This window comes from Corallococcus sp. BB11-1 (assembly GCF_026626625.1).
Taxonomy (GTDB): domain Bacteria; phylum Myxococcota; class Myxococcia; order Myxococcales; family Myxococcaceae; genus Corallococcus; species Corallococcus soli.
This window is the reverse complement of sequence record NZ_JAPNJY010000044.1, coordinates 288,149-344,467: the sequence shown is the minus strand read 5'-3', so window position 1 is coordinate 344,467 and position 56,319 is coordinate 288,149. Positions and strand designations below refer to the sequence as shown.

The window sequence follows — 56,319 nt, the reverse complement described above, 5'->3', positions numbered from 1 at the left end:
CGTGTAGTCCGCGTGGGCGCGGCCCCGGCCCGTGGCGGTGACCGCGTCGCGTGGGTCCTCGCCCGCGAGCACGCCCAGCAGCACCGCGGCGTCCGCCACGGTGCGCGTCATGGGGCCCGCGGTGTCCTGCGTCGCGGAGATGGGGATGATGCCGGCGCGGCTGACGAGCCCCACCGTGGGCTTCAGCCCCACCAGCGAGCAGGCGGACGCGGGCGAGACGATGGAGCCGTCCGTCTCCGTGCCCACGGACACGGCGCAGAGGTTGGCCGCCGTGGCCGCGCCCGAGCCGGAGCTCGAACCGGAAGGCGTCCGGTCCAGCGCGTAGGGGTTGCGACACAGGCCGCCGCGAGCGCTCCAGCCGCTGGTGGAGTGCGTGGAGCGGAAGTTGGCCCACTCGCTGAGGTTCGTCTTGCCCAGGAGCACGGCGCCAGCGGCGCGCAGCCGCTCCACGATGAAGGCGTCGCGAGGGGGCAGGGCGCCCACCAGCGCGAGCGAGCCCGCGGTGGTCTGCATCCGGTCCGCCGTGGCGATGTTGTCCTTGATGAGCACGGGGAGGCCGTGCAGCGGCCCGCGCGCACCCTTCGCCTTGCGCTCGGCGTCCAGCGCGTCGGCCATCGCGAGCGCGTCAGGGTTGGTTTCGATGACGGAGCACAGCGGCAGCTCCCCGGTGCGGTCGAGCGCGCGGATGCGGGCGAGGTAGGCCTCCGTCAGCCCCCGCGCGGTGTGCTTGCCAGACTCCAGGCCCGCGCGCAGCTCCGCGACCGTCGCCTCCTCCAGCGCGAAGGCCCCGGCGACGGCGGCGCCAGGGGAGGCGGCGGGCGGCGCTTCCGCGTGCGCATCCCGGGCGGCCAGCGCCCCCGTCACGGCCGCCGCGGCACCAAGGAGGGTGCGGCGGGAGAGGCCAGGCGGATTCACGTCGGAAGCAGCCGACTTCTTCGTCATGGAGCAGGCACCCGGAGGGAGGAAGGGCTCCCAGTGGAGCAGATGTCTCCACCCGGAGGAAGGACTCCAGCCAGGCGCAGGCCGTGGATGCGAAGGCATTCCTCGGGACGTCAGGGCGTGGCTTCTTCTGCTGTCGCCGGAGAAGTACACCCAGCAGGCAGTGAGCACTCCAGCGGGGACACGGCGTGCGCATTGCGCCCGGGCAGCCTCCATGTGATAGCCGCGCCCCCACCCTGGAGGCGTGATGTCGAAACGGATTGCCTGGCTGTCCCCATGTCTTGCCTTGCTGCTATCTGGATGCATGTCGTTGGAAGTGGAGGATGCGCAGGAGCCGGCGGCTCAACAACAGGCCCTGACCGGCACGCAGGTCATCGACTTCACCTCCGCGAGCACGCTGGCGAACACGGATGCCTCCGGCAAGAGCGGCGGCATGACCGTGCTCAAGACGAACAGCACCGCGTGCACGGTCGGCGTGTATGCCGACTGCTACGCGCAATACATCGAGTTCAGCCCGACCTACACGGGCTACCTGTCCTTCAACCTCTCCAGCGTCACCCAGGCGGCGCCCACGCCTGCTCAAGTCACGCAGCTCCAGTTGCTGACGAAGTACCAGGGGCCCGGGGTCGCCACGTCCTACTACCAGTGGCAGCTCTACCGTTTCACGACCTCCACCTGGATCAACATCGCCAGCTCCCAGGGACGCGGCGACTGGGTGTGGACCCCGGCGCTGACGCTCAGCCTCCCGGGCACCGAGACGGCTTCGAGCTTCGTCTCCAGCACCGGCGAGATTCGCGCGCGCCTCGTCAAGGGCGCTGGGGCGGATGCGGCGCAGCTCGACAGCCTCCGCCTCCAGGTGTCCTGGGACGTCCCCACGACGTGCACCGCTGAATCCAATGCGGCCTTCTGTTCGCGGCTGGGCGCGGCCTGCGGGCAGGTGAGCGGCACCGACAACTGCGGCCAGGCTCGCACGGTCTCCAACTGCGGCGGCTGCCAGAGCCCGGCGACGTGTGGCGGCGGTGGCACCCCGAACGTCTGCGGCCAGGGCGGGGCCTGCACCCGGGCCACCTTCCCCAAGGGCACCACCTGGATGTGGGACCTGGAGAACAGCTCCCTCCCCACGAACCTCAACGCCCAGGTCTACGTCGTCGACCTCTTCAACACCTCGGCCACGAAGATCCAGGAGTACAAGAACGCCGGCAAGAAGGTGGTCTGCTACTTCAGCGCGGGCTCCTTCGAGGACTGGCGGGAGGACGCGAACCAGTTCCCGCAGGACACCTACTGCAGCCCCGGGGAGGACTGTGACCAGTCCATCCACATCATGGGGGAGTGGTGCGAGAGCGGCGGCGGCTGTGAGTGGTGGCTGGACCACCGCAAGCCGGCGGTGCGGACGGTGATGGCGTCCCGCATGCAACTGGCGAAGAACAAGGGCTGCGATGCGGTGGAGCCGGACAACATCGACGGCTACTCGCACGATGACGACATCAACTGCACCGACCAGGCCTGTTGGGGCCTCACGGCGACGAACCAGCTCGACTACAACCGCTGGCTCGCTGACACCGCCCACTCCCTGTGTCTGAGCATCGCGCTCAAGAACGACGTCGACCAGATCCCCGCGCTGGCCGCCTCGTTCGACTTCGCCATCAACGAGCAGTGCCAGAAGTACAACGAGTGTGGCGCCTACAAGACCTGGTTCGCGAACAACAACAAGGCGGTCTTCAACGCCGAGTACCGCGTGGACTCGGGCGACGTGACCACGAACTGGACGTCGTGCACCGGGACGGGGACGACCTGCGCCTGCGGCGAGAGCGGCTTCGCCCAGGGGGACATGCGCACCCTGGTCTTCAGCACCGCGTCGGTCCGGTACAACAACGTCAACTTCGCCTGCTGGTAGCACGACAGGCCGGGGCGGTCCTCCCGCTCCGGCCTGCCTCTTCCAACTCATGAGCCTGCTCGGACTTGCGTCAGGGCACGGCGCTCACGTCCACGTCGATGACGCGCGGCTCCTCGGTGCTCGTCGTGCCGGTGATGGAGGGCATCACGGCGGACACCTGGAGCGTCAGCGCCCACTCACCCGTGCTGAGCTGGGTGGGCACGTACTTCCAGGAGAGGTGCACGGCCCCCGCCGTCTCCCCCTCGGCCGCCAGCGCCTCACGGGCCCGCTGTTCAATCTGCGCCGTGGTCAGCCGCGTCCGGAGCAGGTTGCCCGAGCGGGCCAGGGGCGGCCAGCTGATGAGCGCGCGCTGGAAGCTGCCATCCACGCCGTGGGACACCACCGCGCGGTGCCCCTCCACGCGGATGCCGTTGATGGCGCGCATGACGAAGGTCTTGTGGCGGTGGACCTCGGGCGCTCCCAGGGTCCCGTTCTCCTCGCTCTGGGTGAAGGACTTCACCTGTCGCACCGCCCCCAGCTCCGACGTGGGGATGCCCCAGCGCTGCAGGCGTGCCAGGGCGGTGCGCTGCAACAGCGCGGGCTCCTGCGGCGTCGCTTCGCCACTGCCGACCTTGTTCAGCACCAGCACCTGGCCCTCGGACGGGTCGCGCTCCAGCTTCCACGTCAGGGACTCCAGGTCCCGGCGGGCGCCCAGCTCCTCCGTCACGGTGAAGGGCTCGGTCGTTCCCACCAGGGCGCGCTGCAGCATGGCGTCATCGAACGCGGTGCGGGGCAGCAGGTCCGTGGGGATTCCGCCGGTGGGAGGCGTGGCAATCGCCGTGGAGTCGAAGACGAAGCCGATGGTCGCACGCGCGACCTGGGTGGTGGGGTTGGGAGTCTGGACGGGTTCATCGCTGTCGCAGCCAGGAGCAGCGGCGAGCGGAAGGAGGGTCAGCAAGCGGATGAGCAGGTGGGTCTTCATGGCGTTTCGTTCTTTCTGTGCGAGGGCGATGGAAGCGACGGTCACTCGGGCAGCTTCTGCCCGTTGTCCGGGTCGCAGCCCGCCACGTAGAAGTAGGTGGAGGCGACCTTGGGGCCGGTGTTCTTGCGGTCCCGCCAGCCGCCGGCCTCGAACATCGCCACGCGCTTCGCCTTGGTTTCACCGAAGACGATGGACACCGGGCAGTCGTCGTTGTTCTTGCCGATGTCCCAGTCGTAGGCCTCGTCAATCCAGTTCTCGCCCACGCCATCACCGCGGGAGTTCGCCACGTAGCGCTTCACGTAGCGCTTCACGAAGTTGCCGCACGACGAGTCGCCGTGAAACGCATTCCACATGCTGAAGCCGCTGCTGTTCGTCACCAGCGTCCTGTACCCGCCCTGCTTCCAGACCTGGTAGTCGCCAGACTGGCAGGCCTTCACGACGGCGATGTTCAGCTTCCCGTTCCCCAGGTTCATGTGGATGTCCGTGACGGCCGAGCACGAATCCGCGTTGCTCCCCATCACGAGCCAGCTCTGGAGGGACGTCTCGTTGTGCCCGCCATGGGTGTGCACGAAGAGGACGTTCGCGTCGTCCACGCCGGCATTGGCCTGGGTGTCCTTCGCGTTGGTCGCGGACCCCTTCGAGGCGTCGGTCCAGAGGTCCGCGCGCGCGCTGGAGTTGTTGATCGTGCGGACGTCCGACCAGAGCCCGGAGCTCGCGAGCGAGTTGAAGTAGCCCGCGAACTCCGCCGCCGTCTTGGTGTGAACGGAGTGCGAGCTGGCATTGCACTGGCCCGCCCCCCCGAAGTTGGCGATGCCGTAGACATGCGTCTCGTTCGCCAGCGCCGCCGCGGGCAGGAGCAGGGCCCCCGCGAGTGCCGCGCGCTTCCACTGCTGCGTTTGCTTCCGGAGTCTCATGGTCCGTGTCTCCCCCCGTGCGGGGTGTGCGTGGATGGCCTGGTGCAACCCCGGGAAGCGCGCGGTGTTCGCCGTGCGTTCTCCGGTCCTGGCCCATCAACGAAACCCGGGGAGAATTCCCCTCACCACCCTCGTGCGAATCTTGAGGGGGGAGGGCGCCATGAGGCGCCGTGACCGTCGGCGGCGGAGCGCGGTCCGCCCCGCGCTCGCGCCTTTTGGACTATCTGGCGGCGGACACGAGGCCGTAGAGGGTGGTGACCTCCCGGGAGCGCGCGGCGTGCAGGGGATCCGCCGCGTCCTTCGCCTTGGAGTGCCGCGCGGGGGTGGACTTCCGCCACGCCACCGTCAGGCCGCAGCGCGCGAACTGCTCCTCGATCCACTCGGGCGGACGCAGGCCCAGCAGCACCGCGAGGTCCGACAGGATGAGCAGCCCCTCTCCGCCGGGCGTGAGGGCGGCGGGGAGCCCTTCGAGGAAGCGGCGCAGGAACTGGCTGTCCTCGTCGAACACGGCGCGGTCCACCCGGTTCTTGGGCGGCTCCGGAATCCACGGCGGGTTGCAGACGACGAGGTCCGCCTGGCCTGCCGGAAACAGGTCCGCCTCCGCCACCTGGAAGCGCTGCGAGAGGCCGAGCCGCTCCGCGTTCTCCCGTGCGCACGCCACCGCGCGGGAATCACAGTCCGTGGCCAGCGCGGACACGGCGCCGCGCTGAAGGAGCAGGAAGGAGAGCACGCCGGTGCCGGTGCCCACGTCGAACACGCGCTTGCCCGTCACGTCCGGCACGGCCGCCAGCAGCTCCACGTAGTCGGTGCGCGTGGGCAGGTAGACGCCGTAGTGCGGATGGAGCAGGCCCTTCAGGCCCGGGACGGCCAGACCCTTGCGCCGCCACTCCGTGGCCCCGAGCATGCCGAGCAGCTGCTTGAGCGGCACGACGGTGAAGTCCGCCGTGGGCTCGCCCCACACCAGCCTGCACGCTTCGGAGACGTCCGGTGCGCGCGCGAGCTCCAGGCGGTAGTTCCGGTCGAGCGCCACGACGATGCGTGACAGCGTCGAATGCTCCAGCTGCCGCGCGCGGCGCTCGGCCCGGAACGCCTCCAGCGGCGAGCGGGCCTGGGGGGACCGCTCAAGCCGCCGGCCCAGCGCACCGAGGAGCTGCTTCGCGTTGTGGAAGTCGCCGGTGTAGCGCAGGAACTCGCCCCGGCGGACGCGCTTGAGGGCGGTGTCGGCGCTGAGCGCGTCGTCCACGGGAGACAGCCGGGTGGGCGCGGGCTCGTCGCTCTCCGAGTGCCAGGTGAACGCGGCATCGGGTGGAAACTCGAAGGGCGCCGCGGCGGGCACCGGCTTCTTGGAGGCGGCGGGCGACGGCTTCCTGGAGGGGGTGGCGGGCACCGGCTTCTTGGAGGCGGCGGCGGGTGAGGGCCTCTTGGAGGCGGCGGGTCGGCGGGGGTGGTGCATGTGCCTGGGCTAGCACGTCCGCGCCCCACCGTCGCGCATGCGGTGGAGCGGGGTGGCACTGCCTCTATTTCAGGCCTTCACGCTGGAGCGCCCCATGGGACGAGCGTCATGGCCCGACGCGTCCTTCCCGGCGTGCTTGCGGCGTCGTCCGCCGCTGCCCGCCAGCTGGTCCACCCACCTGTTGCTGATGCCGAAGTTGCGATCCGGCGTCGCGTAGTGGTGCGCCATGTGGTGCGCGCGCAGTTGCTTGCCCCACGCCGTGCGCGGCGTCCGGTGGTGTGTGGACCAATGGATGAAGTCATAGGCCATGTAGCCCCAGACGATGCCGATGAAGTACGGAAGCGTCTGCGCCGGGTGGCCCACCAGCCACAGCAGCCCGCCGATGAGGATGGCCATGGGGACGCTCGCGCCCAGCGGCATCACCAGACGCCGTTCATCATCCGGATATTTGTGGTGGTAGCCGTGCACGATCTCATGGAGCCGCCGGGTAAACGGGCCGTTGCCCTCCCAGTGGAAGAAGTACCGGTGGATGCAGTACTCCATTGCAATCCATGTCAACAGGCCGAGCGGCACGAACAGCGCGCTCGTCCCCACCGTTGTCTTTCCCGCGTACAGCCCCCACCCCAAGAGGCCCAGCGTGAGCGGGCCGTAGAAGAGGAACGGCACCGCGGGGTGGACCTTCGAGCAGGCTTCGAGAAAGGCATTCTCGAACATGCGACCGGATTGATGTGGGAAGTAGGAGCGACCCATGAGCGTATGAATGTTGGGCCGGGGACTGCCGACTGCCCCTGGCCGTTCGTCTCGCTGAAATGTCGACCTTCACGAACTGACACGCATCGAGCGGCGCCCCACCCGCCGGGGGGCAGCGGAAACGTTCGGGCGCTTCCCTCGACGCCCCCCATGATCGCATCGGGATTGGCTTCGCGGCAGGGACCGGCCCTCGTGTCAGCGCTCCATTGCCCGGGTACTGAGGCTTCATTGGAGGGGCGCCCTCGGTATGACTTGCCCCAGGGGATGCGGTGCACGAAGTTTTCTGGGACGCACCTACAAGGAGCGGTGAATGACTTTGACAGAGACCGTGCAGGCGAGGGAGGCCCCAAGGACGGGTTGGGGGAGCGGTACCGGCCCAGAGCCGGGGACGATCATCGAGGACCACGCCCTCCTGGGAGACCTGTACACGGCCGCGCTCGTAGCCCGGGATGGATCCATCGACTTTCTCTGCCTCCCGGACTTCGATTCGGATGCGTGCTTCGCGTCACTGCTGGGAACGCCCGACAACGGACGGTGGAAGATTGCTCCGAAGGCGACCGTGCGTGAGGTGCGACATCGCTATCGCGGCAAGACCCTCATCGTGGAGACGGAGTTCGTGACGGACGAGGGCGCGGTGCGGCTCGTGGACTTCATGCCCATCCGGAAGCAGGGCCCCCACCTGGTGCGGTGGGTGGAGGGGCTCCGGGGCACGGTGACGATGCGCTCCGACCTGCGCCCCCGGTTCGCCAACGGCTACACCCATCCCCTGGTGAGCCGGCGCGACGGAGCCACCGCCGCCGTCGCCGGCCCGGATGCGCTCTATCTGCGAGGCGGAGTCGGTGAGGCGGTGCCTCCGTTCGAGTTGGAGTTCACGGTCCAGGCCGGCCAGCGGATTCCCTTCGTGCTCTCCTGGGCCCGGCCCTACGACGACATCCCCACGCCGGTCGATCCGGAGGTCGCCCTGCGTGAGACACAGTCCTTCTGGGAGGGCTGGGCTTCGCGGCTCCGGTTGCCCTCCGGGTACGAGGACGTGGTTGTCCGCTCGCTGCTCACGCTCAAGGCGTGCAGCTTCCGCCCGACGGGGGCGCTCGTCGCCGCCCCCACCTTCGGGCTCCCGGAGACACCGGGCGGCGAGCGCAACTGGGACTACCGCTTCTGCTGGGTTCGTGACGCGGCCTTGACGTTGAACGCGTTCATGCGCGCCGGTCTCACGGACGAGGCGGATGCGTTCGGCGACTGGCTGGAGAACGCCATTGGAGGCGCGCCGAACGAGTTGCAGATCATGTATGGCATCCGGGGCGAGCGCCGCCTCACGGAGGTCACGCTGGACTGGCTGCAAGGGTATGAAGGCGCTCGACCGGTGCGGATCGGGAACGGTGCCTATTCGCAATTCCAGCTCGACATCCTCGGCGAGTTCGCCGCGGTCCTCCACAACCACATGCGCCTGAAGGGCAAGCTGACGGAGCGCGGCAAGACGGCGCTCAAGACCCTCGCGATCCAGGTCTCCAAGGTCTGGATGCAGCCAGACCATGGCATCTGGGAGATGCGAGGCCCGAAGCATGCGTTCACCGCCTCCAAGGTGTCGGCGTGGATCGCCATTGATCGTTGGGTGCGCACGATCGAGGAGCACGGCCTGGAGGAGGACAAGGCGCCGTGGGTGGAGCTGCGGCAGACCCTCTTCGACGAGGTGTGCAGCAAGGGCTTCGACGCCCGCCGCAACACGTTCACGCAGTACTACGGCTCGAAGCACGTGGATGCGAGCCTGCTCGTCATTCCGCTCTCCGGCTTCCTGCCACCGGACGATCCCCGCGTCGTCGGGACGGTGAAGGCCATCGAGGAGGAGCTGATGCCGGAGGGGCTGGTGCTGCGCTACCTGACGGAGGGCGTCGACGGTCTCTCCGGCGATGAGGGGGCCTTCCTGGCCTGCTCCTTCTGGCTCGCGAGCACCTACCAGCTCCAGGGGCGGCATGAGGACGCGCGGCGGCTCTTCGAGAAGCTGTTGGGGCTCTGCAACGACGTGGGCCTGCTCGCCGAAGAGTACATACCGGGTGCGGGCAGGCTGCTCGGTAACTTCCCCCAGGCCTTCAGCCATCTGGCGCTCGTGAGCTGCGCCTACCTCATCACCGAAGGGGGCAAACATCCCCTGCACTCGTAGGCCGGAGGGTGTTGCCCCGCCGCGAAAGCCTTCCGCCGGGAGCGCGGGGCCAGATCGCGCGTGAACAGTGAGGCGGGACTGGAGTGCCGAGCGCCCGGCCTTCGCTTGAACGTGGGACATTCCCCCCTAGCTTGTCGGTGGAGCGGGGGGGCGGACGTCATGGCAAGGTCGCGAGGGGGGCTGGCTGCCGTGATGCGGTGGCTGGGATGGGGGGCGTGGGTCCCGCTGCCCGCGCACGCATCGCTGTTGAGCGGCGGCGCGTTGGACACCGTGGCGGAGGTGTTGAGCTGGGTCGTCATCGTCGTCGCCCCGGTGGTGATGATCTCCGCGTTCTGGTTGCTCCACATCATGCCGGAGAAGGTGGCGGAGAGACGCAATCACCCGCAGCTGGAGGCCATCAAGACGCTGTGCTTCCTGTCGCTGTTCTTCGGCGGGCTCCTGTGGCCCCTGGCGTGGCTCTGGGCGTACTCCAAGCCGACCCTCTACAAGATGGCGTACGGAGAGGACCAGGTCCGTCCCACGCACGGCCCGGAACTCGCTGAGGCAGGCGAAGCCATGCCCCCGGTCCACCGCGAGCCATACGGCGAGGGACCAGACACCGACGGGCGGGGAGGGCCTCACTGATGGAACTCATCCTGCTCGGCATCTACTCGTTCATCGTCTGGCTGCTCTTCTTCAAGTTCAAGCTGTTGCCGTGGACCTTCGTCTCCCAGGTCATCGTCGTCACCCTCCCCATCATTGGCATCGTGGCGTTGCTGCTCCTGGCCAACGTGTACGCGCCGTCCTCGGCGGACGTGCGGGTGATGAACTACGTCGTGCAGGTCGTCCCGCGTGTCTCCGGGCGCGTCATCGAGGTGCCCGTCCAGCCCAACAGCCCGGTGAAGAAGGGCGACGTGCTCTTCCGCGTCGATCCCGCGTCCGTGGAGCTGGAGGTGGGCGGGTTGAAGGCCAAGGTGAAGGAGTTGGAGGCGAAGGTCGCGGGCGCGCGGGCCATCGAGCGGCAGCTGGGCCTGGAGCGCAAGACGGCCCAGGGGCGGCGGGCGTCTGTTTCGGCCCAGCTCGACCTGGCCCGGCGGCGCGTCCGGCAACACAGGGTGCTCGCCACCAGCGGGGCGGGCAATCAGTTCGATCTGCAGGAAATGGAGGCGGAGGCCAGGAACCTCCAGGGGGAGCTGGTCGCGGCGAATGCCACCGTGGGGCAGGTCACACAGAAGCTCGAGGCGCGGACGGAGGATGGGACGCTCGTCGATCTCGCCCAGGCCGAGGCGGGGCTGGATCAGGCGCTCGCCTCCCTGGCGGAGGCGGAGTGGCGCCTCCAGGAGACCGTGACCTATGCGCCCTCGGACGGGACCGTGGTGAACCTCCAACTGCGCGCGGGCTCCTATGCGGCGGCGCTCCCCATCTCTCCCGTGATGAGCTTCGTGGAGGACGAGCAGTACGTGATCGCGTTCTTCAACCAGAACGAGCTGCACCAGGTCCGGCCGGGTGACGAGGCGGAGGTCACGCTCCTGGCGTTCCCGAACCGGATCATCAAGTGCAGCGTCGTGGCCGTGGTCTGGGCGACGGGACAGGGACAGCTCCCGACCTCGGGCGTGCTGCCCGAGACGGGAGCGGTGACCCCACCCCCCGGGCGCTACGCCGTCAAGCTCAAGGTCGAGGAGCCGGAGGGGGCCGCGCTCCTGCCAGCGGGAGGACGCGGTCACGCGGCCATCTACACCCAGTCGTTCCACCCGGTGCACATCCTGCGCAAGGTGATCCTCCGCGTGGGCACGAAGCTGGACTGGCTGATTCTCAAGCTGCATTGAGGAAGGGCGGAACATGTTCGAGCACCGGCGGCGGGTGTGGCTCCGAACGGGAGTGGTGCTCCTGATGGGAGCGGGCGCCTCGGGGTGCCCCACGCATGCCCCACCGCGGGGCCGGGAGGTCGTCAAGAAGGCCCTCGTGCACACGTCGCTCGCCACCGCGTGGACGTCTCCGGGCGCGCAGGAGGGCGGCGTCCGGGACGGGTGGCTGGCGACGTTCCAGGACGCGCAGCTCCAGGCCCTGGTCGTCGAAGCACTCGGCCACAACCCGGACCTCCGCTCCGCCGCCGCGCGGGTGGAGCAGGCGTTGGCGCTGCTGGGCGTCGCCCGCTCGGGGCTGCTTCCTTCCGTCGACGTGGAGGGGAAGGGGTCGTTCGGGATTGGTCAGGGCCTGGGAAGCACGCTGCGTGGCATTGCCTTGTTCGCCGGGTGGGAGGTCGATTTGTGGGGGAAGCTCCGGTATCGCCGGAACGCGGCCCAGGAGTCCGCGGCCGCCGCCGAGTTCGAGTTCGAGTTCGCCCGGCAGTCCCTCGCGGCGACCCTGGCCAAGGGCTGGCTCATGGCCACGGAGGCCCACCTCCTCCGAGGCCTCGCCGTCGAGAGGGTCAAGATGGGCGAGGAACTCCTTCAGCTCACCGCCACCCGGTTGCAGGTCGGCGCGGCCAGTCAGCAGGAGCTGGCGCTGGCGCAGGCGACCCTGGACTCGTACCGGGACACCTTGAAGCAGACGGAGCTGGCCAGGGTGCAGGCGGTGCGCGCGGTGGAGCTCCTCGCAGGGCGCTATCCCGCGGGCGCCCTTGAGCCGAGGGCGGCCCTGGTCGAACTCCCGGGGCCGGTGCCCGCGGGGATTCCGGCCTCGGTGCTCGAACGGAGGCCGGACATGATCGCCGCCGAGCGCCGCGTGGCCGCCGCGTTCAACCGGATGCAGGAGGCCAGGGCCGCGCGGCTGCCCTCGCTGAGCCTCACGGGCTCCGTGGGCTTCGTCGACAGCGACGTGGTGGTGTTGAAGGAGACGCTCAGCAACCCCGCCGGTGGCCTCGCGGCGGGACTGTTGGCGCCCATCTTCCACGGTGGGGCGCTCGCGGCGCAGGTCCGCGTGCGGACGGCGGAACAGGAGGAGTCCCTTGGCGCATACGCGGCCGCGGCCCTGCGCGCCACGAACGAGGTGGAGGACGCGCTGACGAACGCGAAGGTGCTCGAGGAGCGTCAGGCGCTCCTGGAGCGGGTGGTCGCCGAGAACGCGCGTGCGCTGGAGCTCCTGACCATCGACCACCGCGTCGGAAAGGTGGATCTGCGCACGCTGCTCCAGCAGACCCTGCTCGCGGAGTCCGCGCGCATCGCGCTCCTGCGCGTGCGGAGCGAGCAGCTCATCCAGCGGATCAACCTCCACCTCGCGCTGGGGGGCAGCTTCTCCGTCCCGGCTCCGGCTCCGGAGAAGCCCGACGCCCGGTAGCCCGCGCCCTGCTGCCTGGGGACGCTGGAGCTGCCCGAGAGCGCCGAGCCGCGCGAGGCCGCTTCAAATGAGGGTCTTGCCGAGCGCCACGAGCACGTCCATGAGGCGCCGGTCGATGAAGAGCACGGGCACCAGCGGCGCCATGGCGCCGCAGAGGATGGCCAGCACCGCGCGGGGGTTCACCGGGAACCACCGCATGGCGCGCGCGGTCGCGAACGACGTGCCCAGGTCCGCGAGGGACGAGAAGTCGGGCGCGCCCAGCGGCTGCTGTCCAGGGACCTCCTTGCGGTGGAACCACCGGTGCTCGAAGCGCCGCGAGTGCCAGGCCGCCAGGGCCGAGAAGGCATGGTCCCCGTGTCGCTTCGCCACCAGGAGCTGGCGGCAGAAGGGGAGCAGCGGGGCGAACAGGACCATGAGGCAGAGGATCGCGAAGATGAGCAGGTGGAGGGCCAGGCCGGTGAGGTCGCCGGTGGGGACATGCCGCAGCCGCTGTGCGGTGAGCGTGGCGGCGATCGCGAAGACGATGGGGGAGAAGCTGGCCTGGCAGGTGCCGAGGAAGCCCAGGCCGCCCGCCGCATCGGGGTGGGTTGGAACGAGGGCGAGCTTCAGCCGGGAGACCTTGAAGAGGAAGACAGCCCAGAGCAGGCCCCGCCACAGCCACCGCAGCAGCAGGAACCGGACGAGCGGAAGGCTCACCGCGAGGTACCACGCTCCCGCCAGGGTGAGCGGGCCGCGCGGCTCCGCGTGGAGCCACCCCGAGGTCGAGGGGGCGGGCAGGGACACGAGGGACAGCGCGAAGGAAGCCAGCAACAACCCGGCTTCGATGGAGGGTCTGCTCCGGACCCGACCCACTCCGAGCGCGATGTCCTCGTAGGCGGCCAGGTGCCTGGCGTCAATCACCTCCGAGACGACGAACTGGCGCACGGCCGCCGCGAGGCTCAAGTCGACGTAGCGCTCGGCCACGACGAGCATCGGCAGGGACACCCACAGCTGGACGTGGACCGTCGCATCGGCCAGGAAGGCCCGCGGCACCGAAGGCACGCCCTCCAGGAGCGACAGGGCGAGGAGCGGAAGCCAGCTCACCAGCGTGAGGGCGAGGAGGCGTCGGAACAGGGAGGCGTGGCGTGGACGGGCGCCGTGGCGCTGCCGTCCGAAGCGGATGGAGGGGCCTCCCTGGACGAGTGAGAAGTCGAGCAGCGAGGCAGGGACGTCCATGCTGTCTCAACGCTGGGCCTCGCGCGCTGGCTCCGCCAGCCGTCCACGAGTGCGAGCACGGTCAGCCAGTGCCGCCACGAGTCGTCGCGGTCCACCCGGTGGACTGCTCGCTCGAAGTCGTGGGCCCCGCTCGCGGGTTCGTGACGCGGCACATGCGGGCTCACACGCGGTCCCAGCGGGACGGGGGGCGGTGGGTTGAAGCGCCCTGGGCGCATGGCCACGCTTGGCGAAGGCACCCAGCCGTGGAGGGAGAGGCAGATGGCGGGCATCGGGGCACTCCCCGGCGAGCAGGCGCGCTCAGGCGGCGCCCCGAAGCGGGCGAGGCGTGGGCACGAGACCCACCGGCTCCGCGACTGGTTCGTGAGGAGCACCTGGCTGCTGCCCATGCTCGCGGCGGTGCTGGGCGTCGTGCTGGGCGTGATGCTGGCGGATCCCGCCCCTGACTCGGTGTGGGCGCTCGGTGGCCTGGCGTGGCGGGGCACTCCCAGGGAGACACGGGGCGTCCTGTCGTCGGTGCTGGGGACCGCGATCACCTCGCTGAGCATCATCCTGTCGCTGTCCATGCTGGTGGCGCAGAACCTGGGCGCGCAGTACTCGCCCCGCCTGCTGCGCGTCTACCAGCGCGACGCGGGCATCCGCGTCGTCCTCCCGGTGTTCATCGCCACCTGCGTCTACTGCGTGGTGGCGATGCAGCGACTGGGGCTGGTCGCCGGCACCCAGGAGCAGCCGCGCCCGGCGGCCGGCATGGCCGTCCTCCTGCTCGTCGCATGCGGGGCGGCGCTGGTGTTCCAGGTGCTGCACACCCTCCAGCTCATGCGCGTGGAGAACCTGGTGCGGATGGTGGCGGGCATCACGCTGCGCGTGGCGCGCGGGCTTGACGGGCGCCGCCAACTGGACGCGCCCCCGGTCACACCCCAGCCGCCCTCCACGCAGGCCCTGCCGTTGAGGGCCCCCTCGGACGGCTTCGTCGTGGACGTGGACGGGGTGGCGCTGCTGGCGCGGGCGGAGGCGCGGGGGCTCGTGGTGCACGTGGACGTCGCCATTGGCGAGCCGGTGCGGCAAGGCGCCCCCATCGGGCGGGTGGAGCCGGAGGGCCCGGACCGCCCACGGGTGCCAGCGGAGTGCGGGGACTTCGTGAGCGCCATCTCGCTGGATCGCTGGAGGGATCAGGACGCGGACGTGTCCCTGGGGCTGCGGCAGCTCGTGGACATCGCGATCAAGGCGCTGTCCCCAGCCGTCAATGATCCGTACACGGCCGTGGAGTCCCTGGATCAGCTCACCTTCGTCCTGTGTGGACTGGCGCGCCTGCGGCAGGGCCCACGCGTGCTGGCGAATGGAGAGGGGAGGGCGCGTGTCTTCCTGCGCGCGCCCGAGCTGCGCGACCATCTGGAGCTGGCCACGGATCAGATCACCCGCTACGGCGCCGGGGAGCCCCTGGTGCTGCTGCGGCTGCTGCGGCTGGTGGGCGAAGTGGGGCAGTGCGCACGGCAGCCGGCGGATCGCCAGGCCGCGCGGGCCACCCTGCATCGCATCCTCGCGGAGGCGGAGCGGGCGGGTGCGGCACCCTCCCAGTTGGAGCTACAGCGGCGCTACGCCCGGGACGTGGAGCGTGCGCTGGACGGGGTTGCGCTCCCACCCCTGCAAGCCATCGAGTTCTGATGCGTTGGCGCCTGGGTGGGTGTCTGTGTTTCCGACCTGGCCCCTTGGATGGCGCGGCGGCTGAACACTTCGTCTGTCCAGACATCCACGGCCCAGGGCGGAGGCTAGGACGCGGGGTGCACACGGGAGTCCTGTCCTGGAAGCGCGTTCGTTCCCTGGGGGGCATTGGGACGACCCCGGGGCGCACCTACCCTCCTGTGGAACATCGAACCGACAAAAAAGGCCGCCTTGATGTCAACCCCCAGCTGCCAATGCCACTCTCGTTTCGTCAGGCCCACGGTCCTGGTGCTCGCCCTGCTGTGTCTCGCGTGCGACACCGTGGGCAGGATTGAAGAAGCCCCCGGTGCCCAGCTTCTCTCAGAGAAGCCGTCCTACCCGCCGCAGAAGGGGCCGCCTCCCACGGCTCCGCCTCCGGTGATTCCGTTGCCGCCAGCCCCTGCGGGGCTCCGCTCCGTCGAGGCCTGGGAGCGGTTGTTCCAGGATGAGTGGGGACGTGCGCACGCACGGGACTTCCTGCCGTGGAGCAGGTCGCGCGACAGCTGGGACTTCTACAACCTCGCCTATGGCATCGACGCCAACACCGCGATGTACCGGGCCACCGGGAAGAAGCAGTACCTGGACCGGGCCCTGCTCTACGTGAACAACCTGGTGTCCACCGCCACGCGCTCCTCGGCGCTCCAGCAGAGCCAGTTCAAGGACGGGTACCTGGGCTGGGCCTCGGCGCTCTCGCGGCCGCAGGGGCAGGAGGTGCCGCTGTATGAGAGCTATTGCTGGCGCTACGTGACACGGCTGCTGCGCGTCATCCGCGAGACGCCGGACCTCTACACCGCGGACGTCTACCGCACGCAGTACGAGCGGCTGCTGACGTTCTCGGAGAAGAACGTCTTCGAGAAGTGGTTCCAGCGCAGCGCGAACGACTTCCTCTACCGCAACCGCACGCACATGGCCGCGCACTGGGCCTTCATCGCCATGGACCTGTCGAGGATGACCGCGGACCCCGTGCGCAAGGCCCGCTACCTGGAGGTCTTCGACAACATCAACCAGGGCCTGCCGAACTTCGCGTCGTCCCTGCGCGCGCAGCTGTCGCACAACCCCGACCACCCGACGGCCTACTTCTGGAGCGACAAGTGGGACCAGCACGACCAGCCCGGTCAGGACGTGGCGCACGCGAACGGCGTGCTGGCCTTCGTCGTGGAGGCCCACGAGGCGGGCATGACGTGGACGGACAGCGACATCCGCCGGTTCATCGCGACGCTCGACACCGTCATCTGGCCCGCGGCCCAGACGTATGCGGAGTTCGTGGATGGCTCGGGGGAGGGGGATGGCTGGTTCAACGACGGGCTGATGAAGCTGGGCCGCTACGACATCCACCTCCAGCGCCGGCTGGAGTCACATTCCGTCGGGCGCAACAGCCAGTTCTTCGCCAACGGCGCGCTCAACGTGCGGCTGCTGTCCGAGCAGGCCGCACGGTAGGCCGCGCGGCCGTGACTCACGGAGGGGCTTGCGCCGGGCCAGGACGCAGCGCGTTCTGGCCCAGGCGCGAGAAGTTGATGGAGTTGCTCAGGATGCGCACCGCCTCCTGGTCCGCGTGGAAGCCCATGGAGTTCTCCGCCTCCACGAAGTCCAGGTAGAACTGGGCGCGCCGTTGCAGGTCTCGCGCCTTGGCGAGCGCGTCCTCGGGCAGCCCGGTCTTCTGGGCCGCCTCGATGTCGCGGATGAGGTCCACCAGGGCATCCATGGCGATGTTGCGCGTCTGGAAGGTGCGCGTCTGGAGGGTCTGCGCGCGATCCATCAGCTCCGCCTCGCTCCACTTGTGGCACGTCTGGCAGGCGCGGTTGATGTTGAGCAGGGGGCTGCGAACGTGGTGGTCGCTCACCTTCATGGCCCCCTCGCGCTTGTAGGGCATGTGGCAGTCCGCGCACGCCACGCCGCTGCGCGCGTGGATGCCCTGGTTGTACAGCTCGAACTCGGGGTGCTGGGCCTTGAGGACCCGGGCGCCGGTGAGCTGGTGCGTCCAGTCGGTGTGCCCGTCCTCGTCGTAGTAGGCCATGATCTGATCGATGTTGATGCCCTTGGCCCAGGGGTACGTGAGGCGCTTGTCCTTGCCCTTGAAGTAGTACTCGACGTGGCACTGCCCGCACACGTACGTGCGCATCTCCTGCCGCGTGGCGTCCTGGTTCACGCGGAAGCCCGGCACCCCCTGGCTCGCCTTGAGCGCCGCGATGCCTTCGATGAAGCCGGGCCGCGTCACGCGCAGCTGGAGGTTGGTGGGGTCGTGGCAGTCGATGCAGGAGACGGGGTGCTCCACGAGCTTGCGCGCCTCGGCGAAGGGCATGGCGTTCATCTTCTCGAAGCCCTTGATGAGGTCGCCGTCGCCCAGCTTCTTGTAGGGCACGTACACGCTGCCGTGGCAGTGGATGCAGGTGCCCGGCTGCGCCGCCACGTGCTGGCGCTCGGTGAAGGTCTGGTCATCCAGCATGTGCGCGTGGCCACGCTCCTCGCGGAAGTCGGTGGCGAAGGCGTAGCCGGCCCACATGATCTTGAGGCGCGGGTCCTCCTCCAGCCGCGACTGCGCCACCACCGAGCGCGGATCCGCCTGGGTGGGCGTGCGCGCCACCGCCTCGCTGCCGCCGTAGCGGGTGCGCTGCTGGTCCACCGTGCGCTTGTAGTCGTCGTATTGCAGCGGGAAGTTCTTGCCCCACATGGCGGGGTCCGTGACGGTGTCGTCCAGCTCCACCACCCGGTAGAAGGGGTTCCTCGCCTCCTGCTTGCGCTCCATGATGTTGACCAGGAGCGCGGTGATGCTGGCGGTCGCCACCGCGCAGAACACGGCGATGAGGACGACCGTCTTCGTTCCCACGAGGCGCCGCGGCCTGCCGGGTTCGGTCATGGTGACTGCTCCTTCTGCGTGAAGTGGGGCGGAACGAGCGTGGGGTTGCCGGAGCCTTCCGGGTGTCCCACGGAGTTGTGACAGGTGAGGCACTGCGTCCGCGCGTCGGGCGCGGCAGGCGTACCGTCCACCGCCGCGGGCGCCTCGATGGCCTCGACGATGGTGTCGTGGCACTTGCGACACGCACGCTCGGTCACGTCGCGGTTGTGCGGGCGCAGGCGGATGGGGTCCGGGAAGGTCCCCATCGTGAAGTAGAACGAGTGCCAGAAGCCATTGCTCGCCTTGGTGGCGTACTTCGCCAGCGTGCCGGGGGGCGTGTGGCAGTCGTTGCAGGTGGCCACGGCGTGGTGGCTCGACTTGCGCCAGCCGTCGTACTGCTCCGTCATGATGTGGCAGTTGGCGCAGGCGGCCGGGTCGTCTTGCAGGTAGCTGGACCCCTTCGCGTAGACGAAGGTGTAGCCGCCCAGGCCCACGGCCACCCCCAGCGAGGTGCCGAACACGATGGCCAGCGCTGTACCTTGAAGGGAGAGCACGGCCCCAGGTTAACGCTCTCTTCCGTGAAGGGAAGCCATTCGGAGGCCGACGTGCTCGCTCGCTCCTGGGGGACTGACGCATGATGCGCGGCCCGCCCCCGCTTTCCGTCCCCGCGCCCGCTGGGAAGCGGGGACCCTGGTGACCATGAGCGACCTCCTCCTCCGTGACCTCTCCCGGCTTTCGGACCTGCTCGAGCAGGCCCGCGCGAGTGCCCTCGAGTTCCTCACCGCGTTGCCGGAGCGCCCCGCGAGCGTTCGCCCCGCGCCGCCCACGCCGCTCGGGCTGCCCGACGCGGGCCTTGGCGCCGAGGACGCGCTCGCGCTCTTCCGCCGCCGCTACGAGGCAGGGCTCTCCGGCTCCGTGGGGCCGCGCTACCTGGGCTTCGTCACGGGCGGCACCACGCCCGCGGCCCTCATGGGCGACTGGCTCGTCTCCGCGTACGACCAGAACGTGAGCCACGGTGGCGACTCGCTCGCCACCAGCGTGGAGCGCGAGGCGCTGGGGCTGCTGCGCTCCCTCTTCGGGTTGCCTGAAGACTTCGAGGGGGCCTTCGTGAGCGGCGCGACGGTGGCGAACCTCGTCGCGCTGGCCACCGCGCGGCAGTGGGGGATGGAGCGGCTGGGCCACGACGTGAGCGAGGAGGGGCTGTGGGGGCTGCCGCGGCTCGCGGTGCTGGGCAGCGCGCCTCACGCGAGCGTGCTCAAGGCGCTCTCCATCCTTGGCATGGGACGGCGTGCGGTGCAGGACGTCCCATGCCTCCCGGGCCGGCCCGTCATGGACCCGAAGGCGCTCGAGGCGCGGCTCGTGGCGCTCGGCGGTGCTCCGGCCATCGTGCTCGCGAGCGCGGGGGAGGTGAACACCGGGGAGTTTGACGACATCGAGGCGGTGGGGCAGCTGTGTCGCCGCCACGGCGCCTGGCTGCACGTGGATGGGGCCTTCGGCATCTTCGCCGCGTGCAGTCCGGCGCATGCGCACCTGCTGCGGGGGCTCGCCCACGCCGACTCGGTCGCGGCCGACGGGCACAAGTGGCTCAACGTCCCCTATGACTCCGGCATCGTCTTCACGCGCCACATCGAGCAGCAGGAGCGCTCCTTCCGCGCGGTGGCCGCCTACCTGGGGCTGGGGCCTGATCTGCTGCACCGCACGCCGGAGAACTCGCGGCGCTTCCGGGCGCTGCCCGCGTGGATGACGCTCATGGCCTACGGCCGCGACGGGCACCGCGCCCTGGTGGAGCGCGGCTGCGCGCTCGCCCGTGCCCTGGGAGAGGCGCTCGCGGCCTCCCCGCACTATGCGCTGCTCGCCCCGGTGACGCTGAACATCGTCTGCTTCGCGCTGCGCACGGGGGACGCCGCGCGACGCGACCAGCTCCTCGCGGCGCTGCAGGCCGACGGGCGCGTGCACCTCACCCCCACGCACTACGCCGGCCGCCCCGGCCTGCGCGCGGCCTTCTCCAACTGGCGCACGGGGGAGGCGGACCTCCCCATCATCCTCGCGGCGCTGGAGGCCGCGGCCTCCAGCATCTAGCTGGGGTGGCGCATGGCCACACGGTCAGCTCCAACGTGGCGGAGGCCAACGAGGCGCGGGCCGTCGGGCCGGAGCAGGAACGACGGCCTGGACCACCGCCCCCGCCTCCACTGCCAGGCTTCAAAAAGACGCGGGCCTGCACTAGAAGACGTTCCCTGGCGCAGCGAGCCCAAGCCCTGGAGTCCCCGAGCGTGCCGCCCACCGCCCCCCGACGTCGTCGCGAGCCCGTGGAGCCGCCTCGCTCCTGGTGGTTTCAGGTCCTGGACTTCCTGGAGCTGACCAGCCCCGAGGGGAGGCGGGCCTACGCACTCGTGTTCGGCCTGCTCGTCGTCGGCTTCTGGCCGTTGGTGTTGTTGGCGGCCCTGGACGTGAGCGGGACGCCACGCAAGGCGCTGGTCGCCCTGGGGCCCGTGTCCATCTGCATGGGGTTCGCCGCGCTCATCCTGGTGTGCGGCCACCGGTATGGCGAGTCGCTCCGGTGGTCGCGCCGCCAGACCTGGGGGATGACCGCGCTGTTCCTGGGCCTGGGCCTGCTGGGCGGCCTGGGGCTGTGGTTCAGCGAGGGCTGAAGCGCGCCCGGCGGGGGCGCGCTCCAGGGAGGGGCCTCAGGCCTGCTCCGCGCCCTCGAAGGTGACCTTCGCCTTGTTCATGACGTGCTCCACGGCGAGCAGGTACCAGCCCAGCTCGGTCAGGCGCCGCGTCGTCTCCGGCGTCTCGCGCAGGGCGGCGTGGACGTCCTCCGCGCCGAACCCGAAGGGCTCCATGTGTTCGCGGATCAGCTCCTCCAGGTTCTCCGGGGTGAGCTGGAGCTTCTCCGCCTCGGTGACGGCCTTCAGCACGATCCCGATGTGCAGCCGGCGCTCGGCGTCCGCGCGCGTGGTGGGATCCGCGAGCCAGCCCCGGAGCGCCTCCTGCTGCTCCTCGACGTCGAACTGGTACTCGACCATGGCCTGTCCCTCGGCCTGGACCCAGCGGCGGCGGAGCTCCTCGTCCACCAGCGCCCGCGGCAGCTCCACCGGAGCGCGCTGGGCCAGCTCGTCCAGCACCATGTCCTGGGCCTGCACCCAGAGCTGGCCGGAGAGCTCGTCCTCCAGCTCCTCGCGGAGGTTGTCCATGACCTCCTCCAGGGTGCTGCCCATCCCGAGCTTCTGCAGGAACTCCGGGGAGCTCTCCGGCAGCAGCGTCACCGCGCGGGCGGCCACGACGTCCACCAGGAAGCGCGCCGGCTTTCCCTGGAGGTGCTCCACCGGGTAGGTCTCCGGCAGCTCGAGGGCGATCTGCATGGACTCGCCCACCTTGCCACCCTCCGCCACGGCTTCGCAGAACCCGGGCAGCGCCTGGATGGGCGCCAGCTCCGTCGTCATGCCGAAGCGCGCGGAGAAGGGGATGAGCTTCCCATCGCAGTAGCCCACGATGTTGAGCTGGACGTCGTCGCCCAGCTCCAGCGACTCACCCGGCTGACGCTCGCGCGTGATGGCCAGCTCACGGCGCTTCTCGTGGAAGCTCCGCAGCAGGTCCTCCTCGGTCAGGTCCTCCGGCGTGGGCACCCGCACGGAGAGCTTCTCCAGGGAGGGCGCCGCCACGCTGGGGAGCTTGAGGGTGTCCGCGGTGGCGGTGCTCACCACCGGGCTCATCTTGAGAAGGCGCTCGACGCCCCGACCTGATCCTTGATTGCTGCTCACGAATGCTCCCGGGAGATAGGCGTGCCAGCGTCCGCGCCAATGGGGAACAAAGCGACGGCTCGGCATGGACCTAGGCTTAGTCCAGCCGAGCCGCTCTGACAAACCGCTGCTGCTTCTTCTTTAGAAGAAGGCGCCCACGATGCTGGACACCGTGGAGACCGCGGCGCCCACCTGGCTGACGATGGGGATGTTGGTGGCCGCGGCGATGGAGCCCACCGCGGTGATGACCGACGTCACCTTCTTGCCCGTGCTCGCGTTCTTGTCCATCAGCGTCGCGCCGGCGTTGGCCACGTCGACGGCCGCGATGGCCACGTTGACGCCCGGAGCGAACCGGCCCAGCGCCTTGGCGGCGGTGCCCGCGGCGGCCTTCGCGCCCTGCTTGAGGGCGACCTCACCGGCCTCCCTGCCCACCGTGGCCAGCGCGGCCTTGGCGGCGGAGCGCGTGCCGCTGCCCAGGATGCCCTTGGCCAGGGTGCCGCCCGCCTTCGCGGCGTCGCCCGCGGCGGAGGTGATGGCGCGGCTGACGGCCTTCGTCGTGCCACCCTCCATGATGCCCTTGGTGGCGGCGTTCGTGACGGCCTTGAGCACGTCGTCGCTGGCGTTCGGGAGGGCCTTCTTGAAGGCGTCCACGGCCGCCTTCCCGGCGTCCAGCTTGCCCTTCATGATGGTGCCGCCCAGCACGCCGCCCATCACCTTGCTGCCGACGATGCCGCCCGTCGCGGCGGTGATGCCGGCCTTGGCCGCGTCCAGGCTGGAGCGCGTGGCCGTGATGATGTCGTCCTTGCTGCCCGAGCGGATGGCCTGACGGATGTCCTTGAAGGCCGTGGCGCCAGCCATCGCCGCGCCGGGGATGCCCGCGTAGCGGAGGGCGGCGTTCATGTTCGCGCCCAGCTTGGTGAGGCCCTTGAACGCGCCCTGCCCGAAGGTGGGGTTGCGCACGAAGTCCAGGTTCGTCTTCCCGAGCAGACCCTCGGCGCCCTTCGCGACGTTCTTGATCTGCTGGAAGGCGTCCTTGCCGAAGTTGAGGGCCTTCGCGCTCTGGCTGGCGACGGCGATCCCGCCCTTGATGAGCTCCTTGTTCTCCTGGAAGGTCTTCTGGACGTTGGTGCGGACGGAGTTGAAGGTCTTCTTGATGTCGGGGAAACCCATGGGGGGCCTCACAAAATTGGATTGGATGGAACCTGCAGGGATTATCGCACCCGGCGTGCGGGAGTTGCGTCGGCACGCTCCAATTCTTGAGCGGCGCGGGCGGCCCCTGGCCCGCGCGCCAGGTCGTTGGAATCATTGGCCCGCACCCGGTTCAAGGTCTTCCCATGCCCCGGTGTGCGTGCAGGTCATGCCCTGTCAGTAGATTGCCTCCGTCTGCGTACCGCAGGCCTTGCACTTGCGCGCCATGAAGTACGAGGTGGTCCGGGTGGTGGTCGATCCGGTCAGCCACCCCACGGTCGCGGAGTAGACCATGGAGCCCATGCCCATCCACCACCCACCCACCGCGCTCACCACGCCCACCGCCATGGCCGCGTAGAGCGCCATTCCAGAGGCGCAGTGCGCGCAGTAGACGCTCTTGCACGAGGAGCAGCGGTGCCACAGCCGGACCAGGCTCACCCGGCTGCCGTGCACGGTCCTGCAGCCGCCGCACGTCAGCCCGGCGTGGTTGCTGGACGTGTACCAGCCGAGGATCCGCGCCACGGGGCCGACGTACGACATCGCGGTGAGCGCGCTGGCGTTGAGCGTCAGCCCGAAGCTCGCGAAGTCGGCCTTCTGCCAGACGGACTCCGCCTTCAATGCCTGGTCAAAGGTGGCCAGGATGGCCTGCCGGCCCATCGGAGACGCGCTGTTCGCGCTGACCACGCGCGTGTAGGTGTTCGCCGTGAACTGACCCCACATCTCCGTGGCTTCGGCGTACGTGGTCGGCAGGAGGCCGTTGTCGATGCCCAGACACGAGCCGAACATCTTCCAGCCGTATTGGACCGCATCCAACTTCAAGGCCTCCAGGCTCTTCTCGTAGCCAGCGATCCGCTTTCCCCAGGTGGTGATCTGCTCCTGCACCCCGGCGGTCCCCTTCTTCGCGATCTCGGTGGCGAGCTCGTTCGCCCAGTCCTCGTTCAGTCCCTCGTCGATCAGCCCATCCAAGAGTGCTTCCTTGGAGGTGATGCTGTCCCGCAGGGCCCGCTGGAAGTAGCTCAGGACGCCCTGCTCCCACGTGCTGCGCCGTTCGACGCTGAGGGCCGGCGTATAGGAGAACGTGAGCAGGGTGAAGAGCGCGGAGCCCTGGTTGTAGAAGGGGCGAGCCGTGTCCTCGTCCTTGTTCAGCTTGAAGCGCTCGACGTGCATGATTCCCAGCAACAGCGACGTCGCGAGGAAGCGCTTCTTGTCGAGGATGCGATCCAGGATGTACGCCGTTTCGAAGACGCGCGACTTCACGAGCCCCGGCTGGGTGACCACCTTCGTGTCCCTCAGCAGCGCGATGATGTCCTTGTGGCGGTACGTCTCCTTGAAGGAGTCGCGGAGCGCGGCGAGGTTCTGGCGGAAGGACGCCGCCGTGGCATCGATGGCGGTGTTGAGCTGGGTGACGAACGCGTTCGCGCTCATCGCACCGGTGATGGCGCGGGCATTGACGGCGTCGCCGGTGAACAGCTCCGCCGCGATGCGGTCGTCGTTCAACGCGACATTGCTGTCCCCGAGCAGGTTGTTGAACAGCTCCAGCATGGAGAAGTAGGTGACGCCACCTTCAATGATGGTGTGCTTCGCCTTCTCCCGCTGGTAGTCGCGGAAGATCTTCATGATCTTCTTGAAGACGTCGTCGTTGGCTTTCGCCAGGGCAAAGAGGCTGTCGCCGCCCATTGCCTCATCGAGCGCTTCGTCCCGCCTGACGAACTTGTACATGAAAGCCACGGTTCTTGAACCTCCGCACCGCGAGAGCAAAGGCGGCGAAGCGCGCACCCTATCCCGGAAGCCGCGCCGGGCGCCCGCTTCCCCATGCCGTTCAAGGGATGCAGACAGGTGATGCCGGTCCGGGTGAAGCTCACCTCGCTGCGGCAGGTGGCCACCGCTTCGTTCCAGCTCAGGACCTGCCGCACCCCCTCCGTAGAGAGCGCCCATGGGATACAGGCTGATCATCTTCGACTTCGACGGTACGCTCGCGGACAGCGTGGACTGGCTGCGCGGCGTCTTCAACGACGTGGCCCGGCGCTACGGCTTTCGCAGCGTCAGCGCGGAGGAGCTGGAGGCGCTGCGCGGGCAGGACACCCGATCCATCATCGCGCAGCTCGGCGTGCCCGTCTGGAAGCTGCCCTTCATCGCCGCGCACATGCGCAAGCTCGTCGCGCGCGACGCGCACCGCATCCCGCTCTTCCCGGGCATCGAGGCGCTGCTCGAACAGTTGCATGCGCAGGGCATCGTCCTCGCCGTGGTGAGCTCCAACTCGGAGGAGAACGTGCGGCGCGTGCTCGGGCCGGTGGCGTCCGCGCGAATCCGCCACTACGGCTGCGGTGCGGGCCTCTTCGGCAAGCGCGCGAAGTTCAGGAAGGTGCTGAAGGCGGCGGGCATGCGTGCCTCGGAGGCCCTCTCCGTTGGGGACGAGGTGCGCGACATCGAGGCCGCCGCGGCGGAGGGCATCGCCACCGCCGCGGTGACGTGGGGCTACGCGACGGAGGCGCTGCTGCGCTCGCGCGCGCCCACGCTCGTCCTCACCCGCCTGGACGAGCTGCTGCGGGCCGTCGCGGCGTAGGCGCGCTCACGGGCAGGGGAGCGCGAGTCGCCGAGCGACGGTCCATCCCTGAACTCCCCCTGGACGAGCCCGGGGCTGCCACGAAGGCAGCGCTCCAGGGCCGCGGGGCGCGCCGGGTGGGGGAGACCGGCCGTCACCGTCACCTGCGCAGGGTCGCGGCGTCGATCACGAACCGGTACCGCACGTCGGAGGCGAGCACGCGCTCGTAGGCTTCGTTGATCCGGTCGGCCGGGATGACCTCGATGTCGGCGCCCAGGCGGTGCTCGGCGCAGAAGTCCAGCATCTCCTGGGTCTGAGGGATGCCGCCGATGAGCGAGCCCGCGAACGAGCGGCGGGTCATGATGAGGGAGAACACCTTGAGGGAGAGCGGCTCCGCGGGCGCGCCCACGTTGACCAGGGCGCCGTCCAGGGCGAGCAGGGACAGGTAGGCGTCCAGGTCGATCTTCGCGCTCACCGTGTTGACGATGAGGTCGAACGTTCCCGCGAGCTTCTGGAACGTCTCCGGGTCCTTCGTCGCGTGGTAGTGGTCCGCGCCGAGGCGCAGGCCGTCCTCCTTCTTGCTCAGCGACTGGGACAGGACGGTGACCTCCGCCCCCATCGCGTGCGCCAGCTTCACGGCCATGTGACCAAGCCCGCCAAGCCCTACGACGGCCACCTTCTTGCCGGGGCCGGCGCCCCAGTGGCGCAGCGGCGCGTACGTCGTGATGCCGGCGCACAGCAGCGGCGCCGCGGCGTCGAGCGAGATGCCCTCGGGAATCTTGAGGACGAAGTCCTCGGCCACGACGATGTGGGTGGAGTAGCCGCCCTGGGTGGGCCTGCCGTCCTTGCCGACGCCTCCGTAGGTGCCGGTGAAGCCCTTGAGGCAGTGCTGCTCCTCTCCCTTGCGGCAGTTCGCGCACTCGCGACAGGAGTCGACCATGCAGCCGACACCGACCCGGTCGCCGACGGCGTGTCGGGTGACCTGGGCGCCGACCCCGGCGACGACGCCAGCGATCTCATGGCCGGGGACGAGGGGGTAGGTCGCGCCACCCCACTCATCGCGAACGGTGTGGATGTCGGAGTGGCAGATGCCGCAGAACTTGATCTCGACGAGGACGTCGCGCGGGCCGAGTTCACGGCGCTCGATGGTGGTCGGACCGAGGGGCGCGGTCGCGGACGTGGCCGCGTAGGCATTGACGGTGAGCATGTTCTTCGAATCTCCGGAGGGGAGGGACCCTGGAGCCCCTGTTCACGAAGAGAGGTAGGCCCTGGCGCCCGGGATGACTACGCGCGGGGGAGGCAATAGGCTCTTAAGCAGCGGTTAACAATTCCCGAGCCAGTGAAGGCGGTACTCTCGGATGAATACGGCGCCCTTCACCCAGCTCCAGGTATTCCTCGCCGTGGCCCGCCTGAGCAGCTTCAGCAACGCGGCGCGCGAGCTTGGCGTCTCCACCCCCGCGGTGAGCCAGGCGGTGCGACAGCTGGAGGCGCAGCTGCGGGTGGTGCTGCTCACCCGCACGACGCGCAGCGTGGCGCTGACGGATGCAGGCAGGCGGCTGGTGGAGGGTGCGGGGCCGGCGCTCGGGCAGGCGATCGCCGCCCTTGCCCAGGCCTCCGCGCAACCAGGGGAGGTGGTGGGCCGGGTCCGGCTGTCGGTGCCTCGGGCGGCGGTGCCCTACGTCATCACCCCGGTGCTCCCCACCTTCCGCGCGCGCCACCCCCGGGTGGAGGTGGAGGTCGTCGTCGAGGAGCGCTTCGTGGACATCGTGGCGGAGGGCTACGACGCGGGCGTGCGGCTGAGCGAAGCCATCGAGCGGGACATGGTGCAGGTGCGGCTCACCGACGCCTTCCGCTTCGTGGTGGTGGGCTCGCCCGACTACCTCGCGCGCCACGGGACGCCCCTGCGCCCCGAGGACCTGCTGCGCCATGAGTGCGTCACCTTCCGCACGGGGACCACCGGGGCGATCTACGCGTGGGAGCTGGAGCGGGGCCGCAAGAACTGGCGCGTCCCGGTGCGTGGAGGGGTGGTGACCAACACCAGCCAGCTGTCGGTGTCCCTGGCGGAGCAGGGCATGGGGCTGGCGTATGCCTTCGAGCCCATGGTGGAGGAGCCGCTGCGCGCCGGGCGGTTGAAGCGGGTGCTCGAGCCCTACTCGCCCACGGTCCCGGGCTTCTTCCTCTACTTCCCCAGCCGGGCCCAGCGCTCCCCGGCGCTGCGCCTCTTCGTGGACACGGCCCGGGAGCTGGCCGCGAGGTCGGCGTGACGGCGCGGTGGGGAGGACGAACGTCCAGGCACGCACCGCGCGGCCCTGTCGTCTGCGTCCCCGCTCAGCGGCCGGTCAGCTTCTCCAGGTGCTCCGGGTAGCGAGCCCCCTGCACCTTGAGGGTGGAGGCGCCGCTGTCGATTTCACGGAGTTCGTCCGGTGTCAGTTCCACGGTGGCGGCGCCCAGGTTCTCCTCCAGGCGGTGCGGCTTCGTGGTCCCGGGAATGGGAACGATCCACGGCTTCTGTGCCAGGAGCCACGCCAGGGCAATCTGGGCAGGTGTCGCCTTCTTGCGCTCCGCGACGCTGCCCAGCAACTGGACGAAGGCTTGATTGGCCTTCAGGGCGTCTGGCGCGAAGCGTGGCAGGAGGTTGCGGAAGTCGCTTTTGTCGAATTGGACGGACTCGCTCATCTTTCCCGTCAGGAACCCCTTGCCCAGGGGGCTGAACGGAACGAAGCCGATGCCGAGCTCTTCGAGCGTCGGCAGCACCTCCGCTTCGGGCTCCCGCGTCCAGAGCGAGTACTCGCTCTGCAACGCCGTGACGGGCTGGACCGCGTGCGCGCGACGAATCGTCCTGGCGCCCGCCTCGGAGAGGCCGAAGTGCTTCACCTTGCCTTGCTGGATCAGGTCCTTCACCGCGCCGGCGACGTCCTCGATGGGCACGTCCGGGTCCACCCGGTGCTGGTAGAACAAATCAATGACGTCCGTCTTGAGTCGCTGGAGGGAGGCATCAGCGACCTGCTTGATGTGTTCGGGCCGGCTGTCCAGGCCTGCCTGCTTTCCGGCGGAATCAATCTTGAATCCGAACTTGGTGGCGATCACCACCTGCCCGCGCACCGGGGCCAGGGCTTCGCCCACGAGCGCTTCGTTCGTGAACGGGCCGTAGACCTCCGCGGTGTCGAAGAAGGTGACGCCCCGTTCGACGGCCGCCCGAATCAGGGAGATCATCTCCTGCTTGTCCGCGGGCGGGCCGTAGCCGTGGCTCATTCCCATGCAGCCGAGCCCGATGGCTGAAACCTCCAGGTTGCTCTTCCCAAGTCTCCGCTTCCGCATGAGTGCTTCCTCCTGTGCTCCGTCCTGGGGGTGATGCCGTGGAGCGACCCAGGAGAGATACCCCTCCGACCCACGAACGATTAGGCCCGGCGAAGCCAACAGGCTCTTAAGAAGGGGTTAACAGTGGGGGCGTCGCCCCTCCAGTCATCGACCTGTCGCACCGCCATCAATGCCAGACGGCAGGTGAAGTCGGCGTGACTCTACGTGTGTCGCATGTAACGTCGCATGTTACAGGCTGCGTGAGCCTGTGACGGACCGCGCTACTCAGCGCTCGCTTCCCTCGTGGCGCTCGACGGGTTTCCAGGGGCCATGCCGTGATGCGGTGGTCATGGCTCGGAGGGTGCATGGGTCTGTGCCGGGTCTTCCCCGGACCCGGGAGCATGTGGTGCTGCTCCATCCCCCCAACGAGAGGTCCATTCCATGAACATCCGACTGACCAGCCGACTGATGGCGACCGCGCTCCTGAGCCTGACGGTCGCGGGTTGCCAGGGCGAGGAGCCGCAGACGCCCGCGCTTTCGACGCAGGAAGCGAAGGCCGAGCAGCAGTGCATTGAAGGCTTCGAGGGCATCAAGAACTGCGCGACCGGCCGCGCGGCGCTCACGCGCACCAAGGAGGGCATCGCGGTCTCCGGGTTGGAGGACGTGAAGACCGACGGCATCTCCAGCGAGATCCCCCGGGCCACGAGCTGGGAGATGAGGCCCGACATCGGCGGGCTGGGTGAGAAGGGCCAGGGCCTGGAATTGGCGGCGCGCGATGGTGACCAGGTGGTCAGCTCGCTCAGCATTGGCCTGACGGGCAACGGGGATCAGGTGGTCCTGCGGCCCATGTTCACGGGCACTCCGGGCGGGTCGGCGTACCGGGTGAACCTGTACCAGAACAACCGCTTCCTGGGCTTCCAGCACTACGAGCCGGACTACGGCGTGAACTCCGACTGGTACAACATCCACATCCGCTTCACCCCCATCCACATCGGCTTCCGGAATCAGACCTCTTCGAGCTTCTTCGACTCCATCAGCACGGGCGCCTGCGTCTGGAGCTTCCGCGGCGCGCCGGGTGATTTCGCGCTGGATGTGAATGGAAAGCGCCTGAGCGGTGACCACCTGGAGATCGTCGAGCAGGTGAAGGAGGGGCACTACCCGTACACGGGCTTCTCCGCCATCGACGTGAAGGCCGCCGCGAGGGACTTCACCATCCTGGGTGAGTCCTTCGTCGCCGGGAAGTAGTCGGCGCCAGCAAGCCTCTTGATCAGGTTCCACGCCGGGCGGGAGTGTCTCCCCGTCCGGCGTGTCGTCTTCCAGGAGGCGGGTCGCGCGAAGTGGCCCGCCATGAAACGGCCTGGGGGCCGCAGCGCTTGGGAGAAGGGGGCGAGCGCGTGGAGGTCGCCTTCCGCGAAGTCGCTCTCCCCAAACGCGTGGCCAGCCCGTCCTGCTCCTACCGGGCCCCCGGAGAGGTCTCCAACCAGGCGACCAGAACATCCGCGTGACATGGGCCCGGCTTGCACCAGCACCCCAGGCGCTTGCCGCGCAGGGCCCGCACGTCGCGCAGGAAGTCCGCGTCGTGGCGGGTGCGCAGCTCCAGGTACCAGCGGAAGGACTCGAAGGCGTCCGGCTCCGGGCCCATGCGGCGCAGCGCCTCTTCGCGGATCCGCGCGGCCTCGTCGGCGGGGAGGGCGGACAGCCAGGGCTCGAAGTACGTGCGCAGCATCGCCTTCTGCGTCTTCACGCCCCCGGGCTTGAACGGATTGCCGAAGCGGCCCGGGACGGGGTTGAGGGGACCGGGCTTCGCCCAGGCGCGGAAGGCGCGGCCCACGTACACGTCGCAGGCGTCGTGGACGTGCACCGCGGTGGTGCGGGATTCAGACATGGCCTCCGCACCGTTACCAGACGGGCACCGCCCGGGCGATCGGGTTGGCAATGCCCCGCGGAAGGGGGCAACGTAGGCCGCCCGCCTCCTCTCAGCCCCAGCAGCCATGATCGCCAATCTCCACAACGCCGACATCCCCAATCCCGTGCTCGAAGTCATCGCCCGCCTGCGGGAGCTGGGCCACGCCACCTATCTGGTGGGCGGCTGCGTGCGGGACATGGTCCGCCAGGTCCACCCCAAGGACTTCGACGTGGCGACGAGCGCGCTGCCCGAGGAGGTCCAGAAGGCCTTCCGCAAGGTCATCCCCACCGGCATCCAGCACGGCACCGTCACGGTCGTCACCGGCGGCAACCACGTGGAGGTGACGACGTTCCGTTCGGAGGGGGACTACCTGGACGGCCGCCGCCCCAGCTCGGTGTCCTTCGAGCGCGACATCGTCAAGGACCTGTCCCGGCGCGACTTCACCATCAACGCCATGGCGTACAACCCGCTGGACAAGGAGCTGGTGGATCCGTTCGGCGGACAGGTGGACCTGCCGGCGCGGTTGATCAAATGCGTGGGCTCCGCGCTGGAGCGCTTCTCCGAGGACGGCCTGCGCCCGCTGCGCGCCGTGCGCTTCTCCGCCGTGCTGGGCTTCTCGTTGGACCCCGACACCCGCGACGCCATCCCCGCGACCCTCGCCGTCTTCCGCAAGGTGGCCCTGGAGCGCGTGCGCGAGGAGCTTGGCAAGCTCCTCCTGTCGCCGCGCGCCGAAGCCGGGCTCCAGCTCCTCGCGGACACGGGGCTGCTGGAGGTCTTCCTGCCGGAGCTGGCCCGCGCGGACGCCGAAGCCGCCCGGCTCGCCCGCGTCGCCACGCAGGCCGCGCCCCTGGAGCTGGATGTCCGCATGGCCACGCTGCTCGCGGACCTCGTCACGGGGCCCCAGGCCCGCGAGCTGTGCATGCGGTTGAAGTTCCCCAACAAGTCCGCCGACCTGGTGGGGCTGCTCATCGAACACGCGAAGCTGGAGACGCGCTTCGCGGATCCGGACCCGGCCCTGCGCCGGCTGCTCGCCCGGGTGGGCCCGGCGCAGCTCCCCGCACTGCTCGCCGTGGCGAGGGCCCGCGTCCAGGCCCGCGCGCCGGAGCAGCTCCCCGCGCTGGCGACGCTCTCCGGGCGCCTGGAGTCGCTCGTCGCCGCGAAGCCGCCCCTGTCCGCGAAGGAGCTGGCGCTCACCGGGGGCGGCATCATGTCCGCGCTGGGCATCGGGCCGTCCCCGAAGGTGGGCGAGGCGACCCGGTATCTGGTGGAGGCCGTGCTGGACGACCCCTCGCGCAACACGGCGGACCAGCTGCGCGCGCTCCTGACGGACTGGGACCGGGCGCGGAGCACCTGAGCGCACCTCTTCCCCGGCCGGAGGGCAGGGAAGGGGGCCCGGGTGCCTTCCGGCCGTGCGTCCCGGCGCGGGGGCGTGTAGGAAGGAGCCCCATGCGAGTCGTCGTTGCCATGAGCGGCGGGGTGGATTCCTCGGCCGCCGCCGCCCTGCTCAAGGAGCAGGGCCATGAGGTCATCGGCATCACCCTGCGCGTCTGGTCCTACGAGGGCAGCGCGAAGTGTGGAAGCTGCTGCAGTCCGGACGACATCGACGATGCCCGCGCGGTGGCCCAGACGCTGGGCATCCCGTTCTACGTGGCCAACGCCGAGGAGATCTTCCAGGACCGGGTGGTCAACCCGTTCGTCCAGTCGTACCTGGGCGGCAGGACGCCCATCCCCTGCGTCGCCTGCAACCGCGACGTGAAGTTCAACTTCCTCCTCAAGCGCGCCCGCGCCCTGGGGGCCCGGCTCGCCACGGGCCACTACGCCCAGGTGGAGGAGGTGGACGGCCGCTTCCACCTGCGCCGCGCGGCGGACGCCGCCAAGGACCAGAGCTACTTCCTCTTCACCCTGGGCCAGGAGGAGCTGCGCGACGTGCTCTTCCCGGTGGGCCACCTGACCAAGGCGGAGGTGCGCGCCGTCGCGGAGCGCCACGCCCTGCCCACCACCCACAAGCCGGAGAGCATGGAGATCTGCTTCGTGCCCGACGGTGACTACGCCGGGTTCGTGGAGAAGGTCGCCGGGCCGCAGCCGTCAGGCGAGGTCGTGGATCCGGAGGGCCGCGTGCTGGGCACCCACAACGGCATCCACCGCTTCACCGTGGGCCAGCGCAAGGGGCTCAACCTGGGCGGCGGGGAGGTGCGCTACGTGCAGCGCCTGGAGCCGGAGACGAACCGGGTCGTCGTGGGCCCCGCGGAGGGCACCGGGCGGGCGCGGTTCGGCCTGCTCCAGCCGCACTGGGTGGACGCGCCGCCTCCGCCTGAACAGGCCGTGGAGGTGCGGATCCGCCACCGTCACGCGGGGGCCTCGGGCCGGGTGCACATCTCCGCCCACGGGCTCGTGTCCGTGGAGCTGGATGCGCCCGCGCGCGCCGTCACGCCGGGCCAGGCCGCGGTGGTCTACGATCGCGACCGCGTGCTCGGCGGCGGGTGGATCGTCTGACGTCGGGTGATGCGGGGCGGGCCGACTTCTGGGCTCGCCAGCGCTTCACGACAGCGGCGTCAAGCCCCCCCATTCCGTGAATTTGACCCGCCTGGGGGTGGGGCGTAGCTTGCGCGCACGCTGTCGCTACAGGCCGTAACACGGCCCGTGCGCGCGACGAGGTTCGCCCTGCCATGCGTGACGCCCACCGGATGAAGGAGAAGTTCGACGTCTCGTTGGACAATCGCCAGATCGTCAGCCTGTTGATCGCCGGCATTGTCGTGATGGGCGCGGTGTTCGTCCTGGGCGTCGTGGTGGGCAAGAAGCTCTCCGGCGACGCGCAGACGGCCGCCGCCCCGGACCTGCTCTCCGCGTTGGACGCCAACGCCCAGGTCCTCAACGACGCGCGCCAGGAGCCGCCGCTCACGTTCCCGGACGAGCTCACCCGCAAGACCTCCGCGGAGCCCCTGCCGTCGCTGCCCGCGCCCAAGCCCGCCGCGAAGCCGGAGCCCGCGAAGGTCGCCGCGAAGCCGGAGGTGAAGCCGGAGCCCGCGAAGGTCGCCGCGAAGCCCGTCCTGGCCCCCACGCCGGACCCCGACACCGGCGAGCTGCCCGCGAAGGAGGACGTCCTCGCGGTCGCCGTGAAGCCGGAGGTGAAGCCGGAGCCCGTGAAGGGAAAGGTGGAGGAGACGCCGGTGCCCACCCGCACCGCCGCACGCGACGGGGGCATGAAGGAGGCCATCGCGCGCGCCCAGCAGCTCCCGGCCGAGCCTCCCCGCCCGGCGGAGGCCGTGAAGGGTGGGGCGTTCACGCTCCAGCTCTCCGCCTTCCAGAGTCGCTCGGACGCCGACCGCTTCGCCGCCCGGTTGCGCGACCGAGGCTATGCCCCGTATATCCTGACGGCGGAGGTGCCCGGCAAGGGCACCTGGTACCGCGTCCGGATGGGCTCCTTCGCCTCGAAGGAGGCGGCGGGCCGGTACCTGACGGACTTCAAGCGCGAAACCCAGCTCGACGCCTACGTGGCCGGCACGAACTAGCGCTGGGCAAGGAAGAGAAGAAGCACCATGACGACGACGAAGCGGGTGGAGAAGCCCTGGGGCCATGAGCTTATCTGGGCCCACACGGAGCGCTACGTGGGCAAGCTCCTGCACGTGAAGGCAGGGCACAAGCTCAGCCTGCAGTTCCACAACCGCAAGGACGAGACCATCCACGTCCAGAGCGGCAAGCTGCTCTTCGTCGTCGACGAAGGCCAGGGCCTCATCGAGAAGGAGATGAACCCCGGTGAGAGCTACCACATCAAGCCGCTGACCAAGCACCGCATGGTCGCCATCACCGACTGCGACATCCTCGAGGTGAGCACCCCCGAGCTGGATGACGTCGTGCGGCTGGAAGACTCGTACGGCCGCGCCGGCACCAGCAAGGCGTAGTCGTCCGCGTTGGCGGCCCTGCTTCCGCGCCGGCGCCCCCCGAAGTCCCGGGAGCGCGCCGGCCGCGTCGAGGCGTCACTCCCCGGCGGGCTTCACCTTGGGGTTGCGGGTCCACTGGTCGACGGTGCCGTCGCCGTCCAGGTCCTCGCCAATGCGGTCCACCTGGCCGCCCTCCCAGTACTCCCAGTAGTCCACGCGGCCGTCGTGGTTCGCGTCGCGCTCCTTGCGAACGAGCGTGTCGTTCTCGTAGTACAGCCACGAGTCCACCCTGCCGTCGCCGTCCAGGTCCCGCTCGCCCTGTGTGCGCTTGCCCTCGGCGTAGTGGTACGTGGCGTCCACCTTGCCGTCGTAGTCCAGGTCCATCACCTCGCGGACCTTCGCGCCCTGCGGGTCCATGAACTGGGTGACGTCCACGCGGCCGTCCCAGTTCAGGTCCAGCTCCTTGCGCACCAGCACGTCCTTCTGCCGGAACTCCCACACGTCCGTCCGGCCGTCGCCGTTCGCGTCCAGCTCCGTGACGGTCTCCCCGGCGGCCGGCTTTCCCCGGATGGCCTCGGCCTCCGGGCGCTTGCGCGCTGCGTCAGCGGTCTCCACAGGCTTCTGGGACGCACATCCTGACACCCCGCCTGCGGCGAGGAACCCCAGTAAAATCAGGCGTTTGCTAGGGGACATGATGCCTCCTGGGCGGGCAGGGCGCCATGTTCGCGCCGCTCGCACTCCGTGCTTTCGCAGGCCACGTCATTCCATATATTTTCACGTATCGCCATGGCCCGAAAGAAAGTCAGCACCACCATCTACATCACTCCGGAGCAGAACGAACTGCTCAAGGCGCTGAACCAGAAGACGAAGGTGCCCGTGGCCGAGTACATCCGGCAGGGCATCGACCTGGTGCTGGAGAAGTACAAGGCGCAGCTGCCGGGCCAGTCGACCTTCGACGAACTTTCCTGAAGAACGAGGCGTGACGTGACGAGCATGCGTGGCAAGCGGGCGGTGGTGCTGGGCGGGGCCGGATTCGTCGGCTCCCACCTGTGTGAGCGGCTGCTGGACGACGGCGCCGAGTCCGTCATCGCGGTCGACAACCTGATCACCGGCAACGAACAGAACGTGCGCACGCTCAAGCCGCGCGCGGGCTTCCAGTACGTGAAGCAGGACATCATCGACGGCCTGGAGGTGGACGGCCCGGTGGACTACGTCCTCAACCTGGCCTCGCCTGCCTCGCCCATCGACTACGCGAACCTCCCGCTGGAGACGCTGCGCGTGGGCTCCATTGGCACGGAGAACGCGCTGAAGCTGGCGGAGAAGAAGAAGGCCGTGTTCCTCATGGCCTCCACGTCGGAGGTCTACGGCGATCCGCTGGTGCACCCCCAGAAGGAGGATTACTGGGGCAACGTGAATCCCATCGGGCCGCGCTCGGTGTACGACGAGGCCAAGCGCTACTCGGAGGCCATCAGCGCCGCCTACGAGCGCAGCCGCGGCGTGGAGGTCCGCATCGTGCGCATCTTCAACACCTACGGTCCGCGCATGCGCCTGAACGACGGCCGCGTGGTGCCCGCCTTCGTGGGGCAGGCGCTCAAGGGCGAGGACTTCAGCGTCTTTGGCGACGGCAGCCAGACGCGCTCCTTCTGCTACGTGAAGGACCTGGTGGACGGCCTGGTGCGGCTGGTGCTTTCGGACGTCCGGGGCCCGGTGAACATCGGCAACCCGCGCGAGATGACCATCAAGCAGTTCGCGGAGGCGGTGCGCGCGGCGTCGGGTGGGGGTAGGGAGATCGTCTACCACCCGCTGCCCAAGGATGATCCGAAGCAGCGCCAGCCGGACATCACCCGCGCGCGCACGCTGCTCGGGTGGGAGCCCAAGGTCCTGCTGGAGGACGGTCTTCGGGAGACCATCGCGTACTTCCGAGAGGTTGCCGGTCGTCCCAGCGGGACTTAGGTTGGCCGCGCGCGAGTGAACGCGAAGGTGTTGACGGCCCTGCCCCCCTGGCGGCGGCGGGCCCGGGGGAGAACGGCGTGAAAGTCCTGGTGACGGGCGGAGCGGGCTTCATTGGTTCCCACGTGTGCGACGAGTTCCTGCGCAATGGCCATGAGGTCATCGCGCTGGACGACCTGTCGGGCGGCAAGAAGGAGAACCTGGATCCGCGCGTGCGCCTGGCCGTGCACGACATCCGCAGCCGCGAGGCCGCGGAGCTCATCCGCGCGGAGAAGCCCCAGGTCATCTGCCACCTGGCCGCCCAGATGGACGTCCGCCGCAGCGTGGACGACCCCGGCTTCGACGCGGACGTGAACATCCGCGGCATGCTCAACCTGCTGGAGGCCGCGCGCCAAAGCGACGTGAAGAAGGTCATCTTCAGCTCCACCGGCGGCGCCATCTACGGTGAGCAGGACTTCTTCCCCGCCACGGAGGGCCACCCCACGCGGCCGGTGTCGCCCTACGGCGTCTCCAAGGCGGCGGGCGAGCTGTATCTGGGCTACTACCGCGCCCAGTACGGCGTGCCCTTCGTCGCGCTGCGGTACGCCAACGTGTACGGCCCCCGGCAGAACCCGCACGGCGAGGCGGGCGTGGTGGCCATCTTCAGCCAGCGCGTCATCGCCGGGCAGGGCTGCACCATCTTCGGCGAGGGCAAGCAGACGCGGGACTTCGTCTTCGGTCCGGACGTGGCGCGCGCCAACTACCTGGCCTTCCAGAGCGACTACGTGGGCGCCGCGAACATCGGCACCGGCGTGGAGACGGACATCAACCGCCTCTATGAGCTCATCGCGCAGGCGGGCGGCAGCTCGCTGAAGGTGGCGCACGCGCCGGGCAAGCCGGGCGAACAGATGCGCTCCTGCATCGACGCGTCCCTGGCGAAGAAGGTGCTGGGCTGGGAGCCGACGGTGCAGTTGGCGGACGGCCTGCGCCACACGCTCCAGTTCTTCCGGGACAAGGCCGCCGGCCCCGCGCGGGCCCGGGGCTAGTCCGCCTCCGGACGTTCCTTTGCTCCCTCCGGCCCGTCGCCAGGGGGAGCGGCCGTCGCCAGGCGGGTGGAAGGCCGGGCGGGCGCGTGTGCGCAGTCGTGGATTTTCGGGCGGTTCGGTGTTACCTACGCCCGCTTCGCGACTGATCGAGCGCCCTGAACATGCCGGCTGAAAACGCGCACATCCGCAACTTCTGCATCATCGCCCACATCGACCATGGAAAGTCGACGCTGGCCGACCGCCTCCTGGAAAAGACAGGCACGCTGACGAAGCGTGAGGCGCAGGCCCAGTTCCTCGACAACATGGACATCGAGCGTGAGCGGGGCATCACCATCAAGGCCCAGTCCGTGCGGATGACGTACACCGCCAAGGACGGCCAGAACTACGTCCTCAACCTCATCGACACACCGGGGCACGTGGACTTCGCCTACGAGGTGAGCCGCAGCCTCGCCGCGTGCGAGGGCGCGTTGCTCGTCGTGGACGCGAGCCAGGGCGTGGAGGCGCAGACGCTGGCCAACGTCTACATGGCGTTGGAGCACGACCTGGCCATCATCCCGGTCATCAACAAGATCGACCTGCCCAGCGCGGACGTGGAGCGCACGCGCACGGAGATCGAGGACGTCATCGGCATCGACGCGTCCCTGGCGGTGCCCACCTCCGCGAAGGAGGGCATCGGCATCCACGACATCCTGGAGGCGGTCGTCAAGCAGGTGCCGCCGCCCACGGGGGCCGTGGACGCGCCGCTCAAGGCCCTCATCTTCGACTCCTGGTACGACAACTACCGGGGCGTGGTGGTGCTGGTGCGCGTGCTGGAAGGCACGCTGAAGCTCAAGCAGAAGATCAAGATGTTCAGCAACAACAAGGCCTTCGAGGTGCAGGAGCTGGGCGTGTTCAGCCCGTTCTCGCGCCCCGTCACGCAGCTCATGGCCGGCGAGGTGGGTGTCCTCGTCGCGAACGTGAAGGAGCTGCAGGACGCGAAGGTCGGCGACACCGTCACGGAGGAGCTGCGGTCCACGGCGGAACCCTTCCCGGGGTTCAAGGAAGTCAAGCCGATGGTCTTCAGCGGCATCTTCCCGGTGGACTCGTCCGACTACGAGAACCTGCGCGACGCGCTGGCGAAGCTGACGCTCAACGACTCCGCCTTCACCTATGAGCCGGAGTCGTCCACGGCGCTGGGGTTCGGCTTCCGCTGCGGCTACCTGGGCCTGCTCCACATGGAGATCGTCCAGGAGCGGCTGGAGCGCGAGTACAACCTCAACCTCATCACCACGGCGCCGTCGGTGGTCTACCGCATCACCACCACCAAGGATGAAGTGCTCCTGGTGGACAACCCGGCGAAGCTGCCGCCGACGCAGAACATCACCAAGTTCGAGGAGCCCATCCTCACCTGTCACATCCACGTGCCCAACGAGCACCTGGGCGCCATCCTGAAGCTGTGCCAGGACCGGCGCGGCGTGCAGAAGGACATGAAGTACCTGGGCTCCAGCGGCACGCGCGTGCAGGTGACGTACGAGATGCCCATGGCGGAGGTCGTGTTCGACTTCTTCGACCGGCTCAAGAGCGTGTCGCGCGGCTACGCGAGCCTGGACTACGAGCTGTCCGCCTACGCGGAGGCGGACCTGGCGAAGCTGGACATCCTCATCAACGGGGAGCCGGTGGACGCGCTCTCCGTCATCGTGCACCGCGAGCGCGCGTACCAGCGCGGCCGCGAGGTCTGCGAGAAGCTCAAGGAAGTGATCCCCAAGCAGATGTACGAGGTGGCCATCCAGGCCGCCATCGGCGCGAAGATCATCTCCCGTGAGACGATCTCCGCGATGCGCAAGAACGTGCTCGCCAAGTGCTACGGCGGCGACATCAGCCGCAAGCGCAAGCTCCTGGAGAAGCAGAAGGAGGGCAAGAAGCGCATGAAGCAGGTCGGCACGGTGGAGATTCCGCAGGAAGCCTTCCTCGCGGTCCTCAAGACGGAGCAGTAGCCCTATGAGCACGGCCAGTCCTTCCGCGAAGCTGGGAGCGGCCATGGCCGCGCGTCGCACGCCGGAGCAGCTCAAGGCCCGCCGTCAATTGCTGTGGCGCGAGCTGCTCACCAGCCTCTGGGCCCCGCTGTGCGCGGTGGGCCTGGCGTTCGTGCCCTACGTCACGCTCATTGAAATGGCGCCGCGGACGGCGTCCTGGGCGCAGCCCCTGATCAAGGGGTTCGGCCTGCTGATGGTCATCGCCTTCGTGGGCCTGCTGGTGTGGCGCAACGCCTCCAAGAAGGAATCGTTGCTGCGCACGCTGCGGCATGAGGCGCGGGAGCTCATCGCGGAGGATGAGCGCATCCTGGAGCGCATGAAGGACAAGGTGTCTCCGGCCGTGGCGGAGAAGATCACCGACCAGGCCCTGCGCGTGGACAACGCGGCGGTGGCGGGGGACGCGGAGGTCCTGCGCGCGGAGCTGAAGGCGCTGGAGCTGATGACCCAGGAGCACCTGGGGGCCTGGCGCAAGCAGTCCGTGTGGGACATCGCGGGGGGCTTCGTCAAGGCGCTGTTCATCGCGCTGGTCATCCGCACGGTGCTGGTGGAGCCGTACCGCATCCCGTCCGGCTCCATGCTGCCCACGCTCCAGATTGGTGACCAGGTCTTCGTCAACAAGTTCATCTACGGCGTGCGCATCCCGCTGATGAACGTGGTGCCGTTCCGCATCGTGCGCGAGCCCCTGCGCGGGGACGTCATCGTCTTCAACAACCCGGTGAACGAGTCCACGGACTTCATCAAGCGCGTGGTGGGCCTTCCCGGCGACGTGGTGGAGATCCTCGACGGGGTGATCCACATCAACGGCCAGGCGCAGAAGCGCACGCTGGTGACGCCGGACTTCATCGTCCACAACCAGGACGACGCGACGGGCCGGTGGTTCGACCAGGAGGAGGTGCTCTACCGCGAGGACCTCAGCGGGGTGGTGCACTCGGCGCTCCAGCGCCCCCTGCGCCAGCCCGGCCGCGAGCATGAGGGCCCCTACACGGTGCCCGCCAACCACGTCTTCGTGATGGGCGACAACCGCGACAACAGCGCGGACAGCCGCTACGGCCTGGGCGCCCCCGGCCACTACGAGGTGGAGTACGTGCCGTACGGCCACATCAAGGGCAAGGCCATGGTGGTCTGGCTGTCGCTCGGTTGGGGCGGCCTGCTGGGCAACCTGTTTGGCGGCACGGGCCTGCGGGTGGATCGCTTCTTCGAGCCGGTGCGCTGAACGTCCCGGCCGCGCCGCCGCGCGCCACGCTTGACGCAACGTGCGGCGCGCGGTACGCGGCGGCCCCGGCCCATGAGACATCTTCTCGGAATCGCAGGCTGGCGGCGGGACGAGCTGGAAGCGCTGCTCGACCGCGCACAGGAGCACCTGCCCGGCGGACCGGAGGCCTCGCACGTGCTGCGCGGCCAGGTCGTGGCGAACCTCTTCTTCGAGGACTCCACCCGGACGCGCTCCTCCTTCGAGGTGGCCGCGCGCCGCCTGGGGGCGGACGTCCTCAACTGGAGCTTCGTCGGCTCCTCCGTGTCCAAGGGGGAGACGCTCCTGGACACCGCCCGCAACATCGAGGCCCTGGGCCCGGCCATCATCATCATCCGGCACCGCTCGTCCGGCGCGCCGCACCTCGTCGCCCGGCACGTGAAGTGCGCCGTGGTCAACGCGGGTGACGGCGCCCACGAGCACCCGTCCCAGGCGCTGCTGGACGCCTTCACCCTGCGCCAGCGCTGGGGCTCGCTGGACGGGCGCACGGTGCTCATCGTCGGGGACGTGCTGCACAGCCGCGTGGCCCGCTCCAACCTCGTGTGCCTCAAGGCGCTGGGGGCCCGCGTCGTGCTCTGCGGGCCGCCCACCCTCCTGCCCCCGGGGCTGGAGGAGATGGGCGGAGAGGTGACGCACCGGCTGGACGCGGTGCTGCCGCAGGCGGACGCGGTGATGTGCCTGCGGCTGCAGACGGAGCGGATGGCGGAGGCGTTCCTGCCTTCGCAGCGGGAGTACTCGCGGCTGTTCGGACTGACGCCCGCGCGCGTGGAGCGGATGAAGCCGGACGCGCCGGTGCTGCACCCGGGCCCCATCAACCGCGGCGTGGAGCTGTCCCCGGCGGTGGCGGACGGGCCTCGCAGCGTCATCCTGGAGCAGGTGGCCAACGGCGTCGCGGTGCGCCGGGCCATCCTGGAGAGGTGCGCATCATGACGTCGGTGCTCTTCCAGCGGGCGCGCGTCATCGACCCGCGCAATGGGGTGGACGGCATCCGGGACGTGCTCGTGACGGACGGACGGGTGGCCCAGGTGTCGGAGGCGCCGCTCGTCGCGCCGAAGGACGCGCGCGTGGTGGACGCCACCGGCAAGTGGGTGGTGCCGGGCTTCATCGACCTGCACGTGCACCTGCGCGAGCCGGGCGAGGAGGGCAAGGAGACGGTGCTCACCGGCTGCCGCGCGGCGGTTGCGGGCGGCTTCACCGGCGTGGTGGCCATGCCCAACACGAAGGTCGTCAACGACAGCGCGCTCGTCACGGAGCTGGTGCTGTCGCGCGCGCGGGACGCGGACCTGTGCCACGTCTACCCGGCGGGGGCCATCACCAAGGGGCTCAAGGGCGAGGAGCTGTCGGAGGCGGGCGAGCTGGTGGGCGCCGGCTGCGTGGCCCTCACCGACGACGGCCGCCCGGTGATGAACGCGGCGCTGATGCGCCGGGTGCTCCAGTACGCCACGCTCTTCGACGTGCCGGTGATGGTGCACGAGGAGGACCTCACGCTGTCCGCGGGCGGCGCGATGCACGAGGGCGCCACGTCCACGCGCCTGGGCCTGCGCGGCATCCCGGCCTCCGCGGAGGTGGCCATGGTGGCGCGCGACCTGGTGCTGCTGGAGGAGACGAAGGGCCGGCTGCACGTCGCGCACGTGTCGTGCGAGGGCAGCGTGCGGCTCATCCGCGAGGCGAAGAAGCGCGGCCTGCGCGTCACCTGCGAGGTGGCGCCGCACCACTTCACGCTCGATGACCGGGCGGTGGGGGACTACGACACCCACGCGAAGATGGCGCCGCCGCTCCGGGGCGACGCGGACGTGAAGGCCCTGCGCGAGGCGCTGGTGGACGGCACCGTGGACGCCATCGCCACGGACCACGCGCCCCACGGCGTGTCGGACAAGCTGGTGGAGTTCGAGAAGGGCATCAACGGCATCGTCGGGCTGGAGACGGCCCTGGGGCTCACCCTGGCGCTGGTGCACGAAGGGGTGCTCACCCCGCGCCGGGCGGTGGAGCTCCTGTCGGAGGGGCCCGCGAGGGTATTCGGCCTGCCAGGCGGTCACCTGGCGCCCGGGTCACCAGCGGACATCACGGTCGTATCACCTGGGGAGGAGTGGACGGTGGATGCTCACCGGTTCTATTCCCGCAGTCGGAATACCCCCTTCCACGGGCGCACGATGAAGGGTCGCGTGTCGCAGACGTGGGTGGGGGGCCGGTGTGTGTTCGAGGACGGTCAGCTCAAGGAGTCGCGGTGATGACGAAGCGGGCGGTGCTCGCACTGGCGGATGGCACCACCTTCGAAGGGCGGGCCTTTGGCGCGTCCGGCGAGACGGTGGGCGAAGTCGTTTTCAACACGTCCATGTACGGCTACCAGGAGATCCTCACGGACCCCTCGTACGTCGGGCAGATCGTCACCATGGCCTATCCGGAGATGGGCAACATCGGGGCGAACGCCTCGGATGAGGAAGCGGGGCAGCCGCACGCGGTGGGCATGGTGGTGCGCTCGCTGACGCGCACGCCGTCCAACTGGCGCTCGGAGGAGACGCTGGACGCGTACCTGGCGCGCCATGGCCGCGCCGGCATCGAGGGCGTGGACACGCGCCGGCTGGTGCGCCACCTGCGCACGCATGGCGCGCAGATGGGCGTCATCTCCACGGAGAACGTGTCCCTGGCCGCGCTGTCCGAGCGCGCCCGGAGCGCCGCGGGCATGGAGGGCATGGACCTGGCGACGGGCGTCTCCTGCAAGGAGCCGTACCTGTTCACCACGCCGTCGCCGGACGTGTTCCTGGCGCCCGGGGACAAGCGCCCGGAGCCGGAGCTGAAGTACGACGTGGTGGCGTACGACTACGGGCTCAAGCGCTCCATGCTCCAGTACCTGGTGGACGTGGGCTGCCGCGTGACGGTGGTGCCGTCCCACACCACGGCGGAGCAGGTGCTGGCGCGCAGGCCGCACGGCGTCTTCCTGGCCAACGGCCCGGGCGACCCGGCCGCGGTGAAGGGCGCGGACCGCACGGTGGCGGCGCTCCTGGGCAAGGTGCCGGTGTTCGGCATCTGCCTGGGGCATCAGATCATGGCGCTGGCGCTGGGCGGCCGGACGTACAAGATGAAGTTCGGTCACCGGGGTGGCAACCAGCCCGTGAAGGACTTGACGACGGGCAAGGTGGAGATCACCGCGCAGAACCACGGGTTCGCGGTGGACGACGCCAGCCTCAAGGGCAAGGCCGTGGTGACGCACATCAACCTGAACGACGGTACGGTGGAGGGCCTGGCCGTTCCGGACGCGAGGGCCTTCAGCGTGCAGTACCACCCCGAGGCTTCGCCCGGCCCTCACGACGCGCGCTACCTGTTCAGCCGCTTCGCGACGCTGATGGCGGGATGAAAAGGCGCCCACCGCTCCTATGGACACCGCGCTGACCCCGTTGTCGTACCAGCCCTACCTGGACCAGCTCATCGCCTTCGGCAGCGATGAGACGCGCAAGCCGGACCTGCTCGACGCGAAGGCGGAGTACTTCCGCCTCACGGGCGAGGTGTTCGAGGACGACAAGTTCTTCGAGCTGCGCATGGCGTCGTTCCTGGACTACTACCTCTACGACCGCGTCTCGCCGCTCACCGGCAGGACGCCGGCCGTGGAGCTGTACGAGCAGCGCACCCAGTCCGCGGCGCCGGAGGAGGCCAACGCCTTCCGCAGCTTCACGGAGACGGTGCACGGCCTCTTCGAGGTGCGCAAGCTGGGCAAGGGCATGGTGCGCCTGCGCGAGCTCTTCTCCGGCAAGGACTTCGACGTGACGGAGCGCCGCCACGTCGCGGGCCTGGAGTCGGGGGACGTGCTGGAGGCGCGCCTCATCCCCTTTGGCGGGCACCTGCTGTTCTCCTCCGCCTTCTGCTACCACCCGGCCATGGCGCTCAAGAACATCAAGGCCGAGGTGAAGCGCCGCAAGAAGAAGGAGCCGGAGCGCCCGCCGCGCGACCTGGTGTGGGAGTGCGCCCGCCGGGCCCTCAACGTGGAGCGCTACCGCCAGCTGTCCGTGGAGAAGCTCTACGACTTCACGCAGAAGGCCTTCTGAGTCCAGAAGGCCCTGCGCGCCGGGCATCCACCGCGCCCTAGGGGCTGTCCCTGATTAACGCAGCCAGAGAAGCATGGAGGCGACGTGCAGGACGGCGAGGTAGCTGCTCGCCGTCTTGTCGTACCGGGTCGCGGCGGCGCGAAAGCGCTTGAGGTCGTGGAAGAAGCACTCCACCCGGTAGCGAAGCCGATAGAGGGTTCGGTCCAGCGCTGGGGGCTGCTTGCGGCTGGGATGGGGATGGATGACGGGCTTCATCCCCACCTTCTGGGCGTTGGCGCGAATGCGCTCGGCGTCATAGCCCGTGTCCGCGATGAAGGCCTCGCCCTCGGCGTGCACCAGCAGTTCCTCGGCCATCGTTGACTCATGTTGCTGGCCGGGCGTCAGCACGAGGTGGAGCGGCTTACCGCCCGTCGTTGTGACGGCGTGAACTTTCGTTGAAAAACCTCCTCGAGAACGCCCCAGAGCATTTCTTCGGACCCCCCTTTTCCGCCCGAGGCGTCCTGGTGCGCTCGAACGACGGAAGCGTCAGCGAGGGAGCCGAGCTCATCCACGTCCAGCCGCAGCGCTTTGAAGATGGCTTCCCAGCGCCCGGTTTTCGCCCAGCGGTGGAAGCGGTTGTAGACCGTCTTCCAGTGGCCGAATCTCTCGGGCAGGTCCCGCCACTGCACGCCCGTCTTCACACGCCAGATGACGGCGTTGATGAAGTCGCGGTCTCCTCGCTTCGAGGGAGGGCCGCTGCGCGAGCCCAGCAGGGGCTCGATGCGGCTCCACTCGGCATCGCTCAGCTCATGTCGGCGCACAGCCAGCGTTGATCACGTCCGACGCTGGCTGGCAACCTCCGGATGCCTTCGGACGCCAGGTCCAACTCGGGTGTTTGATCCGCCAGGTTGATTTTCGGGCCGGAGATCAGGGACAGCCCCTAGACGCGGTGGATGCTCATCAGGTTGGTGTTGCCCGGGACGTTGAGCGGCACGCCGGCCACGACGATGACGGGCGTGCCGGGCTCGCAGAAGTGCTCCTCGTGGCAGAGGCGGCGCACCTGCTTGAGCATGGCGTCCGTGGTCGTGACGCGCTTCACCAGGTGGCCCGTCACCCCCCAGTACAGCGCCATCCGGTTCACCGTGTCCGGGTTGGGCGTCAGCGCGATGACGCGCGCGCCGGGCCGGAACTCGGAGATGAGCCGCGCGGTGTGGCCGCTCTCCGTGTACGCGACGATGGTCCCGATGTTGAGCTGCCGCGACGCCGCCACGGCCGCCGCGGCGATGCCGGTGCCCAGGTCTTCCGAGCGCTCGAAGGGGGAGTGCGACAGGGAGATGGTGCCCGTGCGCTCCGTCTCCTCCACGATGCGCGCCATGGTGGCCGCCGCGTCGATGGGGTAGCGGCCCGCCGCCGTCTCGCCGGACAGCATCACCGCGTCCGCGCCGTCGAGGATGGCGTTGGCCACGTCGGACACCTCCGCGCGCGTGGGCCGGGCGTTGTTCACCATGCTCTCCAGCATCTCCGTCGCGACGATGACGATGCCCCCCATGCGGTTGACCTCCCGCACGGCGCGCTTCTGGATGGCCGGCAGCTGCTCCAGCGGCATCTCCACACCCAGGTCGCCCCGGGCCACCATCACCCCGTCCGACTCCGCGGCGATGGCCGCCAGGTTCTCCACCGCCTGGGGCTTTTCAATCTTGGAGATGATGGGCGTCTTGCGCCGGGCCACCAGGGCGCGGGCCTGCCGCACGTCCTGCGCGGAGCGCACGAAGGACAGCGCCACGTAGTCCACGCCCACCTCCTGGCCGAAGGCCAGGTCCACCTTGTCCTTCTCCGTGAGGGTGGGGACGGACATGGCCGTCCCGGGCAGGTTGAGGCCCTTGTGGTCCTTGAGGAGCCCGCCCACCTCCACGCGGCAGGACACGTCCCGGCCGTCCACCTTCAGCACGCGCAGGCGCACCCGGCCGTCGTCCAGGAGCACGACGTGGCCCCTCTCCACGTCCCGGGGCAGCGAGCGCACCGGGGTGGGGATGACGCGGCCCTGGCCCACCACCGCGCGCGTCGTCACCATCACGGTGTCGCCCGGCGTCACCAGCAGCTGGCCGCCCTCGAACTTGCCCAGGCGCACCTTGGGGCCCTGGACGTCCTGGAGGATGGCCACCGGCACGCCCAGCTTCTTCGCCACCGCGCGGATGCGGAGCACCCGCTGGCGGTGCTCGTCGTGCGTACCGTGGGAGAAGTTCAGCCGGGCCACGTTCATGCCCGCGCGGACCAGCCCTTCAATGACTTCGCGGGAGTCCGAAGCCGGCCCCAGCGTGCAGATGATCTTCGCCTTGCGCATAGGGCCGCGCATCCTAGCCCCACGGGGTGGGCGGCTTGACAGCCTTGCGCCCGAAGGACTAACTCTTCGCCCACGCGCTGGGCGGAAAGTTACCGCCCACCGGCGCACGCCATTCGTGGCTCCCAGTCACCTGGGACGAAGAAAGCCCGGCTACCCTGGGAGGGGGGGCCGGGCTTTCGCCGTTCCGGGGCGCACGTGCGCGCTAGAGGTCGATCTCCTGCCCCTTGCCCATGGGCGCCATCACCGGGGGCTCCTGGGCGGAGCGGTCCATGCCGATGTCCTCCGAGGGCGGCTTCGGGCTGCCGGCGCTGGGGCCCATGGGCGGCGGCGGGGGCAGGGGACCCATGTCCAGGTCGCCCCCGTGGCCGCTGCCCCCCACGCCCATGCCCTGCTGCTGCTGGAGGGCTTCAATCTCCGCGCGGGTGATGCCCGCCAGCGCCAGCACCTTGCGCGTCACGCGGATGCGGGCGTTGCTGTGCATGGCCATGGCGATGGAGTCCGAGGGCCGGGCGTCCAGCGCGAGCTGCTTCTGGCCCTGCTGGAGGAAGACGCGGCCGGAGTAGACGTTGTCGCGCAGGTCGTCGATGCGGACCTCGGTGACCTTGCCGCCCAGCTTGGACACCACGTCGTCCAGCAGGTCCTGCGACAGGGGCTGCGGGGGCGGGCGCTCGGCCAGACGGAAGGCGATGGAGACCGCGGCGCCCTCATCCACGAAGAGGGGCAGCACCGTCTCCCCGTCCTTGGTGGACAGCACGACGGCGTGCGTCTGGGCCTCCATCAGGGGCACCACGTCCTTCACTTCCAGCTCCACCAGGTCCGTGCAGGCCTTGGGGTCGCTGCCCTTCTCCGTGAGGCAGGGCTTCTCTTTCTTTCCTTCCGCCTGCCCGGAGGCGGCGATGGCGCCGGGGATGCCGAACGCGGGAAGGAAGAGCAGTCCTCCCAGCGCCAGCACCACGGCCGTGAACGGAGCGACGAAGAAGTTGGCGCGGTTGGACGTTTTCACATCCTTAAGCTACGCACCTCTCCCTTCACCGAAAGGGCACCGCACCCCCGCCTCCGCGAGCGGCCCCCGGGCCCCTGCCCTCCGGGTAGGAGGGCAGCCGACCAGGCGGGAACAACGGGCGCGACTAGCGGTCCTGCTCCTCGTCTTCCGCCTCGTCGTCGTAGTCCTCGTCGTCCTCGGACTCCTCGTCGTCCTCGTCCTCGTCGAGGTCGTCGTCTTCCGCCTCCTCGTCGGCGTCATCGTCGTCGTCGTCGATTTCGTCCTCCAGCTCCTCGGCCTCCAGCGCGAGCGTGACGGCGAAGTACTTCTTGCTCAAGGTCGCGATCTGCGCGCGCATCTCCGTGAGCGCGGCGACGAAGTCCTCGGAGAGGTTGGCGGGCGCCTTCGAATCGCAGTGGGGACAGATGATCTTCTCCGTCCCTTCGATGAGGTCCTGGGCTTCCAACTCGAAGCTCGCCTCGCACTTCTGACAGGTGAAGTCGATGCTCATGGTCGGGCGCGGCATACAAAGCAGGTGAACATGCTGTCAACGTCAGAGACGCGGAGACTTGGTTCTGGCCGGGCGCTTCCACTACGTTCGCCCGATGGACCTGCCCAAGACGATGCTGCATGCGCTGCATGACCAGTCCGCCCGGCTGGAACACCGCCCGGCGCTCTGGTCACGCAAGGGGGGCGCCTACGTCCCCACCTCGTGGTTCGACTATGCCCAGCGCGTCAAGCGCTTCGGGCTGGGGCTGTACGCCCTGGGGTTCCGGGAGGGGGACCCCCTGGGCATCCTGAGCTTCAACCGCGAGGCGTGGCACGTGGCGGCCCTGGGGGCCATGGCGCTGGGGGGCGTGCCGGTGGGGCTCTACACCACCAGCAGCATGGAGCAGCTCACCTACATCCTGGGCCACTGCGAGGCGCGCTTCCTGCTGGTGGAGAACGCGAAGCACCTGGCCACCGCGCTGGAGCTCCAGCGGCGGCTGCCCGCGCTCAAGCACGTCATCGTCGTGGACCCGCCCACGCCCCTGCCTGAAGGCGTGCTGACGTACGCGGACGTGGTGGCCTCTGGGGGCAAGGCGGACGAAAGCCCCTACTGGGACGGCGTCCACGCGCTCCACCCGGACGGCCTGGGCACGCTCATCTACACGTCGGGCACCACCGGGCAGCCCAAGGGCGTGGCGCTGAGCCACCGCAACCTGGCGTGGACGGCAAAGCAGCTGGGCGAAACGATGGACTTCCGCGACATGGAGGATGACCGGCTCCTGTCCTACCTCCCGCTGTCGCACATCGCGGAGCAGGTGGTGTCGCTGCACGGCCCGCTGCTGATGGGCATGCAGGTGTACTTCGCGGACTCGCTGGACGCGCTGGGCAAGAACCTCCAGGAGGTCCGGCCCACCATCTTCTTCGGGGTGCCGCGCGTCTGGGAGAAGTTCAAGACGAAGGCGGAGGAGGGGCTGGCCGCGCAGCCGCCCCTGAAGCGCCGGCTGGTGGAGTGGGCCCGGGGCACGGCGCTGGAGCGCAACACGCGCCACCTCAACCAGGAGCGCGTGCCCGTCCTCATGGAGGCCAAGTACGCGCTGGCCCGGAAGCTGGTGTTCGCGCCCCTGAAGACGCGCATCGGCCTGGACCAGGCGCGGGTGTTCGCCACGTCGGCGGCGCCCATTGGCCGGGAGGTGCTGGACTTCTTCGCCTCCATCGACGTCATCCTCCTGGAGGCCTGGGGCATGACGGAGGTGACGGGCCCCGCCACGGTGAACACCTCCGAGTGCGCCCGCCTGGGCACGGTGGGCCGTCCCATGCTGGGCGTGGAGGTCCGCATCGCGGAGGACGGGGAGATCCTCGTCCGGGGCGGCAACGTGTGCCTGGGCTACCACCGCAACCCCGCGGCCACGCAGGAGCTGCTGGAGGACGGGTGGCTGCACACCGGGGACGTGGGGCAGCTGGATGACGGGGGCTTCCTGCGCATCACCGGGCGCAAGAAGGAGATCATCGTCACCTCCGGCGGCAAGAAGACGTCGCCCGCGAACATCGAGGAGCTCATCAAGGCCGTGTCGCCCGTGGGCCACGCGGTGGTGCTGGGCGACCGGCGCAACTTCCTGGTGGCCCTGGTGACGTTGGATCCGGACCGCGCGCGCCGGTTCGCGAAGGAGCGCGGCTGGTCGGAGGACCTGGCCGCCCTGGTGAAGGACCCGCGGCTCCAGCAGCACCTGCACGAGGCCCTGGAGCGCGAGGTGAACCCGAAGCTGTCGCGCTTCGAGACCATCAAGCGCTTCACCGTGCTGTCCGGTGAGTTCACCACGGAGGGCGGGGAGCTCACGCCCAGCATGAAGGTGCGCCGCAAGGTGGTGGAGGAGAAGTACGCGCTGGCCATCGACGCGCTCTACCGCGAGCCGAACGGGGCGGCGGCGGCGCACGACTGAGGACGTCCCGGGGGCTCCGGACCTCCGGACCTTCGGGGCCCGGACAAAGCGAAAGGGGCGAGGAATCCTTGACGGATCCTTCGCCCCCTCCCCCCGTGCTTCAGGGATTCAAGCCGTGGCTACTTCTGGCCCGTGCGCTTCTCGCGGGCGACGTAGTCGCGGCGGGTGGCGCCCGTGTAGACCTGACGGGGACGGGCGATCTTCTGCTCGTTGTCCGTCACCATCTCCTCCCACTGCGCGCACCAGCCCACCGTGCGGGGGATGGCGAACAGGACGGGGAACATCTCCGCCTGGAAGCCCATCGCCTCGTAGATGAGGCCCGAGTAGAAGTCGACGTTGGGGTACAGCTTGCGCTTCACGAAGTACTCGTCCTCGAGCGCGATGCGCTCCAGCTCGAGCGCGATGTCCAGCAGCGGGTTCTTGCCGGTGACTTCGAAGACCTCGTCCGCCACGCGCTTGATGACCTTGGCGCGCGGGTCGTAGGACTTGTAGACGCGGTGGCCGAAGCCCATGAGCTTCTTCTCGCCCTCGCCGCCCTTCACCTGCTTGATGAACTCCGGGATCTTCGACACGTGGCCGATGTCGCGGAGCATGCGCAGCACGGCTTCGTTGGCGCCGCCGTGCAGCGGGCCGTAGAGCGCGCCCACGCCCGCGGCGACCGCGGAGTACGGATCCACCTGCGAAGAGCCCACCGTGCGCACGGACGTGGTGGAGCAGTTCTGCTCGTGGTCCGCGTGGAGGATGAAGAGCACGTCCAGCGCCTTCTCCAGCACCGGGTGCACTTTGTACGCCCCGCCGATGTGCTTCATCATCGTCAGGAAGTTGGCGACGTAGGACAGCTCGTTGCTCGGGTAGACGTACGGCAGGCCCATCGTGTGCCGGTAGGAGAACGCGGCGATGGTGGGCATCTTCGCGATGAGCCGGGTGATCTGGATCTCGCGGCTGCGCTCGTCACGGATGTTCTTCGCGTCCGGGTAGAAGCCGGACAGCGCGGCCACGGTGGAGCCGAGCATGGACATGGGGTGCGCGTCGTAGCGGAACCCGTCCATGAAGGACTTCACGTTCTCGTGCACGTACGTGTGGTGCGTGACGAGGTTGGTGAAGACCTCCAGCTCCTTCTCCGTGGGCAGCTCGCCCTTGAGGAGCAGGTAGGCCACTTCCAGGAAGTTGGACTTCTCCGCGAGCTGCTCGATGGGGTAGCCGCGATACTCCAGGATGCCCTTGTCACCGTCGATGAACGTGATGGCGCTCTTACAGTTCGCCGTGTTCAGGAACGCCGGGTCGTAGCCCATCAGACCGAAGTCATCGCTACCGGTCTTGATCTGGCGCAGGTCGGGGGTCCGGATACAGCCGTTCTCGATCGGGACCTCGTACGTCTTCCCGGTCCGATTGTCGGTGATCGTCAGCGTGTCCTTGGGCATGGGCGGAGATTTCACAGGGCGGCGGACGCTTTCAACAAAAAAGAACGATAAGTCCGAGAGGCGAACCTTCGGCGCCGTCCCGCACGTTCAGGAATAGCGGACACCCGAACGCGCGAGCTGCCGCCAGAAACCCGGAAAGCTCTTCTCCACGCACTCCGGCCCCGTCAGCTCCAGGGGAACCCCGGACAGCACACACAGGGTGGCCGCTGACATCGCCAGTCGGTGGTCACCCCGGCTGTCCATGGCGAAGCTCGCGGGCTTCGTCGCCGGAGGCACGATGCGCAGCTGCTCTCCGTCGGGGCCCGCCGTCAGCTCCGTGGCGCCGCCATAGGCCGCCACCAGGGCGCGGATGCCCTCCAGCCGGTCGCTCTCCTTGACCCGCAGGATGCCCACGTCCGTCAGCGTCGTGGGCCGGGGCAGCACGCACGCGAGCGCCGCCAGCGTGGGCAGCAGGTCCGGGCACTCCTTGCCCGTCGCCCGCAGCTCGCCGGTCGCGTCGCCTTCGAAGCGCCAGGTATTAGCAGCGCCTGCCGGCACCATTCGCAAACCCACGTCAGCGACCAGCCGGAGGATCGCCTGGTCGGGGTGGGCACTCTCTGGTTCGGCCCGCTCCACCGTGCCGCCCGTGCGCCACGCGATGAGCACCAGGTAGCCCAGGGACGACCAGTCCCCGGGCAGCGACGGCACCGACGCGGGGGCCTGATACGCCGTGACGGCGTAGCGGCCCTCGGACTGCTCCACGGTGAAGCCGAAGCGGCGCAGCCACGCCACCGTCAGGTCCATGTAGCCGGCGCTGGTGAGCGCGCCTTCGATCTCCACGCTCCACGCGCGCTTCTCACGGAGGAACCGCTCCGCGCAGCCCAGGAGCAGGCTGGACGCGTACTGGCTGCTCTGCGCGCCCGGCACGCGGAACACCGGCGGCACCTTCGACGTGTCCTGGGGCGCGTGCAGCTCCACGGGCCACGGGGTGCCTTCGGTGAGCGTCAGGCCCGTGGGGGCCAGGGCCTGCTTGAGCGACGTGAAGAGGGGGCCGTGGGGCCGCTCGCCCAGGCGGGGCGTGCCGGTGAAGCGCACGCGGGCGCCGGGCGTCACCGCGGCCTGGGTGACGAGGATGCGGAAGGGGGCGCCGCCGTCCGCGCAGTCCACGTCCCGTACGGGGCCGGGCGGCAGGCGCAGGGCCTCCACGCCCCGGCGCAGCACGCGCACGTCGGCGGGGAGGTCCTCGTCCGCCTCCGCCTGCACCGACGGCAACGGCCAGGCACCCGTGAGGTGTCCCAGGACAAGGGCTCGCTGGGCGTCCGACTTCGACACGGGCGGGGTGAGCAGGGAGGCGCTCAGGGCGCTCGGGTCGACGGTGAGACGGCTCGGCGAGGCATGGCTCAAGGGCGGGCTCCTCGGGTCCAGGCGGCCCACAGGGCGCGCCAGGTTTTCGGCATGACGTCCACGACTTCGGCGGTGCCCACGGCCGTGAGCAGCACCATGCGCAGCTCGCCCTTCGCGCCGGCCTTCTTGTCGGCGTCCAGGAGCGCGGCCACGTCCTTCAGCGACGCGCGGCGGGACAGCTCCGCGGCGTGGTCGCGGCCCAGCACGCCCGGGCCCCGCGTCAGCGCGCGTTCCACTTCATGCGCCACCGGCTCCGGCGTGATGCCCAGGTGCCGGCCGACGTCGAGCGCCCAGAGGATGCCCAGGCCCACGGCGTCGCCGTGCGACAGCTTGAAGCGCGACAGGCTCTCCAGCACGTGGCCGAAGGTGTGGCCGAAGTTGAGCACGCGGCGCAGGCCCTGGTGCTCGTAGGGGTCCTTCGCGCAGATGCCCTCCTTCAGGCCGCGCGCGTCCTTCACCAGCTTCTCCAGCGCGGGCGGCGTGCGCACGTAGCGCTTGAAGAGGGACGCATCCAGCGACGCGACCATCTTCCACGCCTCGATGGAGCCCTCGCGCACCTGCGCGTCGGACAGCGTGGCGTACAGCTCCGGGCACAGCCACGTCTCATCGGCGTAGTGGAAGACGCCCGCGGGGTTCTTCACCACGCGGCCGCGCACGGTGAGGTCCACCGCGCCCTTGCCGCCCAGGCTGCTGTCCACCGCCGCGAGCAGCGTGGTGGGCACCTGCACCAGCCGCACGCCGCGCTTGAGCAGGTGCGCGGCCACCGTGGCCACGTCGCCCACGGTGCCACCGCCCACGGCGACGAGCGTGCCGGAGCGCGGCAGGTTCAGCCCGCCCGCGAGCACCTTCTCCAGGGAGACCATGCTCTTGGCGCGCTCACCGCCCACCAGCTGGATGATGGCGCGCGGAGAGCGGGCCTCCAGCGCGGGCAGGAGCGTGGGGTGGAAGCGCGCGACCGTGCGGTCCACCACGGCCACGCTGCCCTCGGGCAGGCGGGAGACGAGCTTCGTGAAGGAGCCCCAGCGATCAGCCGGGGGACGATAGGCACCGGGAGGAAGGGAGCTCATGCGCAGTGGGGGCGGGCGTTGAGTTGCAGGACGAGGTCGGCGATGACGAGCGACACCATGGCCTCCAGCACCGGGACGGCGCGGGGCATGATGCACGGGTCGTGTCGGCCGCCCTTGGCGTGATCCGCGAGCGTCGCGGGGGGCTTGAAGAAGGCGCGCACCTGCATGGGCTCGCCGTTGGCGAGGCCACCCTGGATGCCACCGTACGCGTCCTTCACGGAGTGGAACTGGCTGCCGGGCTGCCCGATGCGCTGGAGCAGATCCGGCGGGCCCCAGACGACGCCGGTGACGGCGCCGATGCTGCCCAGCGCCTGCGCGATGAGCGCCTTGAGCTTGCCGAAGATGGGCTCGCCCAGGCCCACGGGCAGGCCCTCCACGCGCACGTCGATGGCGCCGCCCAGGCTGTCCCCGGCCTCCTTCGCGGCGAGGATCTGGCGGGACATCTCGTCGCGCAGGGTGACGTCCGGGCAGCGGGTGGGGTGCGCGTCCACGAGCGCGCGGGTGAGGCCCGGCGCCGGAACGGAGGCCACCAGCTCCCCCACCTGCGACACGTAGGCCACGGTGCTCAGCGTGGGCAGGTCGCGGGCCAGGTACGCCTCCGCGATGGTGCCGCCGATGACGCGGCAGAGCGTCTCCCGGCCGCTGGTGCGCCCGCCGCCGCGGTGGTCGCGGTGCTTGTAGCGCTCGCGCCAGACGGCGTCCGCGTGGCCGGGCCGGTCCACGGCCGCCAGCTGGTTGTAGTCCTGCGAGCGCTGGTTCGTGTTGCGCACGATGGCCGCGATGGGCGTGCCCAGCGTCTTGTCCTCGAAGACGCCAGAGAGGATCTCCACGCTGTCCGGCTCGTTGCGCGCGGTGACGAGGGCGGACTGCCCGGGACGCCTGCGGTCCAGGGCCGCCTGGAGCAGGTCGCGCGTGAGCGGGACGCCCGCGGGACAGCCGTCCAGGATGGAGCCGAGCGCGGGGCCGTGGCTTTCGCCGAAGGTCGTCAGCCGGAAGAGGGTGCCAAAGGTATTCATGTCGCCGTTTCCCAGAGTTGTCGCTGCCGCCGGGCCTGGGCGACGAACCACGCCGCACCGAGCAGGAGAGGGGTGCCCCCGCGGCTAACGATCTCCGCGGCGACGCGCCGGCCGGGTGCACCGTATGCGATCACCGCCACGCGCGCTCCCTCGAATCGCAGGGCTTCGGGCGGGGCCACCCGGTCCGGCCACGTCCAGACCCAGTCCCCGGACAGCGGCGCCTGGACCTCGGCCCGACGCACGACCCGCAGGGCAAGGCCCTGTTCCGCGGCCACCAGTTTCAGGGCCTGCGTGGAGCCGCCGTCTCCCAGCACCGACACCGACGTCGAACCCAGGCGCTCCAGCACCGCGCGGGCGCCCTCGGTGTCGGTGTTGTGGGACTCCCACCGCGAGCCCCGTCGCACCAGGGTGTTGATGGCCTCCAGGGGCGAGCCGGTGTGTCGCGCGAGCCGCATCTTGAAGGGGCTGGTGACGGCGAAGCCCGCGTAGTGCGCCAGCAGCGAATCCACCACCGCCTCCACCGGCGCGTCCTCCACCAGGTCGATGCGATCAAACGGCTGGCGGTGGATCCGGGGCGAGCGCGAGTGCGGAATCGAAGTCCCCAGGATGCCCAGGCGCGGCGCGCTCCGGTCCTTCGCCTTGCGATGCTCGCGCACCACGTCGTCCAGCAGACGCTGACCCGGGGCGGCCGTCCACGCGCCCCCCATCGCCAGGTACTCCAGCCCGTTGCGGGAGGAGAGCACCGCGCGCGCGGGGAGCGCCACCGGCCCCATGCCCAGCACCGTGACGCGCTCCGCGCCGAAGCGGGCGGAGAGC

At 69.6% G+C, this 56,319-nt stretch carries 49 protein-coding genes and 1 pseudogene (2 of these 50 only partly in view); 26 read left to right on the top strand and 24 right to left on the bottom strand.

Features of this window, described 5'->3' with window-relative positions; all coding sequences use genetic code 11:
• On the bottom strand, positions 1-942 hold the 5' portion of the coding sequence (locus OV207_RS37530; protein WP_267559849.1) for an amidase. Its footprint begins 729 nt before the window's first position; the window shows 942 of its 1,671 coding nt (coding positions 1-942); it begins with the start codon at positions 940-942; the stop codon falls past the left edge of the window.
• Positions 943-1,243: 301 nt separating this feature from the next.
• Here OV207_RS37530 and OV207_RS37525 point away from each other — a divergent pair, with 301 nt between their 5' ends.
• Positions 1,244-2,833, top strand: a complete 1,590-nt coding sequence (locus OV207_RS37525) for an endo alpha-1,4 polygalactosaminidase (RefSeq protein ID WP_267559847.1) — start codon at positions 1,244-1,246, stop codon at positions 2,831-2,833.
• A gap of 70 nt (positions 2,834-2,903) precedes the next feature.
• Here OV207_RS37525 and OV207_RS37520 read toward each other — a convergent pair whose 3' ends face one another.
• From OV207_RS37520 to OV207_RS37505, 4 genes are all read right to left on the bottom strand, one after another.
• Positions 2,904-3,794 (bottom strand): hypothetical protein, encoded by an 891-nt coding sequence (locus OV207_RS37520; protein ID WP_193430202.1) that lies wholly within the window; start codon positions 3,792-3,794, stop codon positions 2,904-2,906.
• A 41-nt stretch (positions 3,795-3,835) separates the two neighbouring features.
• Entirely contained in the window at positions 3,836-4,708 is an 873-nt protein-coding gene (locus OV207_RS37515) for a hypothetical protein (RefSeq protein WP_193430201.1), read from the bottom strand.
• Between the two features lie 220 nt (positions 4,709-4,928).
• Positions 4,929-6,095 carry a class I SAM-dependent methyltransferase gene (locus tag OV207_RS37510; RefSeq protein WP_267559846.1) on the bottom strand — a complete coding sequence of 389 codons (1,167 nt, stop codon included), beginning with the start codon at positions 6,093-6,095 and terminating at the stop codon, positions 4,929-4,931.
• 135 nt (positions 6,096-6,230) lie between these two features.
• Entirely contained in the window at positions 6,231-6,875 is a 645-nt protein-coding gene (locus OV207_RS37505) for a sterol desaturase family protein (RefSeq protein ID WP_267559844.1), read from the bottom strand.
• Between the two features lie 346 nt (positions 6,876-7,221).
• On the opposite strand from OV207_RS37505, the gene OV207_RS37500 reads away from it, so the two are divergent.
• The 4 genes from OV207_RS37500 (at position 7,222) to OV207_RS37485 (ending at position 12,321) form a co-directional block, all read left to right on the top strand.
• Complete coding sequence (locus tag OV207_RS37500; protein WP_267559840.1) at positions 7,222-9,066, top strand: glycoside hydrolase family 15 protein; 1,845 nt, start codon at positions 7,222-7,224, stop codon at positions 9,064-9,066.
• 192 nt (positions 9,067-9,258) lie between these two features.
• A complete protein-coding gene (locus tag OV207_RS37495; protein WP_267559839.1) occupies positions 9,259-9,690 on the top strand; it encodes a DUF3302 domain-containing protein in 432 nt (143 codons plus the stop codon).
• Entirely contained in the window at positions 9,690-10,871 is a 1,182-nt protein-coding gene (locus OV207_RS37490) for an HlyD family secretion protein (protein ID WP_267559838.1), read from the top strand. The genes OV207_RS37495 and OV207_RS37490 overlap by 1 nt, the downstream gene beginning before the upstream one ends.
• Positions 10,872-10,884: 13 nt before the next feature.
• Positions 10,885-12,321, top strand: coding sequence for an efflux transporter outer membrane subunit (locus OV207_RS37485; RefSeq protein WP_267559837.1), 1,437 nt, complete (start codon positions 10,885-10,887; stop codon positions 12,319-12,321).
• Between the two features lie 63 nt (positions 12,322-12,384).
• Here OV207_RS37485 and OV207_RS37480 read toward each other — a convergent pair whose 3' ends face one another.
• Positions 12,385-13,536 (bottom strand): hypothetical protein, encoded by a 1,152-nt coding sequence (locus OV207_RS37480; protein ID WP_267559836.1) that lies wholly within the window; start codon positions 13,534-13,536, stop codon positions 12,385-12,387.
• A 213-nt stretch (positions 13,537-13,749) separates the two neighbouring features.
• Between OV207_RS37480 and OV207_RS37475 the strand changes: the two genes are divergently transcribed.
• A complete protein-coding gene (locus OV207_RS37475; protein ID WP_267559835.1) occupies positions 13,750-15,195 on the top strand; it encodes a DUF2254 domain-containing protein in 1,446 nt (481 codons plus the stop codon).
• Positions 15,196-15,426: 231 nt separating this feature from the next.
• Positions 15,427-16,668 (top strand): hypothetical protein, encoded by a 1,242-nt coding sequence (locus tag OV207_RS37470; RefSeq protein ID WP_267559834.1) that lies wholly within the window; start codon positions 15,427-15,429, stop codon positions 16,666-16,668.
• A gap of 16 nt (positions 16,669-16,684) precedes the next feature.
• Here OV207_RS37470 and OV207_RS37465 read toward each other — a convergent pair whose 3' ends face one another.
• Both OV207_RS37465 and nrfH read right to left on the bottom strand, forming a co-directional pair.
• The gene (locus OV207_RS37465) at positions 16,685-18,085 is read right to left on the bottom strand and encodes an ammonia-forming cytochrome c nitrite reductase subunit c552 (protein ID WP_267559833.1); all 1,401 of its coding nucleotides are present in this window, start codon (positions 18,083-18,085) and stop codon (positions 16,685-16,687) included.
• Complete coding sequence (nrfH, locus tag OV207_RS37460) at positions 18,082-18,618, bottom strand: cytochrome c nitrite reductase small subunit (protein WP_193430191.1); 537 nt, start codon at positions 18,616-18,618, stop codon at positions 18,082-18,084. The genes OV207_RS37465 and nrfH overlap by 4 nt, the downstream gene beginning before the upstream one ends.
• Positions 18,619-18,763: 145 nt before the next feature.
• Here nrfH and OV207_RS37455 point away from each other — a divergent pair, with 145 nt between their 5' ends.
• Complete coding sequence (locus tag OV207_RS37455) at positions 18,764-20,143, top strand: pyridoxal phosphate-dependent decarboxylase family protein (protein WP_267559832.1); 1,380 nt, start codon at positions 18,764-18,766, stop codon at positions 20,141-20,143.
• A gap of 191 nt (positions 20,144-20,334) precedes the next feature.
• Positions 20,335-20,712 (top strand): hypothetical protein, encoded by a 378-nt coding sequence (locus OV207_RS37450; RefSeq protein ID WP_267559831.1) that lies wholly within the window; start codon positions 20,335-20,337, stop codon positions 20,710-20,712.
• 36 nt (positions 20,713-20,748) lie between these two features.
• Here OV207_RS37450 and OV207_RS37445 read toward each other — a convergent pair whose 3' ends face one another.
• The 3 genes from OV207_RS37445 to OV207_RS37435 all read right to left on the bottom strand — a co-directional run bounded on the left by OV207_RS37445 (position 20,749) and on the right by OV207_RS37435 (position 24,711).
• A complete protein-coding gene (locus OV207_RS37445; RefSeq protein WP_267559830.1) occupies positions 20,749-21,765 on the bottom strand; it encodes a peptidylprolyl isomerase in 1,017 nt (338 codons plus the stop codon).
• A gap of 180 nt (positions 21,766-21,945) precedes the next feature.
• Positions 21,946-22,974, bottom strand: a complete 1,029-nt coding sequence (locus OV207_RS37440; protein ID WP_193430188.1) for a hypothetical protein — start codon at positions 22,972-22,974, stop codon at positions 21,946-21,948.
• 195 nt (positions 22,975-23,169) lie between these two features.
• The gene (locus tag OV207_RS37435) at positions 23,170-24,711 is read right to left on the bottom strand and encodes a hypothetical protein (protein WP_267559829.1); all 1,542 of its coding nucleotides are present in this window, start codon (positions 24,709-24,711) and stop codon (positions 23,170-23,172) included.
• 214 nt (positions 24,712-24,925) lie between these two features.
• On the opposite strand from OV207_RS37435, the gene OV207_RS37430 reads away from it, so the two are divergent.
• Positions 24,926-25,555, top strand: coding sequence for an HAD hydrolase-like protein (locus OV207_RS37430; protein WP_267559828.1), 630 nt, complete (start codon positions 24,926-24,928; stop codon positions 25,553-25,555).
• Between the two features lie 139 nt (positions 25,556-25,694).
• Here OV207_RS37430 and OV207_RS37425 read toward each other — a convergent pair whose 3' ends face one another.
• Positions 25,695-26,741 carry an NAD(P)-dependent alcohol dehydrogenase gene (locus tag OV207_RS37425; protein WP_267559827.1) on the bottom strand — a complete coding sequence of 349 codons (1,047 nt, stop codon included), beginning with the start codon at positions 26,739-26,741 and terminating at the stop codon, positions 25,695-25,697.
• 151 nt (positions 26,742-26,892) lie between these two features.
• Between OV207_RS37425 and OV207_RS37420 the strand changes: the two genes are divergently transcribed.
• A complete protein-coding gene (locus OV207_RS37420; RefSeq protein WP_267559826.1) occupies positions 26,893-27,798 on the top strand; it encodes a LysR family transcriptional regulator in 906 nt (301 codons plus the stop codon).
• 64 nt (positions 27,799-27,862) lie between these two features.
• On the opposite strand, the gene OV207_RS37415 is transcribed toward OV207_RS37420, so the two are convergent.
• Positions 27,863-28,852 carry an aldo/keto reductase gene (locus OV207_RS37415; RefSeq protein WP_267559825.1) on the bottom strand — a complete coding sequence of 330 codons (990 nt, stop codon included), beginning with the start codon at positions 28,850-28,852 and terminating at the stop codon, positions 27,863-27,865.
• Between the two features lie 420 nt (positions 28,853-29,272).
• Here OV207_RS37415 and OV207_RS37410 point away from each other — a divergent pair, with 420 nt between their 5' ends.
• Positions 29,273-30,076: a hypothetical protein gene (locus OV207_RS37410; RefSeq protein ID WP_267559824.1), complete on the top strand. Its 804-nt coding sequence runs from the start codon at positions 29,273-29,275 to the stop codon at positions 30,074-30,076.
• 208 nt (positions 30,077-30,284) lie between these two features.
• On the opposite strand, the gene OV207_RS37405 is transcribed toward OV207_RS37410, so the two are convergent.
• Positions 30,285-30,716, bottom strand: coding sequence for a DUF4326 domain-containing protein (locus tag OV207_RS37405; protein WP_267559823.1), 432 nt, complete (start codon positions 30,714-30,716; stop codon positions 30,285-30,287).
• Positions 30,717-30,822: 106 nt separating this feature from the next.
• On the opposite strand from OV207_RS37405, the gene OV207_RS37400 reads away from it, so the two are divergent.
• From OV207_RS37400 to OV207_RS37385, 4 genes are all read left to right on the top strand, one after another.
• Positions 30,823-32,091 carry a CCA tRNA nucleotidyltransferase gene (locus OV207_RS37400; RefSeq protein ID WP_267559822.1) on the top strand — a complete coding sequence of 423 codons (1,269 nt, stop codon included), beginning with the start codon at positions 30,823-30,825 and terminating at the stop codon, positions 32,089-32,091.
• 92 nt (positions 32,092-32,183) lie between these two features.
• On the top strand, positions 32,184-33,230 hold the full coding sequence (gene mnmA, locus OV207_RS37395) for a tRNA 2-thiouridine(34) synthase MnmA (RefSeq protein ID WP_267559821.1): 1,047 nt from the start codon (positions 32,184-32,186) through the stop codon (positions 33,228-33,230).
• Positions 33,231-33,403: 173 nt separating this feature from the next.
• Positions 33,404-34,246: an SPOR domain-containing protein gene (locus tag OV207_RS37390; RefSeq protein ID WP_193430177.1), complete on the top strand. Its 843-nt coding sequence runs from the start codon at positions 33,404-33,406 to the stop codon at positions 34,244-34,246.
• A gap of 27 nt (positions 34,247-34,273) precedes the next feature.
• Positions 34,274-34,636 (top strand): cupin domain-containing protein, encoded by a 363-nt coding sequence (locus OV207_RS37385; protein ID WP_120530894.1) that lies wholly within the window; start codon positions 34,274-34,276, stop codon positions 34,634-34,636.
• Between the two features lie 75 nt (positions 34,637-34,711).
• Here OV207_RS37385 and OV207_RS37380 read toward each other — a convergent pair whose 3' ends face one another.
• Positions 34,712-35,230: a hypothetical protein gene (locus tag OV207_RS37380; protein WP_324291604.1), complete on the bottom strand. Its 519-nt coding sequence runs from the start codon at positions 35,228-35,230 to the stop codon at positions 34,712-34,714.
• 171 nt (positions 35,231-35,401) lie between these two features.
• On the opposite strand from OV207_RS37380, the gene OV207_RS37375 reads away from it, so the two are divergent.
• From OV207_RS37375 to OV207_RS37335, 9 genes are all read left to right on the top strand, one after another.
• A complete protein-coding gene (locus tag OV207_RS37375) occupies positions 35,402-35,584 on the top strand; it encodes a ribbon-helix-helix domain-containing protein (RefSeq protein ID WP_120530896.1) in 183 nt (60 codons plus the stop codon).
• Between the two features lie 24 nt (positions 35,585-35,608).
• Positions 35,609-36,568: a UDP-glucuronic acid decarboxylase family protein gene (locus OV207_RS37370; RefSeq protein ID WP_193430224.1), complete on the top strand. Its 960-nt coding sequence runs from the start codon at positions 35,609-35,611 to the stop codon at positions 36,566-36,568.
• Between the two features lie 77 nt (positions 36,569-36,645).
• On the top strand, positions 36,646-37,590 hold the full coding sequence (locus OV207_RS37365) for an NAD-dependent epimerase/dehydratase family protein (protein ID WP_267559818.1): 945 nt from the start codon (positions 36,646-36,648) through the stop codon (positions 37,588-37,590).
• Positions 37,591-37,751: 161 nt separating this feature from the next.
• The gene (lepA, locus tag OV207_RS37360; protein WP_193430175.1) at positions 37,752-39,563 is read left to right on the top strand and encodes a translation elongation factor 4; all 1,812 of its coding nucleotides are present in this window, start codon (positions 37,752-37,754) and stop codon (positions 39,561-39,563) included.
• Positions 39,564-39,567: 4 nt separating this feature from the next.
• The gene (lepB, locus tag OV207_RS37355) at positions 39,568-40,815 is read left to right on the top strand and encodes a signal peptidase I (protein WP_267559817.1); all 1,248 of its coding nucleotides are present in this window, start codon (positions 39,568-39,570) and stop codon (positions 40,813-40,815) included.
• A 72-nt stretch (positions 40,816-40,887) separates the two neighbouring features.
• Positions 40,888-41,781: an aspartate carbamoyltransferase catalytic subunit gene (locus tag OV207_RS37350; protein ID WP_267559816.1), complete on the top strand. Its 894-nt coding sequence runs from the start codon at positions 40,888-40,890 to the stop codon at positions 41,779-41,781.
• A complete protein-coding gene (locus OV207_RS37345; RefSeq protein ID WP_193430172.1) occupies positions 41,778-43,079 on the top strand; it encodes a dihydroorotase in 1,302 nt (433 codons plus the stop codon). The genes OV207_RS37350 and OV207_RS37345 overlap by 4 nt, the downstream gene beginning before the upstream one ends.
• Positions 43,079-44,203 carry a glutamine-hydrolyzing carbamoyl-phosphate synthase small subunit gene (gene carA, locus OV207_RS37340; RefSeq protein WP_193430171.1) on the top strand — a complete coding sequence of 375 codons (1,125 nt, stop codon included), beginning with the start codon at positions 43,079-43,081 and terminating at the stop codon, positions 44,201-44,203. The genes OV207_RS37345 and carA overlap by 1 nt, the downstream gene beginning before the upstream one ends.
• Positions 44,204-44,222: 19 nt before the next feature.
• On the top strand, positions 44,223-44,888 hold the full coding sequence (locus OV207_RS37335) for a hypothetical protein (protein ID WP_267559815.1): 666 nt from the start codon (positions 44,223-44,225) through the stop codon (positions 44,886-44,888).
• Between the two features lie 54 nt (positions 44,889-44,942).
• Here OV207_RS37335 and OV207_RS37330 read toward each other — a convergent pair.
• The 4 genes and pseudogenes from OV207_RS37330 to OV207_RS37315 form a co-directional block, all read right to left on the bottom strand.
• A pseudogene (locus OV207_RS37330) lies at positions 44,943-45,688 on the bottom strand (IS5 family transposase).
• Between the two features lie 119 nt (positions 45,689-45,807).
• Positions 45,808-47,208 carry a pyruvate kinase gene (pyk, locus tag OV207_RS37325; RefSeq protein WP_267559814.1) on the bottom strand — a complete coding sequence of 467 codons (1,401 nt, stop codon included), beginning with the start codon at positions 47,206-47,208 and terminating at the stop codon, positions 45,808-45,810.
• Positions 47,209-47,410: 202 nt separating this feature from the next.
• The gene (locus OV207_RS37320; RefSeq protein WP_267559813.1) at positions 47,411-48,211 is read right to left on the bottom strand and encodes a bifunctional nuclease family protein; all 801 of its coding nucleotides are present in this window, start codon (positions 48,209-48,211) and stop codon (positions 47,411-47,413) included.
• Between the two features lie 124 nt (positions 48,212-48,335).
• Complete coding sequence (locus OV207_RS37315; RefSeq protein WP_227028033.1) at positions 48,336-48,701, bottom strand: hypothetical protein; 366 nt, start codon at positions 48,699-48,701, stop codon at positions 48,336-48,338.
• Between the two features lie 94 nt (positions 48,702-48,795).
• Between OV207_RS37315 and OV207_RS37310 the strand changes: the two genes are divergently transcribed.
• On the top strand, positions 48,796-50,616 hold the full coding sequence (locus tag OV207_RS37310; RefSeq protein ID WP_267559812.1) for an AMP-dependent synthetase/ligase: 1,821 nt from the start codon (positions 48,796-48,798) through the stop codon (positions 50,614-50,616).
• Positions 50,617-50,735: 119 nt separating this feature from the next.
• Here OV207_RS37310 and OV207_RS37305 read toward each other — a convergent pair whose 3' ends face one another.
• The 5 genes from OV207_RS37305 to OV207_RS37285 form a co-directional block, all read right to left on the bottom strand.
• The gene (locus OV207_RS37305) at positions 50,736-52,037 is read right to left on the bottom strand and encodes a citrate synthase (RefSeq protein ID WP_193430166.1); all 1,302 of its coding nucleotides are present in this window, start codon (positions 52,035-52,037) and stop codon (positions 50,736-50,738) included.
• Positions 52,038-52,124: 87 nt separating this feature from the next.
• Entirely contained in the window at positions 52,125-53,420 is a 1,296-nt protein-coding gene (locus OV207_RS37300) for a 3-phosphoshikimate 1-carboxyvinyltransferase (RefSeq protein ID WP_267559811.1), read from the bottom strand.
• A complete protein-coding gene (locus OV207_RS37295; RefSeq protein WP_267559810.1) occupies positions 53,417-54,487 on the bottom strand; it encodes a 3-dehydroquinate synthase in 1,071 nt (356 codons plus the stop codon). Before OV207_RS37295 ends, OV207_RS37300 begins: the two co-directional genes overlap by 4 nt.
• A complete protein-coding gene (aroC, locus tag OV207_RS37290) occupies positions 54,484-55,503 on the bottom strand; it encodes a chorismate synthase (protein ID WP_267559809.1) in 1,020 nt (339 codons plus the stop codon). Before aroC ends, OV207_RS37295 begins: the two co-directional genes overlap by 4 nt.
• A protein-coding gene (locus OV207_RS37285; protein WP_267559808.1) for a shikimate dehydrogenase crosses the window boundary here: on the bottom strand, positions 55,500-56,319 show its 3' portion. It continues 431 nt past the right edge of the window; only the last 820 of its 1,251 coding nucleotides appear in the window; its start codon lies beyond the right edge, outside the window; the stop codon is at positions 55,500-55,502. Before OV207_RS37285 ends, aroC begins: the two co-directional genes overlap by 4 nt.

Bases quoted from the DNA above. Each gene is read 5' to 3' on its own strand.
- OV207_RS37525 (WP_267559847.1), top strand. From the start codon at position 1,244: ATGTCGTTGGAAGTGGAGGATGCGCAGGAGCCGGCGGCTCAACAACAG.
- OV207_RS37520 (WP_193430202.1), bottom strand. From the start codon at position 3,794: ATGAAGACCCACCTGCTCATCCGCTTGCTGACCCTCCTTCCGCTCGCC.
- OV207_RS37515 (WP_193430201.1), bottom strand. From the start codon at position 4,708: ATGAGACTCCGGAAGCAAACGCAGCAGTGGAAGCGCGCGGCACTCGCG.
- OV207_RS37505 (WP_267559844.1), bottom strand. From the start codon at position 6,875: ATGTTCGAGAATGCCTTTCTCGAAGCCTGCTCGAAGGTCCACCCCGCG.
- OV207_RS37500 (WP_267559840.1), top strand. From the start codon at position 7,222: ATGACTTTGACAGAGACCGTGCAGGCGAGGGAGGCCCCAAGGACGGGT.
- OV207_RS37495 (WP_267559839.1), top strand. From the start codon at position 9,259: ATGCGGTGGCTGGGATGGGGGGCGTGGGTCCCGCTGCCCGCGCACGCA.
- OV207_RS37490 (WP_267559838.1), top strand. From the start codon at position 9,690: ATGGAACTCATCCTGCTCGGCATCTACTCGTTCATCGTCTGGCTGCTC.
- OV207_RS37485 (WP_267559837.1), top strand. From the start codon at position 10,885: ATGTTCGAGCACCGGCGGCGGGTGTGGCTCCGAACGGGAGTGGTGCTC.
- OV207_RS37480 (WP_267559836.1), bottom strand. From the start codon at position 13,536: ATGGACGTCCCTGCCTCGCTGCTCGACTTCTCACTCGTCCAGGGAGGC.
- OV207_RS37475 (WP_267559835.1), top strand. From the start codon at position 13,750: ATGGCCACGCTTGGCGAAGGCACCCAGCCGTGGAGGGAGAGGCAGATG.
- OV207_RS37470 (WP_267559834.1), top strand. From the start codon at position 15,427: ATGTCAACCCCCAGCTGCCAATGCCACTCTCGTTTCGTCAGGCCCACG.
- OV207_RS37465 (WP_267559833.1), bottom strand. From the start codon at position 18,085: ATGACCGAACCCGGCAGGCCGCGGCGCCTCGTGGGAACGAAGACGGTC.
- OV207_RS37455 (WP_267559832.1), top strand. From the start codon at position 18,764: ATGAGCGACCTCCTCCTCCGTGACCTCTCCCGGCTTTCGGACCTGCTC.
- OV207_RS37440 (WP_193430188.1), bottom strand. From the start codon at position 22,974: ATGGGTTTCCCCGACATCAAGAAGACCTTCAACTCCGTCCGCACCAAC.
- OV207_RS37435 (WP_267559829.1), bottom strand. From the start codon at position 24,711: ATGTACAAGTTCGTCAGGCGGGACGAAGCGCTCGATGAGGCAATGGGC.
- OV207_RS37430 (WP_267559828.1), top strand. From the start codon at position 24,926: ATGGGATACAGGCTGATCATCTTCGACTTCGACGGTACGCTCGCGGAC.
- OV207_RS37425 (WP_267559827.1), bottom strand. From the start codon at position 26,741: ATGCTCACCGTCAATGCCTACGCGGCCACGTCCGCGACCGCGCCCCTC.
- OV207_RS37420 (WP_267559826.1), top strand. From the start codon at position 26,893: ATGAATACGGCGCCCTTCACCCAGCTCCAGGTATTCCTCGCCGTGGCC.
- OV207_RS37415 (WP_267559825.1), bottom strand. From the start codon at position 28,852: ATGCGGAAGCGGAGACTTGGGAAGAGCAACCTGGAGGTTTCAGCCATC.
- OV207_RS37410 (WP_267559824.1), top strand. From the start codon at position 29,273: ATGAACATCCGACTGACCAGCCGACTGATGGCGACCGCGCTCCTGAGC.
- OV207_RS37405 (WP_267559823.1), bottom strand. From the start codon at position 30,716: ATGTCTGAATCCCGCACCACCGCGGTGCACGTCCACGACGCCTGCGAC.
- OV207_RS37400 (WP_267559822.1), top strand. From the start codon at position 30,823: ATGATCGCCAATCTCCACAACGCCGACATCCCCAATCCCGTGCTCGAA.
- mnmA (WP_267559821.1), top strand. From the start codon at position 32,184: ATGCGAGTCGTCGTTGCCATGAGCGGCGGGGTGGATTCCTCGGCCGCC.
- OV207_RS37390 (WP_193430177.1), top strand. From the start codon at position 33,404: ATGCGTGACGCCCACCGGATGAAGGAGAAGTTCGACGTCTCGTTGGAC.
- OV207_RS37385 (WP_120530894.1), top strand. From the start codon at position 34,274: ATGACGACGACGAAGCGGGTGGAGAAGCCCTGGGGCCATGAGCTTATC.
- OV207_RS37375 (WP_120530896.1), top strand. From the start codon at position 35,402: ATGGCCCGAAAGAAAGTCAGCACCACCATCTACATCACTCCGGAGCAG.
- OV207_RS37370 (WP_193430224.1), top strand. From the start codon at position 35,609: ATGCGTGGCAAGCGGGCGGTGGTGCTGGGCGGGGCCGGATTCGTCGGC.
- lepA (WP_193430175.1), top strand. From the start codon at position 37,752: ATGCCGGCTGAAAACGCGCACATCCGCAACTTCTGCATCATCGCCCAC.
- lepB (WP_267559817.1), top strand. From the start codon at position 39,568: ATGAGCACGGCCAGTCCTTCCGCGAAGCTGGGAGCGGCCATGGCCGCG.
- OV207_RS37350 (WP_267559816.1), top strand. From the start codon at position 40,888: ATGAGACATCTTCTCGGAATCGCAGGCTGGCGGCGGGACGAGCTGGAA.
- OV207_RS37345 (WP_193430172.1), top strand. From the start codon at position 41,778: ATGACGTCGGTGCTCTTCCAGCGGGCGCGCGTCATCGACCCGCGCAAT.
- carA (WP_193430171.1), top strand. From the start codon at position 43,079: ATGACGAAGCGGGCGGTGCTCGCACTGGCGGATGGCACCACCTTCGAA.
- OV207_RS37335 (WP_267559815.1), top strand. From the start codon at position 44,223: ATGGACACCGCGCTGACCCCGTTGTCGTACCAGCCCTACCTGGACCAG.
- pyk (WP_267559814.1), bottom strand. From the start codon at position 47,208: ATGCGCAAGGCGAAGATCATCTGCACGCTGGGGCCGGCTTCGGACTCC.
- OV207_RS37315 (WP_227028033.1), bottom strand. From the start codon at position 48,701: ATGAGCATCGACTTCACCTGTCAGAAGTGCGAGGCGAGCTTCGAGTTG.
- OV207_RS37310 (WP_267559812.1), top strand. From the start codon at position 48,796: ATGGACCTGCCCAAGACGATGCTGCATGCGCTGCATGACCAGTCCGCC.
- OV207_RS37305 (WP_193430166.1), bottom strand. From the start codon at position 52,037: ATGCCCAAGGACACGCTGACGATCACCGACAATCGGACCGGGAAGACG.
- OV207_RS37295 (WP_267559810.1), bottom strand. From the start codon at position 54,487: ATGAGCTCCCTTCCTCCCGGTGCCTATCGTCCCCCGGCTGATCGCTGG.
- aroC (WP_267559809.1), bottom strand. From the start codon at position 55,503: ATGAATACCTTTGGCACCCTCTTCCGGCTGACGACCTTCGGCGAAAGC.